Consider the following 52,178-nt stretch of genomic DNA (forward strand, 5'->3'; position numbering starts at 1 on the left):
GGGAGATGGGGTTCGATCAGAGTCCACTGCTCGTCGGTGAGATCGCCTCGCGCCATGACTGATGGCCTATCAAGACCGGGCCTCCGTGCGCAGGCGATCTACCGAACTCGTGATTTGGACTCCAGACAGGACCTAGCTGGCCGCGGAGCCCCCGTACGGGCCGGCCCGCCCCCAGTGGCCCTTCGCGGTCGCGCACGCCAGCCTGAAGACATGACCGCGCCCCCTGAACCGCCCGTCGCGCCCGCGGTCCCCATCGCGTCCGCGCAGGGCCGGTGGATCCTGCTGACCACCGTGCTCGGGTCGAGCATGGCCCTGTTGGACTCGACGGTGGTCAATGTCGCCCTGCCCCGCATCGGACTGGATCTCGGCGCCGACCTGGCCGTGCTCCAGTGGACGGTCAACGCCTATCTTTTGACGCTGGCCGGGCTGATCCTGGTCGGCGGAGCCCTCGGCGACCGCTTCGGGCGGCGCCGGATCTTCGTGCTGGGCGTGGTGTGGTTCGCGGTGGGCTCGCTGCTGTGCGGGATCGCGCCGAACGCCGGGACCCTGGTGGCCGCCCGAGCCCTCCAGGGCATCGGCGGCGCACTGCTGACCCCCGGCTCCCTCGCGCTGATCCAGGGCTCGATCCGCGCCGAGGACCGGGGGCGGGCCGTGGGGCTGTGGTCGGGTCTGGGCGGGGTCGGGGCGGCCGTGGGGCCGTTCCTCGGCGGCTGGCTGGTGGACGGGCCGGGCTGGCGCTGGGTGTTCCTGCTGAACGTGCCGCTCGCCGCGCTGTGCGTCCCGGTGGCGCTGCGCCATGTACCGGAATCCCGGGACCCGCACGCTCAGGGGCGGTTCGACATCGCCGGGTCCGTACTGGGCGCGGCGGCGCTGGCCCTGCTCACGTACGCGCTGATCGAGGCGCGGTCCGCCGCGGCGCCGGTGATCGGCGCGGCGGTGGGCGGCCTCCTGCTGGCCGGGGCGTTCGTCCAGGTCGAGCGGCGGCGGGCGGAGCCGATGATGCCGCCGGCCATCTTCTCGTCCCGGCTGTTCACCGCGGTCAATGTGGTCACCCTGTTCGTGTACGCGGCCCTCGGCGGCTTCTTCTTCCTCGTCGTCCTCCAGCTCCAGGTGGTTTCCGGCTACTCGGCGCTGGCCGCCGGGGCGGCGCTGCTGCCGACCACCGCGCTGATGCTGCTGCTGTCGGCCCGGTCGGGGGAGCTCGGGGAGCGGATCGGGCCGCGGATCCCGCTGACCGTGGGGCCGCTGCTGTGCGCGGCCGGGATGCTGCTGATGCTGCGGGTGGGGCCCGAGGCCTCATACGTACGCGACGTACTGCCGGCGCTGGTGGTGATGGGCCTGGGCCTGGTGACGCTGGTGGCTCCGCTGACGGCGACCGTGCTGGCCTCGGTGGACCCGGGCCGGGCGGGGGTGGCCAGCGGCATCAACAACGCGGCGGCCCGGGTGGCGGGGCTCCTCGCGGTGGCGGCGCTGCCGCTGCTGTCCGGCATGGGGCCGGAGGCCTACCGCTCGGCGGCCGAGTTCGACGCCGCCTTCGGGCGTGCCATGCCGTGGTGTGCGGGGGCGCTCGCGGCGGGCGCCGCGGTGGCGTGGGCGACCGTACGCTCCCCCGCGCCCGGGGCCTGTCACCCGCAGTGCCAGACGCACTGCGCGGTGACCGCTCCGCCGCTCGAACGTCCGCGGGCGGCGGGTTCGCCCGAGGGGCGGGACCTTGACTGAATCCCGGACTGAATTCCTGGACTGAATTCCTGGACTGAATTCCTGGACTGAACTTCCAGCCGATGCCACGGTGCCCGCACCTCTCGTCCCCCTCCTTCGGAGGTTCGCATGACTCCCAGCCGCAGAACGGTGCTGCGCAAGGCGCGTGCCAAGGCCGCCGGACCGGCCCTCGGGACCCTGCGGGGCGGCGGCGGGGGCGTCCGCTGCTCGACGATGCAGCAGCCGGCCGCGGGGTAGCGGGGCGGCATGTGCTGGAGCGCGACGGCCGATCTGACGGCGGGTACGGCCATCACCGCCGTCGGGCTCGTCTGCGTGGCAGGGGTGGTGCGGGCGCGGCGGCTCCGCGAACTGCCCGTGGCCGAGCTGCCGCTGCTGCTCGGCGCGCACCAGCTGGTGGAGGCCGCCGTCTGGAGTGCGGGAGGCGGCTGCTCCCGCGCCACGACGGCCTGGGCCGTGATCGCCCTGCCGGTACTGCCCGTCTGGGTGCCGCTCGGGGTGCTGCTCGCCGCCGCGCCGGAGGCCGGGCGCCGCCTGTGGGCGCCGGCGGCCGTCGGTCTCGCCACCGCCGCCGTGCTCGCGTACTGCCTCGCGACCCGGCCGGTGACCGCCGAGATCCGGGGCCACACCCTCGGCTACGGCGTGAATGTTCCGTGGATGCCGCTGCTCCTGACGGGTTATCTGTTCGCCACGCTCGGCTCCCTGCTGCTCGCCGGGGACCGGCGGCTCAGGCTCCTCGGCGCCGTACTGGCCGCCGGGGCATTGGCCTGCTCAGCGCTGTGGCGGCTGGAATTCGCCTCCGCCTGGTGCGCGTTCGCGGCGATCGCCTCCGCGCTGGTCGTGGGCTGGGTCCGACGCCCGGGACCCCGTTCCCCTGTTGCGTGATCGACCGAAAGTTACCTAGACGTATGTAGTGACTTCACACGAGAGCGGCAGTAGAACTCGTTCCCATTCCGCCGAGAGTGAGGAACGTCACATGAGTGACTCCACCCTGCCTGGAAGAGACTCCCACGGGATTTCGCGTCGCGGATTCATCGCTAGAACAAGTTCCATTCTGGGGGCGGTGACCCTCGCGGGCCACATGGCCCCGGCCGCCCGTGCGCAGACAGCCACCGCCGCTTCCGCCCCCATCTGCGACGGCGCCCGCGTACCGGCCCTGGTCATCGGCACCGGCTACGGCGGCTCCGTCGCGGCCCTGCGCCTCGCCCAGGCGGGCGTCGACGTGCAGATGATCGAGATGGGCATGTCCTGGGACACCCCGGGCTCGGACGGCAAGATCTTCCCGAAGGTGACCAGCCCGGACTACCGGTCGTTCTGGCTGCGCACCCGGACGAAGGCGCCGCTGAGCAATTTCCTCGGGTTCCCGATCGACAAGGACGTGCCCAAGTACACGGGGATCCTGGATGCCGAGGACTTCGCCGGCATCACGGTCTACCAGGGCCGCGGCGTCGGCGGCGGGTCGCTGGTCAACGGCGGCATGGCGGTCACGCCCAAGCGCGCGAACTTCAGCGCCGTCCTCCCGTCGGTGGACACCGAGGAGATGTACGCGACCTACTACCCCCGGGCCAACGCCGGGCTCGGGGTCGGCATGATCGATCCGGCCTGGTTCGACACCGCCGAGTGCTACCAGTTCTCCCGGGTCGGCCGCAAGCACGCCCAGCGCTCCGGCTTCGCGTGGACCTTCGTTCCCGATGTGTACGACTGGGACTACATGAAGCAGGAGGCCGCAGGCACCGCCACCAAGTCGGCCCTGGACGGCGAGATCCTCTACGGCAACAACCACGGCAAGAAGTCGCTGGTCAAGACCTACCTCGCCCAGGCAAAGGCCACGGGCCGGGTCGCCATCTCCCCGCTGCACAAGGTCACTTCGGTCGCCCCGGCGGCCGGCGGCGGCTACACGGTGACCATCGACCAGATCAACACCACCGGCGACACCGTGGCCACCAAGACCGTGACCGCGGACCGGGTGTTCTTCGCGGCCGGCAGCGTCGGCACCAGCAAGCTCCTGGTCAAGCTCAAGGCCACCGGCGCGCTGCCGAACCTCAACGGCGAGGTCGGCAAGGGCTGGGGCGAGAACGGCAACGTCATGTGCGGCCGCGCCAACCACATGTGGGACCCGACCGGAAAGCTCCAGTCGACCATCCCCTGCTCCGGCATCGACAATTGGGACGCGGGCGGCGCGTTCGCCGAGGTCGCACCGCTCCCCACGGGCATCGAGACCTACGCCTCCTTCTACCTGTCGATCACGAAGAACCCGAACCGCGGCGAGTTCACCTGGAACGCCGCGACGGGCGCCGCCGAGCTGAACTGGCAGACGGGATGGAAGCAGTCGTCCATCACCATGGCCAAGACCATCTTCGACAAGATCAACTCGAAGGAGGGCACGATCTACCGGACCGACCTGTTCGGTGGGAACAAGATCTGGAACGACACCCTCACCTACCACCCGCTCGGCGGTGCGGTCCTGAACAAGGCCACCGACAACTACGGGCGCCTCCACGGCTACACCGGCCTCTACGTGATCGACGGCGCGCTGATCCCCGGCAACACCAGCGTCAACCCGTTCGTCACCATCACGGCCCTCGCCGAGCGCAACATCGAGCAGATCATCGCCACCGACCTCCGATAGGGCCGCGTCCTCCCCCCAGCGGCCGGGGCCGTTCGGATCCCCCGAACGGCCCCGTATCCATGCGCGCTGCGCCGCTCAGTGCCCCGGCAGCACACAGACGCTGTCCAGGCCGAGGACGTGGTTGAGCCGGCCGAAGGCCAGCCAGGACCCGATGCTCATGGTCAGTTCCACGATCTCCAACTGGCTGTAGTGCACGGTCATCCGCTCCCAGAACTCGTCGTCGAGGCCGTGGTGGTCGAGGGTGTACCGCTCGGCGTACTCCGCCGCCAGCCGGGTGCGCTCGTCGAAGCGGTCCGTGGTGCGCCACTCCGCGACCGCGTCGGAGAACTCCTCCTCGACCTTCTCCCCGTCCCGGTCGGTACGCCAGTCCAGGCAGAAGACGCACCCGTTGATCTGCGCTACCCGCAGCCGGGCGGCCTCGAACTCACGCAGGCCCAGGGTGGTGTGGGCGTACACCGAGAGGGAGAAGTTCGCGGCGGCCATCCCGATGCCGGGGACCATGTCGCCCCACACGTACTCGATCGGATGCTGCCCTTCAGGGACGTCGATCCTCATGGCTGTTTCCTTCCGAGTCTGCCGATGGCGGGGCGCAAGGGGATGTCGAGGGCGTCGTACAGTCCTGGTTTCGCCTCGGTGAGCCAGTCGATGGCGCTCACCAGGCGGCCGACGGCGGTGGCGTTGCCGCCGGCCGAGCGGTTCTCGCCCTCGTCGGTGGCTTCGATGGTGACCTCGATGCGCGGGCGGCCCTCGATGACGACCCGGTGGGCGCCGTCACCGCCGTCGGGCGGGGTGGGCCAGTCCGGCGCGCACGACGCGTGGATGCGGGTGACGTGCTCGATGACGAGCCGGGGTTCGCCCTCGACGATGCCCTGCACCTCGAAGCGGATCGCACCCTGCGTGCCGGCCTCGAACGCGCCCATCGTCCGGGTCATCACCGTGGTGTCGAGCGCGCGCCGGTCCACCGTCTCGCGGATCTCGTCGAGTTCGACCCCGAGCGCCCGGGCCATCATGCGTATCTGGCCGCCCCACACCATGGTCGGGATCGAGGGCAGGAGCATCATCGGCTCGTACTCCATGGGCCGGCCCATGCCGACGAGGTGGCGCACGGAGTCCGGCTGGTCGTAGGTGGAGTAGTCGAAGATCTCCTGGCAGCGGATGGCGTCGATGGTGGTGCCGAGTCCGCTGAGCAGGAGCGGGAGTACGTCGTTGCCCCAGCCGGGGTCCACGCCGGAGGCGAAGAGCGAGCCGCCGCCCTCCGCGATGGCGGCCAGCACCGGATCGCGGAACTCCGGTGGTGCGCTGCGGTGGTCGTAGAGCGGGTAGAGCGCGGGGCTGACGACCACCGCGCCGGCCCGGATCGCCCGGGTGATGTCGGCGAGGGCGTCATCGGGCCGGATGTCCCCGGAGGCGGCGTACACCACGGCCTGGGGGCGGGCGGCCAGCACAGCCTCGATGTCGTCGGTGGCCCCGACCCCCAAGGGGCGGCCGAGTGCGCCGAGTTCGCCCGCGTCGCGGCCGACCTTGGCTGGATTGTGGACGAGGACTGCGGAGAGTTTCAGCGCGGGATGGGCCTCGACGGCGCGGATGGCCAAACGGCCGACGTTGCCGGTACCCCAGACAACCGTGGAAATCATGCGCGGAGGGTAGCGACAGGACCTGCAGGTTTCCAGAGTCTGCCGGGCCTCCTCGGCTACTGGTTCCGGGCGCCCAGGACGAAGAGGAGGTAGACGAAGAAGGCGAAGAGGTGACCGACGAACAAGTAGGCGATCAGCCGGATCACCAGACCGCGCGGGAACTTGGACTCGATCGTGGGCTCGGTCGTGGACTCGGTCGTGGACTCGGTCGTGGACTCGGTCTTCGGCTCGGCCTGCTGCACGGCCTGGGGCACGGTCTGGGTCTGGGTCTGGGTCTGGGTCTGGGACTGGGTCTGGGACTGGGTCTGGGACATGGGTACGGCTCCTCGCCTATCGGTGGTGCGTGGTGGTGGTGGCGCCGCCTCCCAGGCACAGCCCGGCGAGGCTGCTCTGCAGCAGGGTGTGGACGAACAGCAGGTCGGCTCCGCCGGAGGCGGCGGCCGTGATGCGGTGCGGGGTGAGCGAGTCGAAGTGCGCGCTGTCCCCCGGCTCCAGCAGGTACTCGGTCTCCCCCAGGTGCAGCCGCAGCCGCCCGCCCAGGACGTACAGCCATTCCTCGCCCGGATGTACGCGGACCAACTCGCCCTGGCTGCGGCCCTGCGGGACGTGCACGCGCAGCGCCTGCATCCCGCGCCCGGAGCCGCCCGCCTGCCAGTACGTCCACCCGTCGGCCTCGTGGGCCCCCGGTCCGCCGGCCCGTACGATGGGATCGCCGACGGCCGGGGTCTCGCCGAGCAGCTCCGAGACGGTCGTGCCGTAGGTGCGGGCGAGCGCGAGCAGCAGCGGCAGCGAGGGCCGGCGCCGGCCGGTCTCCAGGCGGGACAGGTGGGCGGGCGAGAGCCGGGCCCGTGCGGCGGCGGCCTCGAGGGTGAGTCCGGCGCGGCGGCGCAGGTCGCGCAGCTGCGGGGCTACGGCGGGCAGCTCGTCGGCCGGGTCTTCGGGGCGGGCTGCGTCTTCGGCGCCACGGGCGGCGGCCGCGTCCTCGGGGCCGGGGGCAGGACCGGGTGTCATGCCCCGATTGAGCCAGAGACGTGCCTGACTGGCAATCCGTCTTGCCTCTGAGGCAAATTCACCCGCCGCGCGGCCGCCCTTCGGTTCAGAGCCCGGCGTCGGCTCCCGCTCCGCCGCCCTCCCCGAGCACCGTCTCCACCGTGTCCGCCTGCTCGGCGCTCTTGTCCGGCCGGTGCCTGAGCACCCGCGCGAAGCGCAGCGCGACCCCGGCCGGGTAGCGCGGGGAGCGCTGCAGGCCGTCGTAGGCGATCTCCACCACCAGTTCGGGCCGTACCCGGACGGTGAAGCCGTCGTCCGACACCGCGAGCGCGCCCAGCGCCTCGGTCTGCCAGCGCAGCATCTCGTCCGTCAGCCCCTTGAAGGTCTTGCCGAGCATGGCGTAGGTGCCGTCGGCGGCCCGCGCCCCGAGGTGCAGGTTCGACAGCAGTCCGGTGCGCCGCCCGTGGCCCCATTCGGCGGCGAGGATCACCAGGTCCAGGGTGTGCACCGGCTTCACCTTGAGCCAGTTGCGGCCGCGCCGCCCGGCCGCGTAGGCCGAGTCGAGCCCCTTGACCAGGACGCCCTCGTGCCCGCGGCGCAGGGTCTCGGCCCAGAACTCCTCGGCCTCGGCGGCCTGCGCCCGCGGGTCCTCGACGACGAGCCGGCGGACCCGGGCGTGCTCGGGGACGAGGGCGGCGAGGGCCTCGTACCGCCGGCGGACCGGGAGGTCGAGGAGCACCTCGTCGGCGGCGGCCAGGACGTCGAAGAAGAAGGGGACGACCGGCAGGGTCCGCCGGGCGGCGTCGACGTCGACCCGGGAGCCGACCCGGCTCGCGATCTGCTGGAAGGGGACGGGACGGCCGTCCGCCGAGCGGCCGATGACCTCTCCGTCGAGGATGAACCGCTCACCCGGCAGCGACCGGGCCAGCTCGGCCACCTCCGGCAGGCGCGCGGTGATCTCGTCGAGGGAGCGCGTGTAGATCCGTACGTCGTCCCCTTCCCGGTGGACCTGGACCCGGATCCCGTCGAGCTTCTCCTCCACCGCGCAGGGCCCGACCGCCGCCAGGGCCTCGGCGACCGATGCGGCGGTGCCGGCCAGCATGGGCTGTACGGGCTGCCCCACGCGGAGGATGAATCCGCCCAGCGCCTGCACTCCGTGCGCCAGCGCGGCCGCGGCGACCCGGGGCAGCGAGCCGTCCAGCATCACGGCGCGGCGCAGGTCGCCGGCAGGGACCCCGGCGGCCGCGGCCACCCCCTCCAGGGCCACCGCGTCCAGCGCGCCCTGGCGCACTTCGCCGGACAGCAGACGGCGCAGGAACGCCTGTTCGTCCGCGGTGGCCGCGCCCAGCAGGCCGTCGAGGACCCGGCGCCGGCGGGCCTGTGATCCCGTACCGGCGACGGCGGCCAGTTCGGTCACCGCCTCGTCGACGGCGCGCACGGTCAGGGTGGGGCCGGCCGCCGGTTCGACTTCTTGCGCGAGCATCCGCCCGCCGATGCCGGGGCGGCCCTGCGGGAGGCGCCCGGCGAGGTAGGAGATCACCAGGGCGGCCTCCTCCGGGGAGGCCGCGGCGAAGACCTCCGCGAGCAGGGCGGTCTTCCGGGACCGGGCGGAGGTGTCGGCGATCTCCCGGGACACGCGTGCGAGTTCGGCCAGCAGCATGCGGCCATCCTCCCGCCAAGGGACGCGCGCCGCCCGTCGGAAGCCCGGCCGCCCTGCCCCGCCCCCGCGCTCCGCGCCCCGCCCGCCCGCATACCGCAGGCGCGGTACCCGGCGTCGCCCGTGTAGTCCTCCGGAAGGTCATGACATCCCCCTGCGGGCGCTCGGGCACCGGGGCGCCTGGCGTTTAGGGTTCCCGTATGAAGCTCCGACTGCCCAGGCGACGCCGCAACCGCCTGTTCGCCGGCGCCGCCGCGCTCGCCGTCGTCGCGGGAGCCGGTACGTGGACGGCCTCGGCCGCCGCCGGCGACCCTCCGGCCGTGCACCGCCAGGACACCGTGCTGGACATGCCCGACGCCCGGATCGACACCTCGTACTTCACGGCCGGCGGTGGGGACGGCGCGGGGAAGAAGCGTCCCGCCGTGCTCCTCGGGCACGGTTTCGGCGGCAGCAAGGACGATGTGCGCAAGCAGGCCGAACAACTGGCCCGCGACGGATACGCCGTCCTGACCTGGTCGGCGCGCGGCTTCGGCCGCTCCGGCGGCCGGATCGGGCTGAATGATCCCGAGCACGAGGTCAAGGACGTCTCCCGGCTCATCGACTGGCTCGCGGCCCGCCCCGAGGTACAGCTCGACGGGGACGGCGATCCGCGCGTCGGCGTGGCCGGCGCCTCCTACGGCGGGGCGGTGTCGCTGCTCGCCGCCGGATACGACCGCCGCGTGGACGCGATCGCTCCGCAGATCACCTACTGGAGTCTCGCGGACTCCCTCTTCCCCAACGGCGTCTTCAAGAAGCTGTGGTCCGGCATCTTCTTCACCACCGGCTCCTCCGGCGGGATGCAGCCGGCACCGGCACAGCAGGGCCCCGGCCCCCAGGCGCCCGATCCGCTCGCCGCGCCCGGCTGCGGGCGGTTCCAGCCGGAGCTCTGCTCCATGTACGAGCGGGTCGCGGTGGCCGGGAATCCCGACCCCGAGGCCCGTGCGCTGCTGGAGCAGCGCAGCCCCTCCGCCGTCGGCGCCAAGATCAAGGTGCCGGCCCTCATCGTGCAGGGCCAGGACGACTCCCTCTTCCCGCTGGACCAGGCCGACGCCATGGCCAAGGCCATCGCGGCGAACGGCGCGCCCGTCTCCGTGGACTGGGCGGCCGGCGGGCACGACGGCGGCATGCGCGAGGCCGCCCGGGTCGAGGCCCGGGTGGCGGCCTGGTTCGACCGCTATCTCAAGGGGGACGAGGGCGCCGGCACCGGCCCGGCGTTCCGCGTCTCGCGCTCCGGCGGGATCGACTCCACCGACGGGCAGGTCCAGCTGCGCGGCGCGAGCAGCGAGCGGTACCCCGGCCTTGCGTCCGGCCCGCAGGAGTTCTCCCTGGCCGGGCGGGAGCAGAGCTTCGCCAATCCGGCGGGCGGCGCCCCGCCGGCGCTGTCCTCGCTGCCCGGTATCGGGGGGCAGCTCGCCGCCTTGGGAACCGGGCTCTCGCTGGACTTCCCCGGGCAGAACGCCCGCTTCGAGTCGGAGCCGCTGGCCAAGGAGGTCCGTATCACCGGGACGCCGACCGTCACCCTGAAGGTGAGGTCGACAGCCGCGGACGGTTCTGCCGTGCTGTTCGGCAAGGTGTACGACGTCGGGCCGGACGGCCGCCGGCAGGTGCTGCCCAGCCAGCTGGTCGCCCCGGTGCGGGTGGAGGACGCGCAGCAGGGCGCGACCGTCGCGCTGCGGCTGCCCGCGATCGACCACGCCGTCGAGGCCGGGCACCGGCTGCGGCTGGTGGTCGCCGCGACCGACCTGGGCTACGCCACGCCGGCCGCGCCCGCCACCTACACGGTGTCGGCGCAGGGCCCGCTGGCCGTCCCGGTCGTTCCGCAGGTGCGGACCGCCACGGCGGCCCTGCCCGCCTGGACGTGGGGGCTGCCGCTCGGCGCGGCGGCGCTGGCCGCGGCGCTGCTCGGGATCCGGCGGACCGGCCGGGGGGCCGTGGGGGCACGGGCCGGCGTACCGGAGCCGGAGAGCGCGCCGGCCGGCGTACCGCTGGAAATCACCGGACTGACGAAGAAGTACGCGAAGGCGCAGGACCGGTACGCCGTACGGGACCTGTCGTTCCGGGTGGAGAAGGGGCAGGTGCTGGGGCTCCTCGGGCCCAACGGCGCTGGTAAGACCACCACCCTGCGGATGCTGATGGGGCTGATCTCGCCGGACGCCGGGGAGATCCGGGTCTTCGGGCACGCGGTGCGGGCCGGGGCTCCGGTGCTGTCGCGGGTCGGTGCCTTCGTGGAGGGCGCGGGATTCCTGCCGCACCTGACGGGTCGGGCCAACCTGGAGCTGTACTGGCAGGCCACCGGCCGCCCGGCCGAGGACTCGCACATGGACGAGGCCTTGGAGATCGCCGGGCTCGGCGACGCGCTGGAGCGGGCGGTGCGCACGTACTCGCAGGGCATGCGGCAGCGGCTCGCGATCGCGCAGGCCATGCTCGGGATGCCGGACCTGCTGATCCTCGACGAGCCGACGAACGGTCTGGACCCGCCGCAGATCCGGGAGATGCGGGATGTGATGATCCGCTACGCCGCCGGCGGGCGCACGGTCATCGTCTCGAGCCACCTGTTGTCGGAGGTGGAGCAGTCCTGTACGCACCTGGTGGTCATGGACCGGGGCCGGCTGGTGCAGGCGGGCGAGGTCTCGGAGATCACGGGCGGCGGGGACATCCTGCTGGTGACGCTGGCGGAGCCGGTGGACGAGGTGGTCGTCGAGAAGGTGGCGGCGCTGGAGGGAGTGGGCATCGTGACGGCCGCCGACGACGGGCTGCTCGTACGGCTCGACGGCGCGACGGCCGCCGGGCTGATCGCCGAACTCGTACGGCTGGGGGTGCCGGTGAGCGGAGTGGGGCCGCACCGTCGGCTGGAGGACGCGTTCCTCACCCTGATCGGAGGTTCGGCATGAGCACGGTAGAGGTCTCTCGGGAGGTGGCCCCCGGCTACCGGGCGGGCCGTACGCTGCCGCTGCGCGTGGAGGCGCTGCGGCAGTGGCGCCGGCGGCGGACGCTGGTGATGGGCGGAGTGCTGGCCGCACTGCCCTTCATCATGATCATCGCGTTCGCGGTGGGCGGCGGACCGGACGGCCCCGGCGGCGGCAACGGCCGGATCACGCTGATCGACACGGCCACCGCCTCCGGAGCCAACTTCGCCGCCACCTGTCTGTTCGTCTCGGCGGGCTTCCTGCTGGTGGTGCCGGTCGCGCTGTTCTGCGGGGACACGGTGGCCTCGGAGGCGAGCTGGGCCTCGCTGCGCTACCTGCTCGCCTCGCCGGTGCCGCGGGCCCGGCTGCTGTGGAGCAAGCTGGTGGTGGCGCTCGGCTTCAGTCTGGCGGCGATGGTGCTGCTGCCGGTGGTGGCGCTCGCGGCGGGCACGGCCGCCTACGGGTGGGGGCCGCTGAAGCTGCCGACCGGAGGCTCGCTGGCGGCCGGGGACACCGTGCCGCGGCTCGCGCTGGTGGTCGCCTTCATCTTCGTGTCGCAGCTGGTGACGGCGGGTCTGGCGTTCTGGCTGTCCACGCGGACGGACGCGCCGCTGGGCGCGGTGGGCGGTGCGGTCGGGCTGACGATCGTCGGCAATGTGCTGGACGCGGTGACGGCCCTCGGGTCGTGGCGCGACTTCCTGCCGGCGCACTGGCAGTTCGCGTGGGCGGACGCGCTCCAGCCGCAGCTGGAGTGGGGCGGGATGGTGAAGGGGGCGGCGGTGTCGGTGTCGTACGCGCTGGTGCTCTTCGCCCTCGCCTTCCGGGGCTTCTCCCGCAAGGACATCACGTCCTGAGCGGAAGGACCCCGGGAGGGTGTCAGCGCAGTACGCGTACGGGTGAGCCGTCGAGGAACGCTTGGATGTCCTCGACGGCTTCGCCGTAGTAGGTGGCGTAGTTGGACCGTGTCACGTAGCCGAGGTGCGGGGTGGTGAGCAGCCGCGGAGCGGTGCGCAGCGGGTGTCGGCGGGCAGCGGCTCGATGTCGAACACGTCGATGCCCGCGCCTGCGATCCGGCCCGCGTGGAGCGCGTCGAGGAGCGCCTCCTGGTCGACGATGGCCGCCCGGGAGGTGTTGACCAGGTAGGCGGTCGGGCGCATCAGGCCCAGCTCGGCGGCGCCGATCAGGCCCCGGGTGCGCTCGCCGAGTGCGAGGTGGACGGAGACGAAGTCGCTGTCGGCCAGCAGCCCCTCCTTGGAAGGCGCGAGGCGGACGCCCGCCTCCTCGGCGCGTTCTTCGGTGAGGTTCTGGTTCCAGGCCGTCACCTCCATGCCGAAGGCAAGGCCGACGCGGGCCACCCGGCTGCCGATCTTGCCGAGGCCGAGCAGGCCGAGCCGCTGCCCGTGCAGGTCGGCGCCCACGGTCTGCTGCCAGGGGCCGCCGTCGCGCAGGGCGGTGCTCTCCGGGACGAGGCCGCGCGCCAGGCCCAGCAGCAGCGCCCAGGTCAGGCGTCGAGGAGCGCACAGCGCAGCGGCGGGACGCCGGTGCGCTTGCGCTCGCCCGGACCCGGCCTGGCTCAGGCGCCGATCGGGGCGACGGCGTCGATCTCGGCGAGCAGCTCGGACTCCAGCGGGCGGTCGGCGACGGCCGCGTTGGCGCGTACCTGCTCGGCGGAGGTGGCCCCCGCGATCACGGAGGCGCAGCCGGGCTGGGCGGAGAGCCAGCCGATGGCGAGTTCGAGGACGCTGCGGCCGTACTTCTCGGCGAGCGCGGCAAGCGCTTCGACGACATCGAGCCGCTGCTCGGTCAGGTAGGCGGCGCGGCCTTCGAGGCGGGAGCCGGCCGGTACGGGCGCGCCCCGGCGGATCTTGCCGGTGAGCAGGCCGTTGGCGAGCGGGAAGTACGGGAGCACGCCGACGCCGTAGTGGAGGGCCGCGGGGAGGAGTTCGCGCTCGGCCGACCGCTCCAGCAGGGACCACTGGTTCTGCGCGGACACGAAGGGTACCGCGCCGGTTTCGCGGGCGGTGTGGGCGGCTTCGGCGAGCTGCCAGCCCGTGAGGTTGGAGTGGCCGACGTAGCGCACCTTGCCCTCGGCGACGAGCTCGGTGAGCGCGGCCAGGGTCTCGGCGATCGGGGTGGCCGGGTCGGGGCTGTGCAGCTGGTAGAGGTCGATGTGGTCGGTGCCGAGGCGGCGCAGGGACTCCTCGACGGCCCGGCGGATGTACGCGCGGCCGCCGCGCGCTCCGGCGGCGGGGCCGTATTTCATGTCCATGCCGGCGTAGCCGAACTTGGTGGCGAGCACGACCTGGTCCCGGCGGCCTTTGAGGGCTTGGCCGAGGTGGCTCTCGGAGCCGCCGAGGCCGCCGTAGATGTCGGCGGTGTCGAGGAGGGTGATGCCCGCGTCGAGTGCGGCGTCGACGACGGCGCGGGTGGCCTGGGCGTCGAGGCGGCCGCCGAAGTTGTTGCAGCCGAGCCCCACGGCGGAGACACGTAGACCTGAACTGCCCAGGGGGACATAGCGCATTCGCTGCACGCCTCCGCACTCGTACGATGCCTGACCGGCCGTGGGGACACTCTAGAAGAGGCTTGCGAGCCGCTTTCCGATGGCCCACGCCTCCTCCGTGCTGCAGGCCGCGAGGTCGGGGTCCCGCTCGGCCGCCGCCTCGGCGAGGTCCGCGGTGGCGTAGAAGTTGACGCGGTCGCAGAAGACCTCCCGGATGTCGGCGCCGGTGGCGGGGGCCAGGGTGACGGCGGCCGTCGCGGGGGTGAGGTCGCGGATGCCGTCCGGGGTGACGGTGAGGGAGATGGGCACGCCGGTGGTGGCGCAGCGCCCGGTGACCCGGCTCGCGGTCTCCTGGTACACGACCGGGAACATCAGCACGTCCATCACGCACCAGCCGTGGACGCGCCGGCCCCGCAGCTCCATCGCGTACGGCCGGTCGGAGTTGAGCGATACGCCCGCTCCGACGATGTCCCCGCCCGAGTCGGTCTCGAGGTCGAAGTCCATGCTGTGGAAGCGGGCGAGCACCTCGTCGCCCGGCCAGTCGAGCAGTTCGCCCGCCTTGGCGGTGGAGAGCGGGCCATGGGTCAGCAGTCCGTTGACGAGCGCCGCCCCGGCGGCCATGAGCCGTACGCCCTTGGGAGACGTCCACTTCGCAACGAGCTGGTCCGACAGGTCCTGTACCTTCTCGTTCACGACGCTCCTCATGGTTGGCGTGCTTGTGTCCCGTTTCCAACCTATCGGAGCACGGTGCGGCGCGGACGGTGCGACCTTCACCTCGTCGCCCGGTCGGGTACGCGCCGCTTCGCGTGACGGTCTTCCCTCACTGGAGGGTGACGACCGTGGGGCGGCCGAGGTCGGGCCGGTCCCGCAGCGGCAGTTCGGTACCGGGGCGCTCCATTTCCAGCACGATGATCTCGTTGTCGCCGTTCTGCCACAGGGGGCCGGGGGCGTAGAGGGTGCGCTGGGGGCCGCGCTGGGTGTCGTAGTGGCCGAGCAGGAAGCCGTTCAGCCAGATCAGGCCGGTGCCCCACCCGGACACGTCGACGAACCCGTCGGCCGGTGCGTCCGTGAGCACGTGGGTGAACCGGTGGAAGACGGGGCCGGCCGCCGCTGTCCCAGTCGCCGCCGCTGGCGTTGTCGCCGTCGCCGCCGCCGTCGCCGTCGCCGCCGCCGTCCAGTCGAGGCCGGTCAGGTCGGTGAGCGGCAGGGGGCGGATCTCCCACGCGAACAGCTGCTGGTGGCCGTGGCGCACACCGCGCCGGATGCCCTTGCGGTCGTCGATCAGGGGGCCGTAGTTCACCCGGCCCTGCGCCCGGACCAGGATGTCCAGCACCACGTCCGCTTCCCCGACCGCCAGGTCCAGGCCCTCGTCGGGGGTGTTGCGGTCCAGCACGCCGAGCGGGGCCCCGTCGGCGAAGACGTACGCCCTGTCGCCGAGGCCGTCGATCCTGACGGGCATCGCAGGGCGCGGACCGGTGACGGTCGTCCGGTAGTGGATCAGCCCGTGGCTCTGGCCCAGCGCCTCCATGGGCTCGGGCGCGGGACGCAACACCGGTTCGCCGCCCAGGACATCGAGGCCGGACAGCAGGGACGCCGTGCCCGCGGGGGTCGCGAGGGCGGGGGTGATGCGGGGCAGCGGCTCGGGCAGCGGTCCGGCCGGAAGCGGCAGGTACTTGCCGATGACCTCGCGGAACGCATGGAACTTAGGGGTGAGTTCGCCCGCCTCGCCGATCGGGGCGTCGTAGTCGTAGCTGGTGACCGTGGGCTCGTAGCCGCGCTCCCCGGGGCGGGACCCGGTGTGGTTCGCGCCCGCCCAGAAGCCGAAGTTGGTCCCGCCGTGCGCCATGTAGAAGCTCACGGACGCACCGGCGGCCAGGAGCTCGTCGAGCGAGCCGGCCACTTCCTCGACGGCCCGGACGTGGTGGTCCTCGCCCCAGTGGTCGAACCAGCCGATCCAGAACTCCATCGCCATCAGCGGGCCGGTCTTCTGGTAGCGGCGCAGCACGGCGAGGCGCTCGGCCGGACGCGCGCCGAAGGTGGCGGTGGCCAGCCGGCCGGGTACCATCCCGCCCTGCTGCATGGCGTCCTCGGCCCCGTCGGCGGTGAACAGCAGGCAGTCCACGCCGCGCCGCAGCAGGCCCTGTTCGAGGTGGCGCAGGTAGGCCGTGTCATTGCCGTACGAGCCGTACTCGTTCTCGATCTGCACGGCGACCACCGGCCCGCCCGCGGACGCGAGCAGCGGCAGCAACTCGGGCACGACCTGGTCGAACCAGCCGTCCACCTCGGTCAGGAACCGGCGATCGGAACAGCGCAGTCTCAGCGTTTCGCCGGCCAGCAGCCGCGCCGGCAGGCCGCCGAAGTCCCACTCGGCGCATATGTAGGGGCCGGGACGCACGATCGCATCGAGACCCAGGCTCTGCGCCAGACGCAGGAACCGGCCGAGATCCCGCCACCCCGTGAAATCGGCCTTGCCCGGGACGGTCTCGTGGAAGTTCCACGGCACGTACGTGTCCACCGTGTTCGCACCCATCGCGCGCAACCGGGAGAGGCGGTCCTCCCACAAGTCCGGATGGACCCGGAAGTAGTGCAGCGCCCCGGAGACGATGCGGTGGGGGCGGTCTGCGCGCCGGAAGCCGTCCTGGTCGTACGTGAGCATGCGGTGACTCCCGAGGGCGAGGCCGAGATGCCGTGAGGTGCCGGACGCCGCCGAATATATGGACGCGCCAACCGCGCCGTCAATGACCGGTTGAACGGATTCGATCGAATCGATCGGTTCGATTCCCTATGATGGCACCGCGTACATCACCAGACCGCAGGGGGACGCCTTGAGACCGCACGTGAACCAGCGTCAGGCCCACGTACTCGCACTCGTCCGGGAGCGGGGCAGTGTGCGCGTGGCGGAGCTGGCCCAGGAGCTCGGCATCTCCCCCGTCACCCTGCGGCGGGACATCGAGGCGATGGCCGCGCGGGGCGAGATCCAGCGGATGCACGGGGTGATCAGCCGGGTGCAGGCGGGGTCGGCTTCCCTCCTCGCCACCCGGGCCGGCGCGGCGGGCGGCGCGGCCACCACGGCTCCGGGCGGTTCGGCGGGCAGCGGCGCCGGCCAGGGGCTGGTGATCGGGATGGTGGTGCCCACGACGGAGTACTACTACGCAGAGGTCGTCCAGGGGGCCCGCGCGGTGGTGGAGGCGCGCGGTGCGCGGCTGACCGTGGGGCTGACGCGGTATCTGCCCGGTGAGGACCGGACCCAGGCGGACCGGCTGCTCTCCACGGGAGCGCACGGGCTGCTGCTGACCCCGAACTGGGAGGCGGGGGCGCCGGGGCCCGGGGAGGGTGCGTGGACGGCGGAACTGCCGGTTCCGACCGTGCTGGTGGAGCGGTGGGCGCCGCCCGGGCATCCGGCGGCGGCGCTGGACCGGGTGGCCTCCGACCATGCGCACGGCGCGGCCCGGGCGGTGCAGCACCTGGCGGGGCTGGGGCACCAGCGGATTGCCCTGGCCAGCCGGTCCACTCCGACCTCGACGCGGCTGCGGTCCGGATACGAGGCCGCCGTGGCCGCGCTCGGTCTGGAGCCCGCGCCGCCGTGGCCGCCGTACGGGCCGGGCCCGGTCTCCGATGCGGACCTTTTCTCCCGGATGCTGGAGTACCTGTGCGACGCGGTGACGACGGGCGGGGTCACCGCCGCCCTGATCCACAGCGACACCGACGCGATCATGCTGATCCCCCGGCTCCAGGCGCGGGGGGTGCGGGTGCCCGAGGACCTGGCCGTGATCACGTACGACGACGAGGTGGCGGGGATGGCCGACGTACCGCTGTCGGCGGTGGCCCCGGCCAAGCGCGAAGTGGGCGCGCGGGCGGCGGGTCTGCTGCTGGACCGGCTGTCCGGGCTGGATCCCGAGGAGAATCCCCGGCAGCATCTGGAACTGCTCCCGCGCCTGACCATCCGCTCCTGAGCAGCGGCCGAAGCGCTGAGGTGATCACTTCGATCGGCTCGTGCGTTCGTCCGTGCCCGTGCCGCTGCCGCCCCTACGCCTGGCGGGCGGCGCCCGGCCCCTCGACGACCTGGCCACCAGCGACTCCAGGTGTTCCCGGCCGCGCGCGAGCCGTCCGGTCAGGTCGGCCGCGCCGGGGTACCAGCGTTTCTCGTACTCCCAGCAGAGCCAGCCGTCCCGCGGTACGGCGGCCACCGCCTCGGCCAGGGGCAGCACTCCGGCGCCGAGCCCGAGCGGGGTGAGCTCGCGCGCCGAGGCCACGTCCTTGACTTGTACGTAGCCCAGGTGCGCGGCCAGGGCACGCCACGACTCGGCCGGCTTCTCGCCGCCCAGCCAGGTGTGCAGTACGTCCCACAGCGCCCCGGCGCCGGGATGCGCGACCCGGTCCAGGACCCGGGCGGCCGCGGCCCCCGTCCGGTGGGAGTCATGGGTTTCCAGCAGGATCCGCACACCGTGCCGCTCGGCGAACGGGGCGGCGGTCCGCAGTCTGCGTACGGCGTGGGCGTCGGCGGCCGCCCCGGGCAGGTCGCCGCCGCCCGGGAAGACCCGTACGTAGGGCGCTTCCAGGTCGGCGGCGAGCCGGACCAGGGCGCGCAGTTCGGCGAGGAGCGGCTCGTCCGCTCCGGCGGCGGCCACGCGCGCGTACCCCGCGACGCCCAGGACGGTGACGCCGGCGGCGGTGAGGGCGCGCAGGCCGGCGGCCCGGTCGGCGGTCGGGCTGGCGGGGTGCAGGGGCTCCTCGGGATGGACGCGCAGTTCCAGGCCGTCGAAGCCGTGCGCGGCCGCCAGGGCGGCGCTGCGGTCGAGCGGTGTGCCGGGCAGGCCGAGGGTCGAGAAGGCGTACCTCAGCGTGCGCTCCCTTCGGTTGGGGGCGGGGCCGTCGAGGCGCGCACCATCAGCTCGGTGGGCAGGGTGGTGATGCCGCCCGGGGGGAGCGGCCGGCGGCCGGTGACGAGTTGGGCGGCGAGTGCGCCCGCCTCGCGCAGCGGTACCCGGACGGTGGTCAGGGCCGGGGCGGTGTCCGCGCAGAACGGCAGGTCGTCGAAGCCGGCCACGGAGACGTCCTCGGGGATCCGTATCCCCGCCTCGCGCAGGGCCGCGGCGACCCCGGTGGCGACGGTGTCGTTGGCCGCGGCGATCGCGGTGAAGGGCGCTCCACGGCGCAGCAGTTCGCGGGTGGCGTCGTAGCCCGCGGAGCGCTCGAAGCCGGCGTGCACGGTGAGGTCGGCGCAGGCCTCGGGGAGGCCGGGGTCGTGCCGCAGCAGGGCGGCCCGGTGTCCGGCGAGGCGCTCGCGGGTGGTGCTCAGCCCGGGCGGGCCGGCGACGTAGGCGATGCGCCGGTGGCCGAGGGCCAGCAGGTGCTCGGCGAGCCGGAAGGCGCCGCCGTGGTCGTCGAACATCACGGTGGCAACGGGCAGTTCGGCGGGGACGGGCAGAGGAGGCCGCCCGCAGAGGACGACGGGCACGCCGGTGGCGGCCATCCGGGCGACGCGGGCGGCGAGCGCGGTGGTGTGCTCTTGGTTCTCGGCGGCGCCGCCGGTGAGGACGACTCCCCCGGCCCGCTGGCCCTCCAGCAGGGCGAGGTAGGCCAGTTCCGCCGCGGGCTGCCCTTCGGTGTTGCAGACGACGGCGAGGCGGCGCCCGTCGCCCTGGCCGCTGGGCGCGAGGGCGCTCTGCAGGGAGCCGGCGAGGATCCCGAAGAAGCTGTCCGCGACGTCGTGGACGAGGACGCCGACGAGGTCGGAGGTGGCGGCCGCGAGCGCGCGGGCGGGGCCGTTGGCGATGTAGCCGAGCTCCTCGACGGCCTGCTCCACTCGGGTGCGGGTACCGCCGGCCACCGGATATCCGCCGTTGAGCACGCGCGAGACCGTGGCGGGCGACACACCCGCGTGCGCCGCGACCTCGGCGAGAGTCACCGCCATGATGCACCCCTCCTTCTTCTGATCCCGGGTCATCGTCTCATCCGGTGTCGAGACCTCCATAGTGCCGGAGAAGGAAAGCGCTTTCTATCACCCGTTCGGGTCTTGCACAGCAGTTGTCCCCGACCCTAGCCTGAGCGAAATGAAAGCGCTTTCTATCGACGGTGGCTGAGAAGGCGCCACCGAAACGGAGGAGGGGGACACCATGGAGCGCAGGACGATCAAGATCGCCATGAACGGCGTGACGGGGCGCATGGGGTACCGGCAGCATCTGGTCCGGTCCGTGCTCGCCCTGCGCGAGCACGGCGGGCTGGACCTGGGCGACGGCACGGTGCTGTGGCCGGAGCCGGTGCTCGTGGGGCGCCGGGAGCCGGCCCTGCGGGCCATCGCGGAACGGCACGGGCTGGAGCACGTGAGCACCGACCTGGAGGCGGTGCTGGCGGATCCCGAGGTCGGGATCTACTTCGACGCCCAGGTCACCGGCGTCCGCGAGGCGGCGGTCCGGCAGGCCATAGCGGCGGGCAAGCACGTCTACTGCGAGAAGCCGACCGCCCTGACCTTCGAGTCCTCGCTGGATCTGGCGCGTCTGGCCGCGGCAGCGGGGATCAAGCACGGAGTGGTCCAGGACAAGCTGTTCCTTCCGGGACTGCTGAAGCTGAAGCGGCTGATCGACGGCGGCTTCTTCGGCGAGATCCTGTCCGTGCGCGGCGAGTTCGGCTACTGGGTCTTCGAGGGCGACTGGCAGCCCGCCCAGCGGCCCTCGTGGAACTACCGCGCGCAGGACGGCGGAGGCATCGTCGCCGACATGTTCCCGCACTGGGAGTACCTGCTCCACGAGCTGTTCGGCCGGGTCCGCACGGTGCAGGCCCTGACGCACACGCACATCGGCCGCCGGTGGGACGAGGAGGGCAAGCCGTACGAGGCGACGGCCGATGACGCCGCGTACGGGATATTCGAGCTGGAGGGCGGCGCTGTCGCGCAGATCAACTCCTCCTGGGCGGTGCGGGTCCACCGCGACGAGCTGGTGGAGTTCCAGGTGGACGGCACGCACGGGTCGGCTGTCGCCGGACTGCGCGGCTGCCGCGTCCAGCACCGCGGGGCGACGCCGAAGCCGGTGTGGAATCCGGATCTGCCGCAGACCGAGGCCTTCCGCTCGCAGTGGCAGGAGGTGCCCGACAACGACCCGGCCGACAATGGCTTCAAGGCCCAATGGGAGCTCTTCCTACGGCATGTCGTGCTCGACGAACCGTGGCGGTGGGACCTGCTCGCCGGGGCGCGGGGGGTGCAGCTCGCCGATCTCGGGCTGCGCTCCTCGGCCGAGGGCCGGCGCCTGCCGGTGCCGGAGGTGGCCCTGTGAGCATCCGGCTCCCCTCGGCGGATGGCGGATCTCGCCCGTACCGGCCGAACACGGCACCGCTCCCACCCCTCACGTGCGGCCCTGCCCGTAGCCGCACCTTCTACTCGGCGGCGCACGTGGTCGCCGATGCGGCGGTCTCGTCGAAGGCGGGCCCCGCGGTCGACTGGGACGCGACGCTGGCTTTCCGCCGCCGGCTGTGGGCGCAGGGCCTCGGGGTCGCCGAGGCCATGGACACGGCACAGCGCGGGATGGGCCTGGACTGGCGCGCCGCCGCGGAGCTGATCCGGCGTTCGGCGGCCGAGGCCCGGGCGGTGGGCGGCCGGATCGTCTGCGGTGCGGGCACCGACCAGCTCGCTTCCGACGGGGCTCCGCACTCGCTCGCCGCGATCACCGCCGCCTACGAGGAACAGCTCGCGCACATCGAGGCCTGCGGTTCGGGGGCCGTCCTGATGGCCTCGCGGGCCCTGGCCGCCGCGGCCGACGGGCCCGAGGACTATCTGGAGGTGTACGGCGGACTGCTCCGGCAGAGCGCGCGGCCGGTCGTACTGCACTGGCTCGGGCCGATGTTCGACCCGGCGCTGGCCGGCTACTGGGGCCACCACGACCTGGACGCGGCCACGGAGGTCTTCCTGAAGGTCGTCGCCGACTGCCCGGAGAAGGTGGACGGGATCAAGGTCTCGCTGCTGGACGCGGAGCGCGAGGTGGACATCCGCAGGCGGCTTCCCGCGGGCGTGCGCTGCTACACGGGCGACGACTACCACTACCCGGAACTGATCGCCGGGGACGGGGAGCTGTACAGCGACGCACTGCTCGGCATCTTCGACCCGATCGCCCCGCTCGCGGCCCGGGCCGCGCTCACCCTCGACCGGGACGACCTCGCGGGATTCCGCGAGCTGCTGGATCCCACGGTCCCCCTGTCGAGACATCTCTTCGCCCCTCCGACCCGCTTCTACAAGACCGGGGTGGTGCTGCTGGCCTGGCTGGCCGGATATCAGGAGCACTTCACGATGGTCGGCGGGCTGGAGTCGGCGCGGCCGCCCGCGCACCTGGCGACCGCGTACGAACTGGCCGACCGGCTGGGGTTGTTCCCCGATCCGGAGCGTGCCGAGGACCGGATGCGCGGGCTGCTCGCTCTGCACGGCGTGGCGTCATGAGCCCGGCGCCGGCGCAGGCGCCGCCGCGGTTCAGCCTGAACCAGGAGACCATCCGCCAGTGGTCGCTGCCCGAGCTGGTCGCCGGGTGTACGGCGGCCGGCGTCGGCGCCGTCGGGCTCTGGCGCGATCCGGTCCGCGCCTTCGGGGTGCGGGAAGCCGCGAAGCTCGTCGCGGGGGCCGGGCTGCGCGTCAGCTCGCTCTGCCGCGGCGGCTTCTTCACCGCCGCCGACCCGGTGGGCCGGGCGGCGGCGCTGGACGACAACCGCCGGGCCGTGGAGGAGGCGGCCGAGCTGGGCGCCGACACGCTGGTCCTGGTCTCGGGCGGGCTGCCCGGGGGCGATCGGGACCTGGTGACGGCCCGGTCGCGGATCGCCGAGATCCTGGGCGAGCTGGCTCCGTGGGCTGCCGCGCACGGGGTTCGGCTGGGCATCGAACCGCTGCATCCGATGTACGCCTCGGACCGCTGTGTGGTGTCCACCCTCGGCCAGGCCCTGGACCTCGCCGAGCAGTTCCCGGCGGAGCAGGTGGGGGTGGTGGCCGACTCGTACCACCTGTGGTGGGACGAGCGGCTGCCCGCCGACCTGCTCCGCGCCGGCGAGGGCGGGCGCATCGCGTCCGTCCAGGTCGCCGACTGGGTCACTCCGCTCCCCGAAGGCGTCCTGCTGGGGCGCGGGCAGCTGGGCGACGGCTCCATCGACCTGCGGGGCTTCCGGAAGCTGGCCGACGCGGCCGGCTACCGGGGCCTGGTGGAGGTGGAGATATTTCATCCCGGGCTGTGGGCCCGGGACGGCTCGGAGGTGCTGCGGGAGGTGATCGACCGGTACCACGAGCACGTCGAGTGAGTACGCGCCGGCGGGCGGCGCCCGGAACAGCTCGGGTCAGCCTGGGTCGGAGTGCGCCGGGCGGGTCGGTGGAAGTGGGGTTCGAACAGTGACATAACGTGCCCCGCATGGATCAGGAGCACATAGCCGGGGACGGCGAAGGCGCAGGCAGGCGGCGGTTCCTCGCGATCGCGACGGGCGCGGCCACGGCGGCCGGGCTGGGGGCGGTGGCCGGCTGCGCCAAGGGCGAGGGCGGGGCCGACGGACAGGGTGGGGAACAGCAGGCCGGCGGGTCCCCGGCACCAAGCGGGAAGCCGTCGGGTGGGGGGCCGGGCGGTTTCGACGTCAAAGCCGAGAACGCCCGGCCGGGGAACGCCGACTGGCCAGTGACCAAGCCCGGTCCGGCCCGGGCCATCGAGGGCTTCGCGGACCGGGTCAGCGTCCTGCCCGGCGAGTCCTTCGGGCTGCACGTGTCCACCACGGCGCCCCGGTTCACCGTCTCCGCCTACCGGATGGGCTGGTACGGCGGGGCCCGGGCCCGCCTGGTGTGGCGTTCCGAGGCCCTGCCCGGGGCGCGGCAGCCCGAGCACACGGTGGATCCCGGCACCCGTATGGTCCGCACCCGGTGGTCCCGTACGACCACGGTCGACACCAAGGACTGGCCCGAGGGCTGCTACCTGCTCCGACTGGACGCGCAGGGCGGCGAGGGCCGGCGGTTCGTGCCGGTCACCGTACGGTCGGCGTCCACCGCCGGACGTACCGTCGTGGTCAACGCGGTCGCGACCTGGCAGGCCTACAACCGCTGGGGCGGCTACGGGAGTTACGACGGCCCAGGCGGCGGCTACGCCTCGCGCTCGCTCGCCGTGACCTTCGACCGGCCGTACGAGTACGACGACGGCGCCGGCCTGTTCCTCGTGTACGAGGCCCCGCTGATCGCGCTCGCCGAGCGGCTCGGCATACCCCTGGCGTACACGACGACCACCGATGTGGCGCGCGAGAAGCGGCTGCTGGAGGGGGCCGCGGCGGTGCTCTCGCTCGGCCACGACGAGTACTGGTCGCCGGAGCAGCGGGCGCACTTCACGGCTGCCCGCGACGCGGGTACCAACATCGCGATCCTCGGCGCGAACTGCTGCTTCCGCCGGATCCGGCTGGAGCCCTCCGACCTCGGACCGGACCGTACGGTGGTCTGCTACAAGTCGTCCTACGACCAGGATCCCGGCTTCAAGCGGGGCCATCCGGCGACCGTGGACTTCCGCTCGGCGCCTGGCGCGGACCCGGAGAACTCGCTGCTCGGCGTCATCTACGACGGCTACCCGGTGGACGCCCCGTACGTGGTGACCCACCCCGGCCACTGGCTCTTCGAGGGCACCGGCGCGAAGGCGGGCGACCGCTTCGAGCACCTGGTGGGCGTGGAGTACGACAAGGTCGACACCGGCTTTTCGACGCCCCGGCCGATCGAGATACTGGCCCACTCCCCCGTGGTGTGCGAGGGCCGCCCCAGCCACCAGGACACGGCGTACTACACGGTGCCGAGCGGGGCGGGGGTGTTCGCGACCGGCACGATGCGGTGGGTGGAGGCCCTGGACGCGACGGGCGACGGCCGCAACGGCACGAACCACGGCCTGGACGCGCGGTCCGGTGCGCTGACCACCCGGGTGACGGAGAACCTGCTGCGGGTGTTCTCGGCGGGCCCGGCCGGACGCACGCACCCGGCGCAGGACAACGTCAAGGCGGTGTACGGGGGGTCGTGAGGGACGGATCGCGGTCGACCGGACAACGGTGGACTTCACCCGGAAGGCGTGTTTAGGATCGTGATCACGGCATCGCGTGTCGGTCACCGGCTGGGTGAGGCATGGAGGTGTCCGTGACATGCCTTTCGGAGGCATTCGCCCATGTCAGCAGAACTGAACCACACGATCATCCACTCCCGTGACAACCGGGAGTCCGCCGCATTCCTGGCGCACATCCTCGACCTCGAGGTCGGGAGCGAATGGGGCCCCTTCGTCCCCGTGGAACTGAGCAACGGCGTCACCCTGGACTTCGCGACCGCCCCGGCCGAGTCCATCGCCGTGCAGCACTACGCGTTCCTCATCTCCGAGGCGGAGTTCGACGCGGCGTTCGAGAAGATCCGGGCGGCGGGGATCACGTACTGGGCCGATCCGCACCAGCGGCACCCGGGCGAGATCAACCACAACGACGGAGGCCGCGGAGTCTACTTCCCGGACCCCTCCGGGCACGGGATGGAGATCATCACCCGCCCGTACGGGTACCAGGAGGACGGGACCGCGTAGGCCCGCCCGCTCGGGCCGGCCGGTGCCGGCCCGAGCGGGCGGTCGCGAGTACCTCGCGGACGCAGGGCGATGGGCGTCACCGGGGAGGGCTTCGGACCGGTAGGCAGACGATGTTCGGAGCGCCCGTGTCCGGGTGGATCCCCACGCGGGTGCGCACCCGGTACACCTGCGCCAGCAGTTCCTCGGTGAGGACCTCCCCGGGCGTCCCGGAGGCGGCCACGCGCCCGCCGGACATCACGTAGAGCCGGTCGCAGAAGGCGGCCGCGAGGTTGAGGTCGTGCAGGACGAGCAGGCCGGGGGCGGGCAGGGCGCGGACCAGCGCCAGGACTTCCAGCCGGTGGCGGACGTCCAGGTGGTTGGTCGGCTCGTCGAGGGCGAGCAGGCCGGGCTCCTGGACGAGGGCGCGGGCGACCAGGGCGCGCTGCCGTTCGCCGCCGGACAGCTCATCGAAGCGGCGCGTGGCGAAGGCGGCCGCGCCGACGGCGTCCAGGGCTTCGGCGACGCGCCGTACGTCCTCCGGGCCGTCCTGCTCCCAGAACCGCTTGTGCGGGCTGCGACCCATGGCGACGACCTCGCGCGCCGTCAGCCCGAAGGCGCCGCCCGCGTCCTGCGGGACCACCGCCACCCGGCGGGCGCGGTCCTTGACGCCGAGCGCGGCCGCGTCGGCGCCGTCCAGCAGCACCCGGCCGCCGGTCGGCCGCAGGGTGCCGTAGACGCAGCGCAACAGGGTGGCCTTGCCGCCGCCGTTGGGGCCGACCACGCCGACGGTCTCACCGGGGCGGGCGGTGAGGTCGACGCCGTGGAGCAGGGTGTGCCCGTCGATGTCATAACGCACGCCCTCGACCGCGAGTTCCACCGGACGCGCCGTCATCCCACCACCCCTCGGCCCGCCCTGAGCGGCGCAGCATCCACAGGAAGAACGGCCCGCCGATCAGCGCGGTGACCACGCCGACCGGGATCTCCTCGGGTGCGGCGGCCGTTCGGGCAACCAGGTCGGCCAGGAGCAGGAACACCGCCCCGCCCAGCGCGGCCACGGGCAGCAGCGCCCGGTGTCCCGCGCCGACGGCCATTCGGGCGGCGTGCGGGACCATCAGCCCGACGAAGCCGATCGCCCCGCTGTAGGCGACGAGCACACCGATGACGAGGGAGGTGAGGACGAAGACGGCGGCGCGGAACCGCCCGGTGTCCAGGCCCAGGGCGTGGGCTCCCTCCTCTCCGGCGAGGAGCAGGTCGAGCGGCCGGGCGAGAGCGGTGAGCAGCGCGGTCCCGACGAGCAGCGCGACGGCGGGCGGGGCCAGTTCATCCCAGCGGGCGCCGCCGAGCCCGCCCAGGGTCCAGAACAGCACGGAGCGGATCTGGTCGGGCCGCGCGGCGAGCACCAGCACCAGACTGGTGAGGGCGGACAGGATGTACTGGACGGCGACCCCGGCCAGAATCAGCCGGCCGGTGGTCATGGCCCCGCCGCGCCGGGCCATGGCGTAGACGGCGACGAGTGCGCCCATCGACCCGGCGAAGGCGGCGAGCGGCACGGTGAGCGCGGCCAGGCCTGCCCCCGCACCCAGGACGATCACGAGGACGGCTCCCGCCGAGGCCCCCGAGGAGGCACCGAGCAGGAAGGGATCCGCGAGCTGGTTGCGTACGGGACCGCACCGGAATCGCACCGGTTTCCTGTCCTGCACCGCCTGGGCTGGCCGGCCCAGTCTGCCAGACGGCCGCGGATACGACGCCGGACCCGGCTCCCCTGTGCGGGGAGCCGGGCCCGGAGCGCCGTGAACTGCTTGCAGGGGTGGCAGGATTCGAACCTACGACATCTGGTTTTGGAGACCAGCGCCAAACGACGTACACCCCTGGAATGACCTGCGGTTAAGCTGCCTCCACTACCTCTGAAGTGATCGTTTGGGAGATCTTTAGGAGATCCACCCGACCCCAGAGCGTCCGCAGCCCAAGATTGCGCATCGCGCCCCAGTAGATTTCCTCAAGGCCGTCCAGCCGTTCCTGACGCATCGCCGGCGTCGGGTGCTGGTACACGCCTTTGATCCCGGGCCGCCGATGTCCGGCCTGCTCGAAGGCCAGCGCAGGCCGCACACCGATCTCATCCTGATATGTGTCATGCGTATGCCGCAAGGCCCGCATATCCAGACCCGGCATGATCGGAGCCCACGCTGCCCGTTCGGACACGCCCTGACGCTTCTCCCGCTTGGGCCGGCCGTCCGCCGCAGGCCTGAGCTGTCGCGACCAGTTGCCCGTCCACCACGGGTTCCCATTCGGCTGGCAGAACACCAACTCGTGCGGCCAGTCGTCCAAGTGGTGGCGAAGGAGCCGCGCCAAGAAGGGCGGCACGTCGATGCTCCTGATCGAGGTCTCGTTCTTCGGTGGCTCCAGCACCTTCACCGTGCCCAGCTTCGTGCCGTCCTCCGTCCTCTTGGTGTACTCGGCGTACTCCTGGTGCACGTGGATAACAGGGCAGGTGAAGACGCCGCCCTTGAAGGACTGACTTCTGGTACGGAGCACATCCTCTCGGTGGAGGCCGAGCCCCTCCGCGAAACGCAGGCCCGTGAAGGCGGTAGTGAGAACGAAGAGCCCCTTTGCGGGTCCAAGCCGCTGAGCGAGCTGGATCACCGTTTCCGGCGGCGCCCACATCTCTTCCTGCTGGGTCTTGCGCTTCCCCTTCGAACCGCTAGACGACTTGCCGCGACGCCGGCCGAAGAGGGGGTTTACGGCGATGTGTTTGGAGTCGACGGCGCCGGTGAGGATGGACGACATCAAGGTCAGAGCGTGATCCACGCGAGACTCTGCAACCTCCAGGCCAGTAGCCCAGGCCTCGACGTCGAACCAGTTGAGTTGCATGAGCGGAGTGTGTTCCCACTTCGGCAGAATCACGTGCTCAAGGAGCAGCCACCAACCATCGAGGGTGTTCCCGCGGCGCGACGTCTTCGCCTTCATCCACTCCTTGGCCCAGACCCCGAAGGGCTTGCGAGCCTTGGCGGGGTCGATCCAGCGGCCAGCCCGGATGGCAGTCTCCTGCTCCTCCCCCCACGCCTCCGCTGTTGCCTTCGTCGGGAATCCTGACTCACTCCCCCACTTGCCGTCAGGCTTCTTGTACTTCACGCGCCATGTGTACTGCTTCGTCTGCTTGCCAGCACGGACCTTGTAGACCTTCTCGGCATAGGCCATCGCGTACCCCCGCGTACCTGTTGGGCGTCATCCAGCAACTGATCTAAGCGGACCGCATGGAGGCTCTCCGACTATGGACTGGAGTTGCTCGCGCAGACTGGCGAGTGCCAACGCCACATGCTGGACACCTGCGTCGCTGAGAGACCCGTCCTCGGCGAAGAGAGAGGCATCGACAGACACTTCGAAGCCGTGTGGGGTCCGCTCAGCAAGCACGAGCCCGTTGTTCGGCAGGTCGTCGACCATGGCGATTTGAACACACATCGGCACCTCACTCGACCGAATGGTGGGGCCATCGCCAGCGTGCGTTCATGCAACCACACATTTGTGTCACACGTGGAGAGCTTGGAGTAACGGAAGTGAAGTCGCGTTAGGCCCGGTTCGCCAGGGGCGGGGTGTCGTCACGGTCGTCGCCTTCAAGCGCCTGCAGGTGCCGCTTCGCCCTGCGCCAGGCTTCGACGTTTCGACGCATCTCCTCGGGTGACGCATCAGGGCTGCCCTTGACGATGATGACCATCCGAGCGTCATCACCGAGCGGGATGACGGTCGCATCGAGGAGCGGGTCATCACCCTCAAGCTCGTCAACAATCACGAGCGGCAGCCGGCTATCAACCGTCGAGGGCTCGACGACTGGAGAGGCCTGCTCGACGACCACAGCCCGCTTCCGGGGGGCGCCTCCCTCGAGCACTCGGTCTACGGAGTCCTCGGTCCATCCGACGCGCCGCGCGAAGGCTCGAACGGTTGGGGTCGGGCGCTTGTAGGAGTGCCCGACCTCGATCATTTGGATCGTGGATCTGCCGACGCCCAGGACGTCGGCGAGGTCTTCCTGGGTGATGCCTTCGTCCAGGCGGGCGGCCTGGAGTGCCTTCCCGAGGCGATCCCAATCCATACTCATGCCCACATCATGCCCCACAACCCTGCAACCAAGAAGCCTACATTCTGAGCTTTGACCTGCGGCTTGGTGGCTGATTCAAGCTCTTAGGGTTGCATTTCACGCCCCCTTCACGCCCCCCACACACGTGGCATGACGTGCCACGCTTGAGATTCAAGCTCGAAAGTTGGGCAGACTGCTTGCAGACTCCGACAGAGTGCGCTTGAATTCTAAGCGTGAGACCGAACGGACAGGCAATCAAGGCCATCCGCAAGGCTCGAAATTTGAGCCTGCGCGCCCTCCAGGAAATGACCGGGTTGAACCGGGGCTACCTCTCCCGCCTGGAAAGGGGCCTAATCCACCACGCAGGTGAGCCAGTCCTGAAGGTCGCCGGCGCCCTCGAAGTGACGCCGGAAGCCATAACCCACAAGGAGAAACAGTGAGCAGGACAACGAAGGAGGCTCCCCCGGTCGCCCCGACCGAGGCCGAGCTCCGGCACTACACGCCGGAGAAGGTTGAGGAACTGGCGCTACTGCCTTTCAAAGCCAGCGTCATCCGCAAGAAGTGCCAGACCTACGAGTGGCCGCACAACCGGGGCGCCATGAAGATCACGCTCAAGCTGGCGCACATCCGCGAGATCTCCGCCATGTACGACGTGCGTCCCGTCGCCGAGACGAAGGCACTCCCCGTAGCCGCCTAAAGCGGTATGCGGCCCCGACCGCCGGTTTCTTCCCGGTCCCCGGCCGGCCAGGGCCTACGAAGTTCCGCCCCTCACCTGCACCTACATGCAAGGAGAAGAGGACCCCATGAACCACATGATGCCCGATCCGGTCGTGGACCTGATCGAAGCCCACTACCCGGACCGTATCCGCGAGGCCGCGCAGGCAACCCGCAAGGCCCGCCTGCCGTTCCTGCTGCCGGAGTCGGTCGAGGCCCGCGAGAACGCGATCGCCACGATGGCGCGTGCCGCGAAGGTGCTGGCGACGTACCCGCAGGCGACGGAGGTCGTCCGATGAGCGCCCGCGACGACATCCGACCCCAGGACTTCAGTACCAACGACCGCAACTTGATCGCCGCCTTGGACGACCACGCGCTGTGGATGATCCTGCACCACGACGAGTGCGAGGACGACGAGTGCACCGGCTGCATCGACAGCGAGGCGAAGCTGGCGTGTGGCACCGACTGCGAGAGCGGCTGGATCCACTATCAGGCCCGCGACGGCGAGTTCGTCTCGCTGCGCTGCACCGCATGCAACCCGCGTGGCGGTGAGCCGCGATGACGACACCGTCTCGGATCACCGACCTGGACCGCCCGACGGTCGAGCTGGAGAACACGCCTCCGAGGCGCTACCAGCCTTCTGTCGCCGAGTTGGCCCGTCAGGCCGCCGCTGCCGAGCACCTGCGCCAGGTGGCCGCGAAGGCTGGCGTCTCGCCGGAGGAGTACGCGAAGGCCGGCGGTCACACCACGGACATGCACTGGCTCCTCGACCTCGACGCCGACAGCACGTGCCCGATCGACGGCGCCTGCCTGTACCCCTACCTGCACACCGGAGGCCAGTCGTGAGCGCCCCGACGCAGGCTCTCGCGGACCTGGAGACGGCCGCTGTCGTAGAGGTCGAGGCGAAGTTCGCCCGTCGGGCGGCTGGCGCCAAACCCTGGACGATCGGCGAGTACCTCGACCAGGTCGCCGAGGTCCACGCCCGGTTCGCTCGGCTCCGTTACTTCCAGCAGAAGGCGGCGGCGTGATGGCGACCGAGACCGTGGTGTCGGTGCTGTTGTCCGACCCGCCGCCCGTGCTGGTGGCGCCCGCGCTGCTGCGGGGCCTGGGCCTGGTGGAGCGGCCGGTGGACCCGGACTTCGCGGACACGTTGGCTGCTGGCTACATCGAGTCCGACATCGCGTTCGCCACTCGGATCGGCGGCCGGCCGTGACCTTCCGCCGGATCGCTGTCCTGGATGGCCTGCTGGGCCTCTTCTTCGCCGCCGCCATGTGGTGGGGGCACCGCAACCTTCGAGGTGAAGCATGAACCGCTACCCCGTGATCGTAGAGACGCGTGAGCGTCACGTGGTCTGGCAGGAAGCCGACGACCTGGAGGAGGCTGTCGAACTCCTCAAGGGCGACCCCGAGTGGTACGAGCTGCTGGGCAACGACACCCGAGTTGAGGAGGGCTACGGCTGGGATGTCTCGGCGCCCGACGAGTGGAGCTGGTACGGCGAGGTCTACGGCTACGGCCGCCATGAAGGCCCCGCCCGCGGCTGCGGCGAGTGCGGCAGGACGGCCTACAAGACACAGTCCTTCGTACCGCACGCCGATGGATGCACCCAGAAGCCGGGTGAGTCCGATGGCCGCTGACCGACTCGCCGAGGCCACGTTGCAGCGCCGAATGGCGGAGCTGACGGCCCGCCGAAACGAGGACATGGCGCTGCGCGACCAGCTGCTCCACGCCCGCCGACCCGTCCCCTTCGAGCTAGGTGAGTCACTCGTTCCCGCGATCCAGTGGCTGATGGAGAGGTCCGCCGAGGTCGACCGTCTCCAGTCCGTCATCACCGAGCGGGACGAGCAGCTCGCCGGCCTCCTCCACGGCACCGACTTCAACTTCGACGAGAAGGCGGTCCCAGCGTGAGCCTCCTCCCGATAGCCCGCCACCGCGGCCGGCATCGGGCGGCCGACGAGGTCACCCGCCTCCGGTACGAGCTGGAGAAGGCCCAGTCCCTGGCGGCGGACTTGCAGTACCGCCTCGCCATCGCCACCGCGGGATGGGACAACGCCAACGCGAAGGTCAGCCGGCTCCGGGATGAGGTCACCCGAGCGGCCGAGGCCACGCGACAGAACGTCACCGCCGTCTCGTCGCTGACCGCGCACCCGGCGGTGACGGAGACGCAGCCGATCCCGGTCCTGCCGCTGCACCTGTCGCCGCTCGCCGGCAACACCAGCCCGAGCCACATCCCGGGCCCCTGATCCGGTCCGCGCGCCTCGGATGCCCTGAGGTCGAGGGCGCGGACCCCACCACCACGGCAGGGCGCCCGCCGAGAGCAAGTCGGCGGGCGCACCCCAAGCATCCCAGGAGACAGCAGTGCCCGTGAACACCAACGCACACGACCTGCACCGAATGCTTAACCAGATCGCACCCCACGTGAGCGACGACGACACCCTCCCCGTCATCACCGCCGTCCGCATCGAAGCCGAAGGCGGCAACCTCTTCGCCCTCGCCACCGACCGATACACCATGGCCGTCGCCCGAGTCGGGACCGTCGAGACGGAGAACTGGCAGGCGTACATCCCCGTCGAGTCGCTGCCCGCGGTACTCGCCTGGCTCCACGTCGCCGGCACCAGCGTCACCCAGGTCACGGCCGACCGAGACGACAACGGGAACATCGCCCTCAGCCTGGCCACCGCCTCTAGCAACATGCGCGTCACCGTCGACAGCAGCGACTACGCCCACTACCCCAACTGGCGGAAGACGATCGGGGACCAGCTGGAAGCTGACATGGAACCGGTCCCCATGACCAGCTACACCACCGAATTCCTGGCCCGCTGGAAGGACGCGGGAACGGTGCTCCACGCCTGGCAGGCCGGACCCCGCAAGGCTCTCGTCCTGGCCGACGACGACGGCCTGTTCCTCGGCCTGCAGATGCCCGTCCGATTCGAGACCTGCAGCCGGGAGCCGCTGATCACCCAGTGGCTCACCGCCTTCAAGCCCACGGTGACCGTCGACGGCGTCATGCACCGCCTCGACGAAGCGTGGCTGGACAACGACGGCGACGAGTGGACCTTCACCGGTAGCCGCAACCCCTCCGGCGAGCCGCTGATGGCTCTCGTCGGCCTCGAGGACGACACGTACACCTTCGCGCAGGCTGCCGCCGAGTACGGCCTCAAGCCCGCCGCCTAGAACCCGCCGGGGCGGCGTATCCCCACGGATCGCCGCCCCGGCGAACCAACCACCACCGCCACGGACGGGTACCAACCGCCCGCCCGTGGCCCGCCACACCCTGAACCAGGAGACCAGTCATGACGATCCGCATCGGCCGACTGCGCATCGAGGTGTACGAGAGCGCCGTCTACCTGCAGCTCGAACCCAAGCCCCGTTGCAAGACGTGTCACGGCACCGGCCGCACCGACGCCGAAGGCCAGGGCATCGACACCCCGCCCGGCCAGGCCATCCCGCCCATCGAAATCTGCCACTGCTGGAACCCGTGGGGCAGCAAGCGCATCCCGCTTCGGCGCCGCACGGTGATCACGGAGAGGTACCCCTTCTGATGATCACCTGCATCCGCTGCGGCGACGATGGCGGCCCGTTCATCCGCACCCCCGACGGCTGGCTCTGCGAGGACCAGCCCTGCGAGCAGCCGGTCGAGGAGTCGGAGTGACCGCGACCGAGATCGAGCCCGGCCTGTACGACATCCCGGCCGAGCTCTATCACTCCGACCCGGTCCCCGGCGGAAGCCTCTCTGCCTCCGGTGCCAAGATCCTCGCCGACTGCCCGGCCCGCTTCAAGTGGCAGCTGGACCACCCGCAGCCACACAAGCCGGCGTTCGAGTTCGGGACCGCGGCACACACCGTCATCCTCGGCGACGGGCCCGAGCTGGTCGTCGTGGACGCCGAGAAGTGGAACACCGACGAGATCAAAACCAAGGTTGCGGCAATACGGGACGCGGGCGGCATCCCCCTGAAGCAGGCCGACTACCAGCGGATCTGCGACATGGCCGAGGCTCTGGCAGCGAACCCGGAGGCGGCCGAGATCCTCACTCCCGGATCCGGGGCGGCCGAACAGTCGATCTTCTGGACCGACGGACAGATCTGGTGGCGCAGCCGCTTCGACTGGCTCCGCCCCGACCTGATCGGCGACTACAAGACCACCCAGTCCGTGCATCCCGACAAGCTCAAGCGGACCGTCTACGAGTACGGCTACCACATCCAGGAGCACATCTACCGGCGCGGCGCCCACGAGCTGGGCCTGCTCCCCGAGGGCGCGGCCTTCAAGTTCATCTTCCAGGAGAAGCAGCCGCCCTACCTGGTCCAGGTGGCGGAGCTCGACCCCGTCGCCCGGTACGCCGGCCAGCGCGACACCCACTTCGCCGCGGGCCACTACCTCCACGGCCGCGAGACCGGGCACTGGCCCGCCTACTCCGAACACTCCACCGTCATCTCGCTGCCGCCGTACATCGAGCGGCAGTACTCCTAGGAGCCCTTGTGTCCCAGCTCCCCCCGCCCGTCCGCACCGCGCGCCCCGTCACCTCGGACCGCGACGATGGCCAGTTCGCGTTCCAGCCCGCCAGCAAAGCCGGACGCAAGGCCCGGCTCTCCATCCAGGGCATGTCCGGCTCGGGCAAGACCTGGACCGGACTGAGCATCGCCCACGGCCTTTCCGAAGGCCGACGCTTCGCCGTCATCGACACCGAGAAGGGCGCCGCCAGCCTGTACGCCGGGATCGGCGGCATTCAGTTCGACACGCTCGCCATGGACCGCTACGACCCCCGCGACCTCGGCCGCGCCTTGGAGGCTGCGGGACAGGCCGGCTATCCGACGGTGTTCGTCGACAGCCTCAGCCACTTCTGGACCGGCACCGACGGAACCCTCGACCAGGTCGAGAAGGCCAAAGGCAAGTACGGCAACAACCAGTTCGCGGGCTGGAAGGACGCCACGCCCATCCAGAACGACATGGTCGCCGCGATCCTCGCCTACCCCGGCCACGTCGTCGCCTCGATGCGGTCCTACACCGAGTGGGTCCTCGAGGAGAACGAGCGCGGCAAGAAGGAACCGAAGCGCGTCGGCACTCGACCCGAGCAGCGCAAGGGCATCGAGTACGAGTTCGACGTCGCGGTGTCCATGGACATCGACAACCGGCTCGAAGTCCTCAAGTCCCGCTGCCCCGAGCTCAACCGCAAGTCCTTCGAGCGCCCCAACGGAGCCCGCGACATCGCCGCCCCGCTTCTGGCCTGGCTGAACGCCACGCCGGAGCCCGCCGAGCAGCAGTAGGAGCACTCGGGCCAGCCCGCGGGAATCGGGCTGGCCCACCACCCAGGACAGCACAGCTGGAAGGACACCGCCATGGCCCGCCACCGCCTCTCCGTCGCCGAACGTCTTGCCTCCGCCGAGAAGGACGTCCTCCTCGCCACCATCCGCCAACAGTCCTCTTGGGACGAGTTCCTGGTCATGCAGGCGGTCCTTCACTACGGCGCGATCACCCCGCGCTTCTCCTGCAACGACCTACGAGGGGTTCTGCCCGAGCTGGGACACGGCTTCCTCGGCGCCGCGATCAACGGCCTCCGTACCGGCGGCGTCATCGAGAAGACCGGCCGGCTGGTGCCGTCCACGCAGAAGTCCACCCACGGCCACCGCATCCACGTGTGGCGGCTCACCGGCCTCGGCGAAGAGATAGCCGCCCAGCGGGAGACCGACCGGCTCGCACGACGGAGCGCAGCCGCATGAGCGCCTGGGACTGGGCCGTCCTCCTCGCCGTCGGCGCGCTCGTCGTCACCGCCGTCAGCTACTGGCAGTGCGGCTCCGACTCCCGCACCTGCAGGGACGCCTGGCAGCAGTCAGCCGCCGAGGCCGCCAGCGCCGAGCAGGTCACCGACGACGCAGCCGGCCTCCGCAGGGCCCGCCGCGAAGCCGAACAGGCCGACTTCGACAGCAGGTTCGACCAGATCATCACCGCCGGATTCCCGGCCGATGCCCCGCACCAGCGGACGGAGGAAGACCGATGACCAGCCCCAGCCGTCAGTGGATGGACGCAGCCCTCTGCGCCCAAACCGACCCCGACCTCTTCTTCCCTGAGAAGGGCGGCAGCTACCAGACCGCCAACAAGGTCTGCGCCAGCTGCCCCGTCCGCCGACAGTGCGCCGACTACGCGCAGATCGCCGAGCGCGGGCTCTCGTACCCCTACCGCCACGGAGCTTGGGGCGGCACCTCCCCCCGCAAGCGGGCCGGAACAGCCGACGAGACCGCACGCCAGGCCCGCGACGCTGACATCCGGCGCTACGCCGCCGCCGGCTGGGACGCCGAAGCCATCGCCACCGCCGTCAACTGCACCAGCCGCACCGTATGGCGGGTCCTCGCCGCGAAGCCCCGGCAGTTCGGGGAGGCGGCGTGACCTGGCAGACGGAAGCCCTGTGCCAGAGCGCCAACCCGGCGATCTTCTTCCCGCTCGGTGACGCCGCCACCAACACCGCAGACGCTGGCCCCGCCAAGGCCGTCTGCTCCTGGTGCCCCGTCCTGGAGGACTGCCTCGAAGCAGCGCTCGCCCTCGAGGGGACGGCCGGTCCCGACAAGCGCGCCGGGATCTGGGGCGGCTGCACACCCCTCGAACGCGTAGCCATCCACAAGATCCGCAACATGCGAAAGGCCGCCTGATGTCCCGCAACGACAACGACTCGCTCACGGTTATGGACTGGTTTTGTGGAGCTGGCGGCTCCAGCCAGGGTGCTCACGCCATCCCCAACGTTCGGGTAGCCAGGGCAGCTAACCACTGGGAGCGGGCGATCGAGTCGCACGCCGCGAATTTCCCCGAGGTCGACCACTACCGCGGCGACATCCGCGAAGCCCCCGTCGACCGCTGGCCCGTCACGGACATCTTCTGGGCCAGCCCCGAATGCCCGCAGTGGTCCAACGCCCGCGGCAAGAAGCGCGACTTCGCCGACAGCCTCCAGGGCGACCTCTTCGGCGACACGTTCGCCCCCTCCGAGGAAGTCGAACGGTCACGCGCCCTCATGGAAGAGGTGCCGATGTACCTGCGCGGCGTGCAGGAGCGCGGCGGCCTGGTGAAGGCGGGCGTCGTCGAGAACGTCGTCGATGTCCGCGCCTGGGACCAGTGGGACCGCTGGATCGGCGAGATCAAGAAGCTCGGCTATCAGACCCGCACCATCGCCCTCAACTCGATGCACGCCGACCCGCGCGCCCTCCACGCGGCACCGCAGTCCCGCGACCGCCTGTACGTCGCCTACTGGCACGAGTCCCTGGCACGAACCCCCGACTGGAACAAGTGGCTCCGGCCGCGGGCCTGGTGCACCGGCTGCGAGACGTGGATCCGCGCCGTACAGGTCTTCAAGGACCCGTCCAAGGACATGGGCCGCTACCGGCAGCAGTACGTGTACCGGTGCCCGCAGGTGAAGTGCCGCAACCAGATCGTCGAGCCGTCCACCCTGCCGGCCGCCGTCGCCATCGACTGGACGCTCCCCGGCCAGCGCATCGGCGACCGCGCCAAGCCCCTCGCGGACAAGACGCTCGCCCGCATCCAGGCCGGCCTCGACAAGTTTGCCCGCCCCATGGTCGTCCCTGCTGGCGGCACCTGGCGCGAGACCGGCACCCCACTCGACGAGCCCATGCCTACCCGCACCACCCGCGAGAACGACGGCGTCGCGATCCCTCCGCTGCTCATCCCCGTCGAGGGCCGCGACGGCAAGGAGCCCGCCTCGGCGAACAGTCCGCTCCGCACCCAGACCGCCCGTAACGAGACGGGACTCGCCTGGCTCCCGTTCATGGTCACCATGCGTGGCGGCGGCGACCAGCTCCGAGGCCGCGCCATCCACGAAGCCCTCGGCACCGTCTCCGCCAACGGCAACCACCACGGCCTCGTAACGCCGAACGTTCCGGCCTTCGTCATGCGGAACAACGGCAGCCGAAGCGGACCAGGTGGTGAGCACTGCACTTCCGCCGCCGAATACCTCCGGACGATGACCACCGCCGGCCACCAGTCGCTCGTCACCTGGCAACACCTCCTCGTCCCCTACTACGGGAACGGCACTGCCCGCCCTGTCGCCGAGCCCGTCGGGACGCTCTCCACCCGCGACCGGTATGCGCTGGTCACTGGCGACGTCGACATCCAGGACGTCTTGTTCCGGATGCTCGAGCCGCACGAGATCGGCCGGGCCATGAGCTTCGCCGACGACTACATCGTCCTCGGCAACAAGCGGGAGAAAGTGAGGCAATTCGGAAATGCCGTTACCCCGAACGCTGCCGAGGTGATCCTCTGCGCCCTCACCGAGGCCATCACCGGCGAGGAACTCGACCGTCACGTCGAGCCAGCCATGGGGGTGGCGGCGTGATTCCCGAGTACGAGATGCCCGACGACATCGGCGAGTCCATCCGACGCCTCATCGCGAATGAACCGGCGTACTACGCCCACAAGGACCAGCTGTTCGCGGACTACCAGCAGGCGATCGCCGAAGACCGGGAGCCGACGCCGGAGCAGCGGGAGGAAGCCCGGCATCGTCGGCATACCGCAGCCGCTCAAGTCTTCGCCAGCGCCCGCCGCATCGTCCAGCGCGAGCAGCGCCGCCTGCGAGAGCAGGGCCTCGCGTAGCCGACGCCACCGCCGCCTGACCGCGGCACCACCACCCGCACCAGCCAAGGAGCCGTCCATGCGACACCTCCGCATCGTTCCCGACGAACCCGACCCGCCGCCCCGAGAGATCGCAGCCACACCGGACTGGCCGCCCATCGCGATCCCTGGCCGGCCCGGCTGGTGGAGGCACTCCATCAACGGTCAGCAAGTCGATCTGCCCAGCAAGACCCCGCCTCAGTAAGCAGCCAGAGAGAAGACGCCGTGAGCATCGAAGCCGTGAAGTGGGCCATGGACGACGCGCCCATGCTCCGCACGCCGGCCGGGAAGCCCGACACCACGGCACGTCACGTCCTGCAGGCCATGGCCGAGCACGCCGACAGCAGGGGAAGGAACTGCCACCCGTCGGTGACCCGCGTTCAGTACCGCACCGGGTACGACCGCCGCACCGTTCAGCGTGCCCAGCGTCGCCTCGAGCTGGAGAAGCTCATCGAACGGGATGGAGCGGTGGAGGACCGCGTCCGCTGGAAGCTATCCCTCGCAACGACCCGGCCGGCGGCGGACTGGGAGGACATCAAGCGGGCCGAGGAGGAGGAGCGGGCGGCTACAGCAAGCCGGGTCCGCAAGCACCGCAGGACGAAGGGCGTAACGGATTCTGCGTCCGTTACGGAAACGGACACGAAGAGCGTTACGGGGTCCGCTGTAACGGATTCTGCGTCCGTTAGTAACGCATTCGAAGTGCGTTACGTAACGGATTCTGCGTCCGTATGTAACGCACCCAGTGCCGCCCTAACCACCAATGAACCTCCAGTAGAACCACCAACAACCGCTATGGCTGGGGTGGGTGCTTCTACCTACGGTCCCGGGGGGCTCGCGCCAAGCGCCCCGATCGACGACGCCGGATTCGTGGTCACCGACTCCATGCGCCGCTGGGCCGCTGGCGTCTACCCCGGCCTCGACATCGAGCACTCCACCGCCCAGTTCGTCAGCCACTACCGGTCCACCGGCGCCAACCGGCACTCCTGGCCGGACGCCTGGCAGAAGTGGATCCGCGACGACGCCAAGCGGGCCAGCGAGCGACAGCAGCAGCGGCCCGCCGGCAACGTCTTCCAGCTCCCAAGCGGCCAGACCCTCTCCGGCACCGACGCCACCGTTGCCGGCTGGGCCGCCATCGCTGCCTCTTTCGACTCCGAGGACTCCGCATGAACGAGAAGGAAGCCGCCACGCTGCTCGGCTACTGCGCTGCCTTCGACAACCGCAAGCCCAGCCAGGCCGCCGCAGTTGCGTGGGCGTCCGCTCTACACGACGTGCCCCTTGATGGCGACGCCAAGGCCGCCATCGACGCCTACTACACGACCGCGCCCAAGGATCCCGAAGCCAAGCTGTGGATCCTGCCGCACCACGTCCGCACCCTCCGCTCCAAGATCCGATCCGCCCGGGTGGAGAACTTCCAGTACGAGCCGCTCGAGGGCGAGTCCACTGCCGAGTACCTCGCCCGCTATCGGGGCCAGGTCCAGGCCATCGCCTCCGGCCGCGTCTCCGTGCCCACCGGCCGGCTCGCGATCGAGGGTGAGCCCAGCCGGGAGCTCATGGCCGGGCTCGAAGCCCGCGGCTGGCAGGGCAACCGGACAGTCGACGACGAGCGGCCCGTCGAAGCGGAGCTGATCGACACTGTCCGCCGGTCCGGCCCGCTCGGCATCGTCTGCCCGACCTGCCAGGCCGCCATAGGCCGCCCCTGCAAAACCCCAGGCGGCTCCGAGAAGCAGCCGCTGGGCAAACCCCGCATCAAGCCGCACACCGCCCGCCTGCGAATCGCCTCCGGCCGCGGCCAGCAGGACGCCGGGCAGCGGGCCGCCGAGGAACAGCGCATCCGGGAGTTGTCCGCCCGACACCTCGCCCGAGTCCAGGCCGACAGCGACATCCCCGACGCCGAGATCGTCGAACCCGAAGGAGAGACCGGATGACCGACGCCGACCGCGACGACATCAAGGCCATGCGGAAGGACGGCAGCCTCCGCGACTTCCTCCGCTGCCAGATCGCCGACGGCAGACGACGCCGACAGCCCGCCGCCCCGGTACCCGCGCCGCGACCGCCCGGCCACACCCCCGGCGCCTGGCCGACCGGGAGCCGGCCGCCCAGCCGCATAGCCGATGTGCCGCCCGGCGCCTGGGACGCAGCCCTCGAGCGAGCCCGCAACGACAGCCAGCAAGGCACCACCTGCGAATGCGGCGGATGCCTCACACCCAGCCAGGAGGACTGATGAGCAACATCGAATGGACCGAGCAGACCTGGAATCCCACCACCGGCTGCGACAAGATCAGCCCCGGCTGCGACAACTGCTACGCCCTGACCATGGCCAAGCGCCTCAAGGCCATGGGGCAGGCCAAGTACCAGACCGACGGCAACCCGGCCACCAGCGGCCCCGGCTTCGGCGTCGCCATGCACGACGACGTCCTCACCGAACCGCTCCGCTGGACCAAGCCCCGCCGCGTCTTCGTAAATTCGATGAGCGATCTGTTCCACGCCGACGTCACCGACGAGTTCATCGCCCGCGTCTTCGCCGTCATGGCAGCCACGCCGCAACACACCTACCAGATCCTGACCAAGCGGCACGGCCGCATGCGGTCCCTCGTGGGCGCCGCCATCGACGGCGGCCAGCGACTCCTGGAGGCAACTCCGGACGAGGACACCGCCCAGGCCCTCTATGACGCGACCTGGCCGCTGCCTAACGTGTGGCTCGGTGTCAGCGTCGAAGACCAGAAGCGGGCCGACCTCCGCATCCCGGCACTCATCGACACCTCCGCGGCAGTCCGGTTCCTGTCCTGCGAGCCGCTTCTCGGCCCCGTCGACCTCACCCCCTGGCTCACCCCGATCTCCCCGCTCTTGCCCGAGCAGGCCTCTGCCAGTTGGGCCGACTGGACGTGGCCCGAGTGGGTGCCAGCCATCGTGCGCGAACACATTGAAAGATTCTGGGGAGCCGACCAAGGCCGCAGCCCCCGCGACTGGATGCGCGACATGCACCAGCAGCAGGCGCCCGCCTTCGGGGCCCGCGTCACCATGGACGACGGCTTCGGAGCCGACCCGAAGCAGACCACCGGCCGGTACGTCCACGCCTGGAACAACATCGGCCGGCTCGTTCGCGACGACGGCACCTTCGCCTACACGTCGTTCGGATACGCCCGGGACCGCACCGAACTCCCCATCGACTGGGTGATCGTCGGCGGCGAGTCAGGACCCGGCGCCCGCCCCGTAAACCCCGACTGGGTCGCCGGACTGTCCGCCACCGCACAGGCCGCGGGAGCCGCCACATTCGTCAAGCAGCTCGGCTCCGTCTGGGCCACCGCCAACAGCGCCAGCGACCGCAAGGGCGGCACCCCCGAGGACTGGCCCGCCGAGCTGCAGGTGCGCCAGTACCCGGCGTCGGTCAAGGCGGGCCAGCGATGAGCAAGCCCCGTTCAGCCCCGATGCCCGCCGCGCTCCGTGCCGGCCGCCCCGCTCCGCATCCCGCCCGCACCGTCCGCTGCCCCCACTGCACCGCCGCCATCGGAGTCGCCTGCACCACCATCTCCGGCCGCCACCGCAAGCTCCACCCCTGTCCGGCCCGCGAAACCCTCTGGGTCCTTACCACCGCCTGTTGCACCACCTGCCAGGTCGAGCCCGGCATCGCCTGCCACGACAACGGCCGCCGCCGCGAAGACGTCCACCCCGCCCGCTACACCGAAGCCCAGGAGATGGCCGCATGAGCCCGAAGCGCATCCACCGCCCCGCAGTCCGCGGCTGGCGCCCGCCCGAGGACGCGATCTACGTGGGACCCGGTAGCGAGTACGCCACCCCGTTTCGCTGGCGCACCCGCGAAGCCCTCGCCCGCGTCCCCGCCCTCGACGGAAGCCCCTGGGAGCTGGAGACCCGGATCAGTGCCGACGGCCATCACCACCCGTACAAGCACGCCGACGGCCGGATCACCAGCCACACCAGCCGCTACATGACCCGGCGCGAGTGCATCGACCTGTTCAGGCATGCACTCACCGCGCCAACGCCCCGGCTCTACGTCTGGCGGCAGGGCCTGCCCCGGCTGACGGTCGACCTTGTCCGGCAGGAGCTGACAGGCCGCGACCTCGCCTGCCGGTGCGCGCTCAACCAGCTTTGCCACGCCGACGTACTCCTCGAGGTGGCCAACAGCGAGGCCGACCGGTGACCGCCCTCGACCGCCTCCTCGCCGAGGCCCAGCCCGACGGCACCTTCGGCGGGCTGCGGCCCGCAGCCACCCCCGTCACGCCCCGCGGCTGGTGCGCCTGGTGCGGACGACAAGCAGCCCTCAACGCAGACGGCGCCCTCCGCGCCCACCGCAACACGGACCAGACGCGCTGCTCCGGCAGCGGCTACCAGCCCACCACCATCCTCCGGACCTACCCCACCACCGCCGAAAGCGCCGCCCGACACCGCGCCGAACTCCTCGCCGACCTCCGCACCCGAAAGGCCGCCTGATGACCGAGCTCGAACGCCTCCGCCTCTTCGCCGAAGCCACCGCATCACGGCACACCGCCATCCGTGACCGGCTCGCCCAGGTCTACCTCGGTGACGACACCGACGCCTGGGACCTCGGCGCGTACATCCTCGCCGTCCTAGACAGCCCGCCCGCTCCCGGCCCGTGGGTGCCCTGCACGCCCGAGCTGCTGGCCGAGCACCCGGACGTATGCCGGCGCGGACTTCGTCGGCCCGGCCGGGACGGGATCAGTCACTACCACCGGCTCGACTCCACCGGTCAGCCCGCCTGAACGCAGGACGGACGCCCTCGAGGAAAGCGAGGGCGTCCGCACCGAAAGCCTCTCACGAACGGAGAACCCAATGGGAATCGACTTCAGCCACGGCGAAGCCCAGTGGTCATACAGCGGCTTCGCTCAGTTCCGTACAGCCATTGCCACCCGCGAGGGCATCGACCTCAATCAGATGTACGGCTACGGAGGTGAGCGCTCCTGGGACACCATCACCTCGCCGCTCCGGCCACTGCTCGACCACTCCGACTGCGACGGCAACCTCAGCCCTGCCGACTGCACGGCCATCGCTTCCCACCTCCACACCGTCGTGGAAGAACTCTGGCCCGCCACGCTCCAGCAGGACGACGACCCCATCGGTACGTACCACCGCCAGGCCGGCCTCGCCCTCGCCGACGGCATGGAGCAGGCCGCGGAGGCCGACGAGCCGCTGGAGTTCATGTGACCGCCCCACACCCGATGCGGCTGGCCACCACCGTCCGGACCGCCGACATCCTCCGCCGCTGCTACCCCGGCCAGCCCCCAGCCGACGTCCTCGAGCGGGCCCTGCTCCTCCTCGCCACCGCCGACGGCCACCTCGACGCCACCGGCACCCCCATCCCCGACCGCTACCGGAGGCAGACATGAGCGGCCCGCCCCGGATGCCCCTGACCCGACCGCAGGCCGCCGCCCTTGAAGCCGCAGCCGACGGGGCAACCCTCACCGTCGTCGCCCTCCGCATCGGACGCCCCCGCCCATGGGTAGCCGCCCGCCTCTCAGAGGCCTACAAGCGGCTCGATGTCGCCTGGATGGACCGTCACGAACGACGAGCCGCAGCAGTCCGCGTAGCCCGCAAGCGGGGGCTGATACCGCCAGCAGCCGCCACAACAAGCCCCAGAAAGCCGCAGGGGCCCACCTCCCGACCGAACTAGCAGCGTGCGTGGTCCAGTTCATTCGGATCGCAGAACGCCCCTCAGAGCCCCGCACAGGCAGTCCGCCAAACCAGCAGCCCGAAAGGCCCGACATGACCCTCACGCCCTACTACGACGACGGGACTGTGCAGCTCTACCACGGCGACATGCGGGAGGTACTTCCGGCGCTGAGCGTCAAAGCCGACCTGATCTGCACGGATCCTCCATACCAGGAAACCGCTCTCGCCTGGGACCGGTGGCCCGACGGCTGGCCCGCCCTCGCCGCGGACGTCACCTCGTCCATGTGGTGCTTCGGCTCGATGCGGATGTTCCTCGACCGACGCCACGACTTCGACGGCTGGAAGCTCAGCCAGGACATCGTCTGGGAGAAGCAGTCGGGTAGCGGCTTTGCCGCTGACCGGTTCAAACGGGTCCACGAGATGGCGACGCACTGGTACCGCGGCGACTGGAAGTCCGTGCATCACGACACCCCGCGCGTGAAGGTCTTCGATCCGAGCGACAGATACGAACGGCAAAGCGTCACTGCGGGCCTAGATCACACGGGGAAGATCGGACCGCACAACCACGTGCGCGACGGCAGCAGATTGACCCGATCCGTGATCAAGATTCGCAACATGCATGGCCGAGCCCTGCACCCCACCGAAAAGCCGCTCGGGATTTTGGATCCGCTGATCCGCTACGCCTGCCCGCCCGGCGGCCTGGTCGTCGACGTTTTCGCTGGCTCCGGCAGCACGTTGGACGCCGCCCGGCAGGCAGGCCGCCGCGCCATCGGCATCGAAGCGTCCGAGGCGTATTGCGAGACCACCGCCCGCCGGCTGTCCGCGCTCACCCTGCCCGCCGCCTGATCCCGCGGCCGGTTCGTCCGGCCTCGCGCACACCGAAGGAGACCCGCCGTGACCCAGCCCCCGCCCCACACACCCCTCATCCTCAACACCGGCCCCATCAACTGCGTCGAGCGCGAGTGCCCCGAGTACCACACTGCCGACGGCTACTACGACCCGACCATCGAGCGCTGCTCGCACGTCGCCACCACAGTCGTCTGCGGCCTGTGCTCCGTCGAGTCGGATCACGGCTTCTACGACGAGACGACGCCGTGGCCCTGCCCCGATGTAGCCCCGTCCGCCTGACCCGCCCCGGTGGCCGGCCCGCACCAATCGGGCCGGCCCCCACCCAGCATCCACCGACCCCAGGAGGCACCGATGACCGCACAGCCCGAACCCGAACTCCTCGCCTGCGCCGACCAGCGGAGCGGCTGGATGTGCACTCTCCTCGCCGGACCCCACCCTGAGTCGAAGCACTGGGACCAGGAGGCCGGCCGGTGGTGGGCGCAGAGCCACGAACCGCCGTACAGCAACCGCACGGCCGACCTCGCCAGCGACGGGAGCAGCCGATGACCGAGCAGCCAGCCACCCGCCGGATCCTCGTCACCGGATCACGCAACTGGACCGACATCGGCACCATCCGCCGCGCCCTCGACGAGGCCTACGCTTTCACCCCCGCTGACCACGAATTCGTCCTCGCACACGGCGGCTGTCCCACCGGCGCCGACGCCATTGCCCACGCCTGGGCCGACCGCACCGGCGTCACCATCGACATCTTCATCGCCGATTGGGCCAACCACGGCAAGGCGGCCGGCCCGCGCCGAAACGCCCGCATGGTCGCCGAGGGAGCCGACCTGTGCCTCAGCTTCATCCGCAACGGCAGCCGCGGCGCCTCGCACACCGTCGCCCTCGCCCGCCGAGCCGGGATCCCCGTCCGCACGTGGACCTCGCCGTGACTGGCCAGCTGGAGCTGTGGTCGGAGCCCTGCGACACCGCCCCGCCCGAGTGGACCGACGACCAGCTCGCCGAATGGCTCCAGTCCCGCCACCGGCCCATCAGCGGCGACCACGGACGGCCGCCGGGCAGGCCCGACGCCTGGCGGCTGTTCAAGCCCGTCACCGACGTACAGACGCAAGGAGACCTGCTGTGAACACCACCCCGGACGGCTGCACCGCCGCCTGCGCGGAGCAGCACACCTACAGACTCGACACCTGCGCACTCGCTGGAACCGAGATTGACGAAGGCGCCGTCGACCCGTCCTGGTCGGTGCACTGCCCGAAGTGCCAGGCCCTGCCAGGCCAGCCTTGCCGCCGCGCCAATGGCACGGTGGCCGTGGTCCAGCATGACCGGCGCTGGCAGCTCTTCGACGCAGCCGACGACCAAGGCGCCCGCTGGACCGAGAAGCCCGCCGCCGGCTATTGCCCGCACTGCGGACGCGGCGACGCCGGACCCACCGCCGACGAGTACGACCAGCAGCGGCAGCAGACCGAGGCCGCCAAGCGAAGCGCCATCCGCCTCCAGACCCGCATCGACGCCGTCCGCGAGTGGGCTCGCTGCAACCTCGAGGGCGACCAGCTGACCGCCCTCCTCAGTCGACTCCGCGGTGATCAGCCCACCCTCGACCTCCCGGAGCGACGACCGTGACCGCCGACAAGCTCCACGCCGCGATAGCCGCCGACTGCCCCCACCGCCCCACCACCTGACCGACCGCACCGCCGCACAAGGAGCACGCTGTGATGGAGACCCCGCAGTCCTGGCCCTGCCCCCTCTGCCTCAGGCCCAGCCGAGACACCGTCCACGCCAGCTGCCGCGAACACGTCTACGAAGACCTCGCCGAACTCCCCGCCCTGTACCGGCAGCTCGCCGAAGCCCTCCAGCCCAGCCGGCGGGGCGACCAGGGCCGCGGTGGCACCCGCACCGCGCCCATCCCGTGCAGCCTCGACGCACTAGACCTCAGGGCGCGCGGCGGAATCCAGGGCGTCCTCACAAGCTGGGAAGACGACATCAGGAACCTCCTCGACTGGGAGCTCCGGCCCTTCCGCGGCAGCATCGAACAGGACGTCGACGGATCGGCCGCCTTCCTGCAGAACCAGCTCGCCTGGATCTGCGACAGCCACCCCGCCGCCAAGGAATTCGGCGACGAGCTCAGGCAGATAGCCGGCCAGGCCAGGCGACTCGTCACCGGTGAACGGCCGCCCCGCCGGATCCCCGTTGCCTGCCCCTGCGGAACCGTCCTCCGCATCACTCTCGACACCCCAGGCGCGCGGTGCCCTGGATGCGAGACGCAGTACGGGCACGCCGAGGTGCTGCAACTGCCGCACGCGGAGAGGACCGCGGCATGACGAAGCCCCCGCCGCCTCACGGCGGCGGGGGCTCACGTGCGTCCGGGGTCAGCTCTGCTCGGCCGGCGGGATCGGGATCGTGTACGAGAGCGCGTATCGATGCGCGGCAACCACGATGTCACACGTCTCGACCGGGAGGTCATCGACGTAGTACGTGCGCGTCACGACGATGACCGGCACGCCCGGCGGGAGACTGAGGCCCTCGGCCTCCTGTGGGCGGGGTGCGCGGGCGGTGACTTCCTCGATCACCTTGGTGATGTGCAGCCCGATGAGGTCGAAGCGAGGCACGACGCCGGTGACAGGACTGGCTTCGGGATGTTCGATCGGCGTACCGCCGGTGAGTGCGAGCGGCTCATACGAGATCGCCATCTTGATCACGTCGGTGTCAGCAAAGTACTTGTACGTGGTCCGCATGACTTCGGCGCCGGGCTCGATCGCTAGACGTTCGGCGATGGCCTTGGTTGCTGCGGTTCGTCGCGTCGTTGCGTCCCATTCGGATCGCCGCCCGCTGGCCTCCGTCGCCGCCTGCACAGGGGAGCCGGTGGGCCGCTTGCCGTAGAGGTCGCCCGAGATCCGCTTCTCTAGCCGCCGCTGCTCGCGGACGAACGTTCCTCTTCCCTGCTGTTTGACGATCAGCCCCTCATTCTGAAGGGCCTCTATCGCGCCGCGGACCACGATGCGCGAGACGCCGTACTCGGCCATCAGAACGGCCTCGGTGGGCAGCTGATCCTCAGCCTGCAGGGCGCCGTCGTGGATCTGCTGCCTGATGTCGTCGGCGATCTGCTGGTAAGCCGGCTTGCCCTGATGCGCCACTTTGTCCCTTCCTGGTTATTGGTCACAACAAGTGAACCATGGGACTGACCTGCGCGACCACAGCGGATTTGGTGACGACACGCTCACGCTCTTGCGTCTGGACCGACATTCGTCATAACCTTTAGCCATCGGCAGCTTCGACAGAAGCCGCAAGTTCTGCAATGCCCTGGAACGCGCAAAGGCCCCAGCAGGGTGATCCCGGTGCTACCAACACCGGGCCCGCCAGGGCCAGCGCATCAGAGATTGGGTCTCAGAGATGCAGCACGAGCGTACCGTGCCTGCCCCCAAAAAGGGACAGGACAACCCCCTCCACGTCAAGGTCATCGCCGACGCGCTGCGCCTCGACCGAGCCACCATCTACCGCGAGATCACCGCCGGCCGTCTCCCCTCCTACCGAGTCGGCTCCGGCCGCGGAACGATCCGCGTCAGCCGAGCCGCCTTCATGCAGTACCTCGACGACCGGGGCATCCCGGCGAGCGAGCTGGCGGTGGCGCTGTGAACACCACCCCGCCCCGCCTCGCCCCGGCTGTGGTCCGTGGCCAGCAGATCCTGATCCAGTGCCCGTCCTGGTGCACCATCGATCACGTCGCCCACGCCGAAGGGTTCCTTGAGGACGTGTGGCACTGCGGGGACTACGCCGACCTGATGGCGCCCCGCATGGGCAAGGACCCCGAGCTGGCTCTGTTCGCCCGGCTGGGGATCGACCCCTACGCCTCGGAGCCGGCCCGGCGCAAGCCGTTCGTCACCGTCGATGACGGCGGCGAGGGCTACTACATGACGCCCGACATGGCCGACGAGTTCGCCGAGAACCTCACCGCCTTTGCGGAGAAGATCCGCGCCATGGCCCGGTCCGCCCGCGACGCCGCCTGATGGCCGCCTCCGCCCAGTCGGGCCACAGCATCGTCGACCAGCCAGCCACGCCGGCCGCCTGCGCTGCCGATTACAGGCCGCCGGCTCAGGCCGCGCAGGCGCAGGCCGACGCCCGCAACAACGTCGGCGCCCTCGGCACCGGCCAGCAGCACACCCACCGCAGCTAACCCCCCTCCCGGCACGACCAACCGAGGAGCACAGCCATGTCCCGATACCTCGAAGAGGCCGCCGAACTGCTGCGGAAATCGGTCAAGGAGACCGAAGCCACCGCAGCCCGCTCCGGCTTCCCTTCCAGCTACAACGGCGACCGGATGGCGGTTGCCCGAGAGTTCGCCACCCTCGCCGCCATCGACAAGGGCCTACTGCCCGCCGAGTTCACCGCCGACATCCTGCGCGCCATCGCCGACCGCCACCCCGCCTGACCCTCGAGGAGCACCGTCATGCCCGAGCAGCCCACCGCCGACGAGCAGCAGCCGCAGCTTCCCCCGGCGATCGAGCGCACCGAGGAGGACGGCGACTTCACCGTCACCTTCCTCGCCATCGAAAGCCGCCAGTCATGAGCCGCCGCTTGATCTCCTTCGCGGTCATCGTCAGCTTCGTCGCCCTGCTGCTCTGCACGCTCGCGATCTTCACAGGGCTTGCGGCACTCCTCTTCTCCGCCGCCTCAGCCATTCGCTAGCCCACCCCGCCTGACCACCGGAAGGAACCACCGCCATGCCCAGCAACGTCACCAGCCTGACCGCCCGCCGCAGCTCGACCATCGTCGAGGACGCCCTCGCCTCCATCCACGCCGGCGCCATCGCCGATTACCTGGCCGCCTCCATGAACCGCGACTGGGACACGATGCGGATCATCCGGAAGCGGGCCGCAGCCCTCGACCTCGCCCACCCGGGCGGTCCGTCTCTCGTCGACCAGCTCGCCGGGCTCCGTACCCAGGCCGCCGCGTGATGGACGTCGTCGGCTACCGACTGCACCGTCGACACCGGGGGGCTATCGACCGCATCGAGGCCGTCGCGGACCAGGCCGTCCAGCTCGTGACACGCAAGATGCGCGAGGGTATTGATCCGCTTCGGATCGTCGTCACCGACTCGTTTGGAATCGACGACCATGTCCTTCGCAATGACGCCGCCCTCCTCGGGACGTCGAAGCGCCAGCGACTCACCAGCAAGAGCCCCGCCGGCCGGACCAGCATCAGCGAGGACGGCGTCCTTGTTGTCATCAACGCCGAGCGCTGCCCCGCCGACGAGAACCTGGACGTCGTCCTGGTCCACGAACTTGTGCACGCGGCGCAGCTGTCCCGGCCGGGTGCCCGCGAAGAGAAGTTGCGGCATCTCCGCAACAACCACGGCGTCGAGAAGCTGACCCGGCTCGAAGCGTGGGGCGCGAACTGGCGGATTAGTGCGGACGAACGTGAAGCCGGCCGCCTGGAGTACCTCGCCTCGAAGCTCCGCTGACCGGTTGCCCGATCCGCCCGACAGGTGCGGGCGGTGAGGGGAGCCCGGGACAGTCCCGGCCCAGGGAGGGAATGAGACATGCCGTTCGTAGTGAAGAAATTCGGTCAAGGGCGCGTGCAGGTGGTGTCCCGCAGCCAGGGGTTCGGCGTCGAATGCCGCACCTGTGGCGCCAGTCGTGACTACCGCTCCAACCCCATCGCCGAGCAGATCGCCCTCATGCACGCCATGCGCCGCGATGCCAGCGATCGCTGCCTGCCGCTCGCAGCCGGCTGACCGGTAGCCCTCGCCGCCCGTCTCGCACGGGCGGCCTGGAGATCCGGCCAGCACCACCCCACCACCTCACCCGCCTGAAAGGCAGCTTCGCCATGGGCATCAACATCTCGCACGGCTCCAACCCCTGGGGTCAGGAACGCCTCTCGTACACGTCGCACGCCAACCTCGGCAAGCAGATCGCCCACGTCCTGACCAGCAGTGACTGGCGGAAGATCCAGCACCTGTTTACCGGCCGCCTCCCCGACGACCTGCTCATCAGCCCCGCCCAGGCCGGCCAGATCGCAGACGTGTTCGCCAAGGCAGCCCAGCACCCGAAGATGCCCCGCGACTGGGCAGACACCGTCCGCCGTTGGTCCGCCGCTGGCTACCGCGCCAGCCAGAACGGCGAGCCCTGGAGCTGGTCATGAGCGCCGGCCTGCTCGCCAGCATCGCGAAGGCCCGCGTCTTCTGCCTCTTCGCCGGCTTCGCCTGGCTGTTCGGGGTCACACCGTCGGCCCCCACCCGAGTCCTGATCTTCGCGCTCGTCGCGGCGGCCTTCGCAGTCGACGTCCTCCTCGACGGCCACCGCATCACACCCACCCGCCACCGAACACCTGCCTGAACCAAGAAAGGACCCCGCCGTGAGCAGCGACTGGTACGAGCAGCGCCGCAAAGATGAGGACGCCAAGGCTGCCCGGGAACTGGCCGCCAAGGCTGCCGCAGCCCAATTGGCCCGCGAGGAAGAACGCAAGAGCCGTGAGGAGCAGCGGGCGGTCAAGCTCCAGACTCGGAAAGACAAGGCGCAGCGTCGCCGTGACCGAGCATCTAAGCGTCAGCGTGATCTCGCTCCTGGGAGCGTCTACCGGCGAGGGACCTTGGCCCTGGTGGGTTTCAGCATCACCGCCAGCCTTCCCGCTCAGATCATCCACTTCGTGTCGATCCACTGGATGCTCTTCCCGATCGGCCCCGCCCTGGAAGGGTCCGCCTGGATCTTGGCCGCTGGTGTCGCCTACGCCG

Annotated in this window: 72 protein-coding genes, 1 tRNA gene and 4 pseudogenes (1 of these 77 running past the window's edge); 60 read left to right on the forward strand and 17 right to left on the reverse strand. The window is 71.0% G+C overall.

Annotation, left to right across the window (positions count from 1 at the left end):
- Positions 1–210 precede the first annotated feature (210 nt).
- The 4 genes from J7E94_RS04555 to J7E94_RS04565 all read left to right on the forward strand — a co-directional run bounded on the left by J7E94_RS04555 (position 211) and on the right by J7E94_RS04565 (position 4,345).
- Positions 211–1,719 carry an MFS transporter gene (locus J7E94_RS04555; protein WP_215012524.1) on the forward strand — a complete coding sequence of 503 codons (1,509 nt, stop codon included), beginning with the start codon at positions 211–213 and terminating at the stop codon, positions 1,717–1,719.
- A 108-nt stretch (positions 1,720–1,827) separates the two neighbouring features.
- Positions 1,828–1,956 (forward strand): hypothetical protein, encoded by a 129-nt coding sequence (locus J7E94_RS35300; protein WP_285440708.1) that lies wholly within the window; start codon positions 1,828–1,830, stop codon positions 1,954–1,956.
- 9 nt (positions 1,957–1,965) lie between these two features.
- The gene (locus J7E94_RS04560; RefSeq protein ID WP_215012526.1) at positions 1,966–2,601 is read left to right on the forward strand and encodes a DUF6629 family protein; all 636 of its coding nucleotides are present in this window, start codon (positions 1,966–1,968) and stop codon (positions 2,599–2,601) included.
- Positions 2,602–2,692: 91 nt separating this feature from the next.
- A complete protein-coding gene (locus J7E94_RS04565) occupies positions 2,693–4,345 on the forward strand; it encodes a GMC oxidoreductase (RefSeq protein ID WP_215012528.1) in 1,653 nt (550 codons plus the stop codon).
- 75 nt (positions 4,346–4,420) lie between these two features.
- On the opposite strand, the gene J7E94_RS04570 is transcribed toward J7E94_RS04565, so the two are convergent.
- The 5 genes from J7E94_RS04570 to J7E94_RS04590 form a co-directional block, all read right to left on the reverse strand.
- Complete coding sequence (locus J7E94_RS04570) at positions 4,421–4,900, reverse strand: carboxymuconolactone decarboxylase family protein (protein WP_215012530.1); 480 nt, start codon at positions 4,898–4,900, stop codon at positions 4,421–4,423.
- Complete coding sequence (locus tag J7E94_RS04575) at positions 4,897–5,979, reverse strand: dihydrodipicolinate reductase (protein WP_215012533.1); 1,083 nt, start codon at positions 5,977–5,979, stop codon at positions 4,897–4,899. The genes J7E94_RS04570 and J7E94_RS04575 overlap by 4 nt, the downstream gene beginning before the upstream one ends.
- Positions 5,980–6,035: 56 nt before the next feature.
- Entirely contained in the window at positions 6,036–6,293 is a 258-nt protein-coding gene (locus J7E94_RS35865) for a DUF6126 family protein (RefSeq protein WP_251056143.1), read from the reverse strand.
- Between the two features lie 16 nt (positions 6,294–6,309).
- Complete coding sequence (locus J7E94_RS04585) at positions 6,310–6,990, reverse strand: helix-turn-helix domain-containing protein (protein WP_251056144.1); 681 nt, start codon at positions 6,988–6,990, stop codon at positions 6,310–6,312.
- Positions 6,991–7,075: 85 nt separating this feature from the next.
- Positions 7,076–8,629: an ATP-dependent DNA ligase gene (locus tag J7E94_RS04590; RefSeq protein ID WP_215012534.1), complete on the reverse strand. Its 1,554-nt coding sequence runs from the start codon at positions 8,627–8,629 to the stop codon at positions 7,076–7,078.
- A gap of 197 nt (positions 8,630–8,826) precedes the next feature.
- On the opposite strand from J7E94_RS04590, the gene J7E94_RS04595 reads away from it, so the two are divergent.
- A complete protein-coding gene (locus tag J7E94_RS04595; RefSeq protein WP_215012535.1) occupies positions 8,827–11,556 on the forward strand; it encodes an alpha/beta fold hydrolase in 2,730 nt (909 codons plus the stop codon).
- The gene (locus J7E94_RS04600; protein WP_215012536.1) at positions 11,553–12,425 is read left to right on the forward strand and encodes an ABC transporter permease; all 873 of its coding nucleotides are present in this window, start codon (positions 11,553–11,555) and stop codon (positions 12,423–12,425) included. The genes J7E94_RS04595 and J7E94_RS04600 overlap by 4 nt, the downstream gene beginning before the upstream one ends.
- A 22-nt stretch (positions 12,426–12,447) precedes the next feature.
- Here the strand turns inward: J7E94_RS04600 and J7E94_RS04605 are convergent.
- The 4 genes and pseudogenes from J7E94_RS04605 to J7E94_RS04620 form a co-directional block, all read right to left on the reverse strand.
- A pseudogene (locus J7E94_RS04605) lies at positions 12,448–13,085 on the reverse strand (NAD(P)-dependent oxidoreductase); the annotation flags it as partial.
- Between the two features lie 59 nt (positions 13,086–13,144).
- Complete coding sequence (locus J7E94_RS04610; RefSeq protein ID WP_215012537.1) at positions 13,145–14,092, reverse strand: aldo/keto reductase; 948 nt, start codon at positions 14,090–14,092, stop codon at positions 13,145–13,147.
- 51 nt (positions 14,093–14,143) lie between these two features.
- Complete coding sequence (gene merB / locus J7E94_RS35585) at positions 14,144–14,764, reverse strand: organomercurial lyase (RefSeq protein WP_215012538.1); 621 nt, start codon at positions 14,762–14,764, stop codon at positions 14,144–14,146.
- 127 nt (positions 14,765–14,891) lie between these two features.
- Positions 14,892–16,727 carry a beta-galactosidase family protein gene (locus J7E94_RS04620; protein ID WP_215012539.1) on the reverse strand — a complete coding sequence of 612 codons (1,836 nt, stop codon included), beginning with the start codon at positions 16,725–16,727 and terminating at the stop codon, positions 14,892–14,894.
- 169 nt (positions 16,728–16,896) lie between these two features.
- Here J7E94_RS04620 and J7E94_RS04625 point away from each other — a divergent pair, with 169 nt between their 5' ends.
- The gene (locus J7E94_RS04625) at positions 16,897–18,024 is read left to right on the forward strand and encodes a substrate-binding domain-containing protein (RefSeq protein ID WP_215012541.1); all 1,128 of its coding nucleotides are present in this window, start codon (positions 16,897–16,899) and stop codon (positions 18,022–18,024) included.
- A gap of 114 nt (positions 18,025–18,138) precedes the next feature.
- On the opposite strand, the pseudogene J7E94_RS04630 reads toward J7E94_RS04625, so the two are convergent.
- A pseudogene (locus J7E94_RS04630) lies at positions 18,139–18,912 on the reverse strand (sugar phosphate isomerase/epimerase family protein); the annotation flags it as partial.
- The gene (locus J7E94_RS04635) at positions 18,909–19,985 is read right to left on the reverse strand and encodes a LacI family DNA-binding transcriptional regulator (protein WP_215012543.1); all 1,077 of its coding nucleotides are present in this window, start codon (positions 19,983–19,985) and stop codon (positions 18,909–18,911) included. The pseudogene J7E94_RS04630 and the gene J7E94_RS04635, both read right to left, overlap by 4 nt.
- 202 nt (positions 19,986–20,187) lie before the next feature.
- Between J7E94_RS04635 and J7E94_RS04640 the strand changes: the two genes are divergently transcribed.
- The 5 genes from J7E94_RS04640 to J7E94_RS04660 all read left to right on the forward strand — a co-directional run bounded on the left by J7E94_RS04640 (position 20,188) and on the right by J7E94_RS04660 (position 25,605).
- Positions 20,188–21,339: a Gfo/Idh/MocA family protein gene (locus tag J7E94_RS04640; protein WP_215012545.1), complete on the forward strand. Its 1,152-nt coding sequence runs from the start codon at positions 20,188–20,190 to the stop codon at positions 21,337–21,339.
- Positions 21,336–22,493 (forward strand): dihydrodipicolinate synthase family protein, encoded by a 1,158-nt coding sequence (locus J7E94_RS04645; RefSeq protein WP_215012546.1) that lies wholly within the window; start codon positions 21,336–21,338, stop codon positions 22,491–22,493. The genes J7E94_RS04640 and J7E94_RS04645 overlap by 4 nt, the downstream gene beginning before the upstream one ends.
- The gene (locus J7E94_RS04650; protein WP_215012548.1) at positions 22,490–23,335 is read left to right on the forward strand and encodes a sugar phosphate isomerase/epimerase; all 846 of its coding nucleotides are present in this window, start codon (positions 22,490–22,492) and stop codon (positions 23,333–23,335) included. The genes J7E94_RS04645 and J7E94_RS04650 overlap by 4 nt, the downstream gene beginning before the upstream one ends.
- Before the next feature lie 107 nt (positions 23,336–23,442).
- Positions 23,443–25,065, forward strand: coding sequence for a N,N-dimethylformamidase beta subunit family domain-containing protein (locus tag J7E94_RS04655; protein WP_251056145.1), 1,623 nt, complete (start codon positions 23,443–23,445; stop codon positions 25,063–25,065).
- A 141-nt stretch (positions 25,066–25,206) separates the two neighbouring features.
- On the forward strand, positions 25,207–25,605 hold the full coding sequence (locus J7E94_RS04660; protein ID WP_215012550.1) for a VOC family protein: 399 nt from the start codon (positions 25,207–25,209) through the stop codon (positions 25,603–25,605).
- A 76-nt stretch (positions 25,606–25,681) separates the two neighbouring features.
- On the opposite strand, the gene J7E94_RS04665 is transcribed toward J7E94_RS04660, so the two are convergent.
- The 5 genes from J7E94_RS04665 to J7E94_RS04685 all read right to left on the reverse strand — a co-directional run bounded on the left by J7E94_RS04665 (position 25,682) and on the right by J7E94_RS04685 (position 29,671).
- Positions 25,682–26,476 carry an ABC transporter ATP-binding protein gene (locus J7E94_RS04665; protein WP_215012551.1) on the reverse strand — a complete coding sequence of 265 codons (795 nt, stop codon included), beginning with the start codon at positions 26,474–26,476 and terminating at the stop codon, positions 25,682–25,684.
- On the reverse strand, positions 26,430–27,266 hold the full coding sequence (locus J7E94_RS04670; protein ID WP_308344553.1) for an iron ABC transporter permease: 837 nt from the start codon (positions 27,264–27,266) through the stop codon (positions 26,430–26,432). The genes J7E94_RS04665 and J7E94_RS04670 overlap by 47 nt, the downstream gene beginning before the upstream one ends.
- 120 nt (positions 27,267–27,386) lie before the next feature.
- Positions 27,387–27,454: transfer RNA gene (locus tag J7E94_RS04675), tRNA-OTHER, on the reverse strand.
- Between the two features lie 14 nt (positions 27,455–27,468).
- Positions 27,469–28,779: a hypothetical protein gene (locus J7E94_RS04680; protein ID WP_215012552.1), complete on the reverse strand. Its 1,311-nt coding sequence runs from the start codon at positions 28,777–28,779 to the stop codon at positions 27,469–27,471.
- A 367-nt stretch (positions 28,780–29,146) separates the two neighbouring features.
- A complete protein-coding gene (locus tag J7E94_RS04685; RefSeq protein WP_215012553.1) occupies positions 29,147–29,671 on the reverse strand; it encodes a helix-turn-helix transcriptional regulator in 525 nt (174 codons plus the stop codon).
- A gap of 212 nt (positions 29,672–29,883) precedes the next feature.
- Between J7E94_RS04685 and J7E94_RS04690 the strand changes: the two genes are divergently transcribed.
- From J7E94_RS04690 to J7E94_RS04870, 38 genes and pseudogenes are all read left to right on the forward strand, one after another.
- A complete protein-coding gene (locus J7E94_RS04690; RefSeq protein WP_215012554.1) occupies positions 29,884–30,090 on the forward strand; it encodes a helix-turn-helix domain-containing protein in 207 nt (68 codons plus the stop codon).
- On the forward strand, positions 30,087–30,347 hold the full coding sequence (locus J7E94_RS04695; RefSeq protein ID WP_215012555.1) for a hypothetical protein: 261 nt from the start codon (positions 30,087–30,089) through the stop codon (positions 30,345–30,347). Before J7E94_RS04690 ends, J7E94_RS04695 begins: the two co-directional genes overlap by 4 nt.
- A gap of 106 nt (positions 30,348–30,453) precedes the next feature.
- A complete protein-coding gene (locus tag J7E94_RS04700) occupies positions 30,454–30,663 on the forward strand; it encodes a hypothetical protein (RefSeq protein ID WP_215012556.1) in 210 nt (69 codons plus the stop codon).
- Positions 30,660–30,926: a hypothetical protein gene (locus tag J7E94_RS04705; RefSeq protein ID WP_215012557.1), complete on the forward strand. Its 267-nt coding sequence runs from the start codon at positions 30,660–30,662 to the stop codon at positions 30,924–30,926. Before J7E94_RS04700 ends, J7E94_RS04705 begins: the two co-directional genes overlap by 4 nt.
- Positions 30,923–31,210 carry a hypothetical protein gene (locus J7E94_RS04710; RefSeq protein WP_215012559.1) on the forward strand — a complete coding sequence of 96 codons (288 nt, stop codon included), beginning with the start codon at positions 30,923–30,925 and terminating at the stop codon, positions 31,208–31,210. Before J7E94_RS04705 ends, J7E94_RS04710 begins: the two co-directional genes overlap by 4 nt.
- Positions 31,207–31,392 (forward strand): hypothetical protein, encoded by a 186-nt coding sequence (locus tag J7E94_RS04715; protein WP_215012561.1) that lies wholly within the window; start codon positions 31,207–31,209, stop codon positions 31,390–31,392. Before J7E94_RS04710 ends, J7E94_RS04715 begins: the two co-directional genes overlap by 4 nt.
- The gene (locus J7E94_RS04720; RefSeq protein WP_215012563.1) at positions 31,392–31,577 is read left to right on the forward strand and encodes a hypothetical protein; all 186 of its coding nucleotides are present in this window, start codon (positions 31,392–31,394) and stop codon (positions 31,575–31,577) included. Before J7E94_RS04715 ends, J7E94_RS04720 begins: the two co-directional genes overlap by 1 nt.
- A 91-nt stretch (positions 31,578–31,668) precedes the next feature.
- Positions 31,669–31,998, forward strand: a complete 330-nt coding sequence (locus J7E94_RS04725) for a hypothetical protein (protein ID WP_215012565.1) — start codon at positions 31,669–31,671, stop codon at positions 31,996–31,998.
- Positions 31,988–32,269, forward strand: coding sequence for a hypothetical protein (locus J7E94_RS04730; RefSeq protein ID WP_215012567.1), 282 nt, complete (start codon positions 31,988–31,990; stop codon positions 32,267–32,269). Before J7E94_RS04725 ends, J7E94_RS04730 begins: the two co-directional genes overlap by 11 nt.
- Entirely contained in the window at positions 32,266–32,604 is a 339-nt protein-coding gene (locus J7E94_RS04735) for a hypothetical protein (RefSeq protein WP_215012569.1), read from the forward strand. The genes J7E94_RS04730 and J7E94_RS04735 overlap by 4 nt, the downstream gene beginning before the upstream one ends.
- 121 nt (positions 32,605–32,725) lie before the next feature.
- Positions 32,726–33,535, forward strand: a complete 810-nt coding sequence (locus J7E94_RS04740) for a phiSA1p31-related protein (RefSeq protein ID WP_215012571.1) — start codon at positions 32,726–32,728, stop codon at positions 33,533–33,535.
- A 119-nt stretch (positions 33,536–33,654) separates the two neighbouring features.
- Entirely contained in the window at positions 33,655–33,903 is a 249-nt protein-coding gene (locus J7E94_RS04745; RefSeq protein ID WP_215012573.1) for a hypothetical protein, read from the forward strand.
- A gap of 106 nt (positions 33,904–34,009) precedes the next feature.
- Positions 34,010–34,828: a PD-(D/E)XK nuclease-like domain-containing protein gene (locus J7E94_RS04750; protein WP_215012575.1), complete on the forward strand. Its 819-nt coding sequence runs from the start codon at positions 34,010–34,012 to the stop codon at positions 34,826–34,828.
- Positions 34,829–34,836: 8 nt separating this feature from the next.
- Entirely contained in the window at positions 34,837–35,622 is a 786-nt protein-coding gene (locus J7E94_RS04755) for an ATP-binding protein (RefSeq protein WP_308344557.1), read from the forward strand.
- Between the two features lie 72 nt (positions 35,623–35,694).
- On the forward strand, positions 35,695–36,075 hold the full coding sequence (locus J7E94_RS04760) for a hypothetical protein (protein ID WP_215012577.1): 381 nt from the start codon (positions 35,695–35,697) through the stop codon (positions 36,073–36,075).
- On the forward strand, positions 36,072–36,353 hold the full coding sequence (locus J7E94_RS04765; RefSeq protein ID WP_215012579.1) for a hypothetical protein: 282 nt from the start codon (positions 36,072–36,074) through the stop codon (positions 36,351–36,353). The genes J7E94_RS04760 and J7E94_RS04765 overlap by 4 nt, the downstream gene beginning before the upstream one ends.
- Positions 36,350–36,571: pseudogene (locus tag J7E94_RS35870) on the forward strand (WhiB family transcriptional regulator); the annotation flags it as partial. The gene J7E94_RS04765 and the pseudogene J7E94_RS35870, both read left to right, overlap by 4 nt.
- Positions 36,572–36,735: 164 nt before the next feature.
- Positions 36,736–36,999: a WhiB family transcriptional regulator gene (locus J7E94_RS04775; RefSeq protein WP_308344560.1), complete on the forward strand. Its 264-nt coding sequence runs from the start codon at positions 36,736–36,738 to the stop codon at positions 36,997–36,999.
- On the forward strand, positions 36,999–38,690 hold the full coding sequence (locus tag J7E94_RS04780; protein ID WP_215012584.1) for a DNA cytosine methyltransferase: 1,692 nt from the start codon (positions 36,999–37,001) through the stop codon (positions 38,688–38,690). The genes J7E94_RS04775 and J7E94_RS04780 overlap by 1 nt, the downstream gene beginning before the upstream one ends.
- Positions 38,687–38,947: a hypothetical protein gene (locus tag J7E94_RS04785; protein ID WP_215012586.1), complete on the forward strand. Its 261-nt coding sequence runs from the start codon at positions 38,687–38,689 to the stop codon at positions 38,945–38,947. The genes J7E94_RS04780 and J7E94_RS04785 overlap by 4 nt, the downstream gene beginning before the upstream one ends.
- 285 nt (positions 38,948–39,232) lie before the next feature.
- A pseudogene (locus J7E94_RS35875) lies at positions 39,233–39,394 on the forward strand (helix-turn-helix domain-containing protein); the annotation flags it as partial.
- Between the two features lie 372 nt (positions 39,395–39,766).
- Positions 39,767–40,132 (forward strand): hypothetical protein, encoded by a 366-nt coding sequence (locus J7E94_RS34190; protein WP_251056146.1) that lies wholly within the window; start codon positions 39,767–39,769, stop codon positions 40,130–40,132.
- Entirely contained in the window at positions 40,129–40,890 is a 762-nt protein-coding gene (locus tag J7E94_RS04795) for a hypothetical protein (protein ID WP_215012590.1), read from the forward strand. Before J7E94_RS34190 ends, J7E94_RS04795 begins: the two co-directional genes overlap by 4 nt.
- The gene (locus tag J7E94_RS04800) at positions 40,887–41,186 is read left to right on the forward strand and encodes a hypothetical protein (protein WP_215012591.1); all 300 of its coding nucleotides are present in this window, start codon (positions 40,887–40,889) and stop codon (positions 41,184–41,186) included. Before J7E94_RS04795 ends, J7E94_RS04800 begins: the two co-directional genes overlap by 4 nt.
- Entirely contained in the window at positions 41,159–42,370 is a 1,212-nt protein-coding gene (locus J7E94_RS04805) for a DUF5131 family protein (protein ID WP_374224394.1), read from the forward strand. The genes J7E94_RS04800 and J7E94_RS04805 overlap by 28 nt, the downstream gene beginning before the upstream one ends.
- Entirely contained in the window at positions 42,367–42,669 is a 303-nt protein-coding gene (locus J7E94_RS04810) for a hypothetical protein (protein ID WP_215012595.1), read from the forward strand. Before J7E94_RS04805 ends, J7E94_RS04810 begins: the two co-directional genes overlap by 4 nt.
- Positions 42,666–43,121 (forward strand): DUF4326 domain-containing protein, encoded by a 456-nt coding sequence (locus J7E94_RS04815; RefSeq protein WP_215012597.1) that lies wholly within the window; start codon positions 42,666–42,668, stop codon positions 43,119–43,121. The genes J7E94_RS04810 and J7E94_RS04815 overlap by 4 nt, the downstream gene beginning before the upstream one ends.
- Positions 43,118–43,411 carry a hypothetical protein gene (locus J7E94_RS04820; RefSeq protein WP_215012599.1) on the forward strand — a complete coding sequence of 98 codons (294 nt, stop codon included), beginning with the start codon at positions 43,118–43,120 and terminating at the stop codon, positions 43,409–43,411. The genes J7E94_RS04815 and J7E94_RS04820 overlap by 4 nt, the downstream gene beginning before the upstream one ends.
- Entirely contained in the window at positions 43,411–43,701 is a 291-nt protein-coding gene (locus tag J7E94_RS04825; protein WP_215012601.1) for a hypothetical protein, read from the forward strand. The genes J7E94_RS04820 and J7E94_RS04825 overlap by 1 nt, the downstream gene beginning before the upstream one ends.
- Before the next feature lie 70 nt (positions 43,702–43,771).
- Entirely contained in the window at positions 43,772–44,143 is a 372-nt protein-coding gene (locus tag J7E94_RS04830; protein ID WP_215012603.1) for a hypothetical protein, read from the forward strand.
- Positions 44,140–44,325 carry a hypothetical protein gene (locus J7E94_RS04835; protein WP_215012605.1) on the forward strand — a complete coding sequence of 62 codons (186 nt, stop codon included), beginning with the start codon at positions 44,140–44,142 and terminating at the stop codon, positions 44,323–44,325. The genes J7E94_RS04830 and J7E94_RS04835 overlap by 4 nt, the downstream gene beginning before the upstream one ends.
- A 376-nt stretch (positions 44,326–44,701) precedes the next feature.
- Positions 44,702–45,454 (forward strand): site-specific DNA-methyltransferase, encoded by a 753-nt coding sequence (locus J7E94_RS04840; protein ID WP_215012607.1) that lies wholly within the window; start codon positions 44,702–44,704, stop codon positions 45,452–45,454.
- A 48-nt stretch (positions 45,455–45,502) separates the two neighbouring features.
- Positions 45,503–45,736, forward strand: coding sequence for a hypothetical protein (locus tag J7E94_RS04845; protein ID WP_215012609.1), 234 nt, complete (start codon positions 45,503–45,505; stop codon positions 45,734–45,736).
- 72 nt (positions 45,737–45,808) lie between these two features.
- A complete protein-coding gene (locus tag J7E94_RS04850; RefSeq protein WP_215012611.1) occupies positions 45,809–46,003 on the forward strand; it encodes a hypothetical protein in 195 nt (64 codons plus the stop codon).
- A complete protein-coding gene (locus J7E94_RS04855) occupies positions 46,000–46,386 on the forward strand; it encodes a DUF2493 domain-containing protein (protein WP_215012613.1) in 387 nt (128 codons plus the stop codon). The genes J7E94_RS04850 and J7E94_RS04855 overlap by 4 nt, the downstream gene beginning before the upstream one ends.
- Positions 46,383–46,580 (forward strand): hypothetical protein, encoded by a 198-nt coding sequence (locus J7E94_RS04860; protein WP_215012616.1) that lies wholly within the window; start codon positions 46,383–46,385, stop codon positions 46,578–46,580. Before J7E94_RS04855 ends, J7E94_RS04860 begins: the two co-directional genes overlap by 4 nt.
- Positions 46,577–47,074 (forward strand): hypothetical protein, encoded by a 498-nt coding sequence (locus tag J7E94_RS04865; protein ID WP_215012618.1) that lies wholly within the window; start codon positions 46,577–46,579, stop codon positions 47,072–47,074. Before J7E94_RS04860 ends, J7E94_RS04865 begins: the two co-directional genes overlap by 4 nt.
- Before the next feature lie 92 nt (positions 47,075–47,166).
- A complete protein-coding gene (locus J7E94_RS04870) occupies positions 47,167–47,772 on the forward strand; it encodes a hypothetical protein (protein ID WP_215012620.1) in 606 nt (201 codons plus the stop codon).
- A gap of 48 nt (positions 47,773–47,820) precedes the next feature.
- Here J7E94_RS04870 and J7E94_RS04875 read toward each other — a convergent pair whose 3' ends face one another.
- Positions 47,821–48,585 carry a GntR family transcriptional regulator gene (locus tag J7E94_RS04875; RefSeq protein ID WP_215012622.1) on the reverse strand — a complete coding sequence of 255 codons (765 nt, stop codon included), beginning with the start codon at positions 48,583–48,585 and terminating at the stop codon, positions 47,821–47,823.
- A 274-nt stretch (positions 48,586–48,859) separates the two neighbouring features.
- On the opposite strand from J7E94_RS04875, the gene J7E94_RS04880 reads away from it, so the two are divergent.
- The 10 genes from J7E94_RS04880 to J7E94_RS04920 form a co-directional block, all read left to right on the forward strand.
- The gene (locus J7E94_RS04880) at positions 48,860–49,084 is read left to right on the forward strand and encodes a helix-turn-helix domain-containing protein (RefSeq protein WP_215012625.1); all 225 of its coding nucleotides are present in this window, start codon (positions 48,860–48,862) and stop codon (positions 49,082–49,084) included.
- The gene (locus J7E94_RS04885) at positions 49,081–49,455 is read left to right on the forward strand and encodes a hypothetical protein (RefSeq protein ID WP_215012627.1); all 375 of its coding nucleotides are present in this window, start codon (positions 49,081–49,083) and stop codon (positions 49,453–49,455) included. Before J7E94_RS04880 ends, J7E94_RS04885 begins: the two co-directional genes overlap by 4 nt.
- A gap of 203 nt (positions 49,456–49,658) precedes the next feature.
- Positions 49,659–49,877, forward strand: a complete 219-nt coding sequence (locus J7E94_RS04890) for a hypothetical protein (RefSeq protein ID WP_215012628.1) — start codon at positions 49,659–49,661, stop codon at positions 49,875–49,877.
- A 134-nt stretch (positions 49,878–50,011) separates the two neighbouring features.
- Positions 50,012–50,134, forward strand: a complete 123-nt coding sequence (locus tag J7E94_RS35320) for a hypothetical protein (RefSeq protein WP_285440709.1) — start codon at positions 50,012–50,014, stop codon at positions 50,132–50,134.
- Between the two features lie 35 nt (positions 50,135–50,169).
- A complete protein-coding gene (locus J7E94_RS04895; RefSeq protein WP_215012629.1) occupies positions 50,170–50,403 on the forward strand; it encodes a hypothetical protein in 234 nt (77 codons plus the stop codon).
- Entirely contained in the window at positions 50,400–50,909 is a 510-nt protein-coding gene (locus J7E94_RS04900; protein ID WP_215012630.1) for a hypothetical protein, read from the forward strand. The genes J7E94_RS04895 and J7E94_RS04900 overlap by 4 nt, the downstream gene beginning before the upstream one ends.
- Before the next feature lie 78 nt (positions 50,910–50,987).
- Positions 50,988–51,182 (forward strand): hypothetical protein, encoded by a 195-nt coding sequence (locus tag J7E94_RS04905; protein ID WP_215012631.1) that lies wholly within the window; start codon positions 50,988–50,990, stop codon positions 51,180–51,182.
- Positions 51,183–51,274: 92 nt separating this feature from the next.
- Positions 51,275–51,589 carry a hypothetical protein gene (locus J7E94_RS04910; RefSeq protein ID WP_215012632.1) on the forward strand — a complete coding sequence of 105 codons (315 nt, stop codon included), beginning with the start codon at positions 51,275–51,277 and terminating at the stop codon, positions 51,587–51,589.
- Positions 51,586–51,783: a hypothetical protein gene (locus J7E94_RS04915; protein ID WP_215012633.1), complete on the forward strand. Its 198-nt coding sequence runs from the start codon at positions 51,586–51,588 to the stop codon at positions 51,781–51,783. Before J7E94_RS04910 ends, J7E94_RS04915 begins: the two co-directional genes overlap by 4 nt.
- A gap of 19 nt (positions 51,784–51,802) precedes the next feature.
- Positions 51,803–52,178, forward strand: the beginning of a protein-coding gene (locus J7E94_RS04920) for a hypothetical protein (RefSeq protein WP_215012635.1). Its footprint extends 803 nt past the window's final position; 376 of the gene's 1,179 nt are visible here — the first part of the coding sequence; it begins with the start codon at positions 51,803–51,805; its stop codon lies off the right edge, out of view.

Source organism: Streptomyces sp. ISL-94, from assembly GCF_018614075.1.
GTDB lineage: Bacteria > Actinomycetota > Actinomycetes > Streptomycetales > Streptomycetaceae > Streptomyces.

Bases quoted from the DNA above. Each gene is read 5' to 3' on its own strand.
- J7E94_RS04705 (WP_215012557.1), top strand. From the start codon at position 30,660: ATGAGCGCCCGCGACGACATCCGACCCCAGGACTTCAGTACCAACGAC.
- J7E94_RS04655 (WP_251056145.1), top strand. From the start codon at position 23,443: ATGGATCAGGAGCACATAGCCGGGGACGGCGAAGGCGCAGGCAGGCGG.
- J7E94_RS04700 (WP_215012556.1), top strand. From the start codon at position 30,454: ATGAACCACATGATGCCCGATCCGGTCGTGGACCTGATCGAAGCCCAC.
- J7E94_RS04825 (WP_215012601.1), top strand. From the start codon at position 43,411: ATGACCGAGCTCGAACGCCTCCGCCTCTTCGCCGAAGCCACCGCATCA.
- J7E94_RS04720 (WP_215012563.1), top strand. From the start codon at position 31,392: ATGGCGACCGAGACCGTGGTGTCGGTGCTGTTGTCCGACCCGCCGCCC.
- J7E94_RS35300 (WP_285440708.1), top strand. From the start codon at position 1,828: ATGACTCCCAGCCGCAGAACGGTGCTGCGCAAGGCGCGTGCCAAGGCC.
- J7E94_RS04710 (WP_215012559.1), top strand. From the start codon at position 30,923: ATGACGACACCGTCTCGGATCACCGACCTGGACCGCCCGACGGTCGAG.
- J7E94_RS04635 (WP_215012543.1), bottom strand. From the start codon at position 19,985: ATGGCGGTGACTCTCGCCGAGGTCGCGGCGCACGCGGGTGTGTCGCCC.
- J7E94_RS04810 (WP_215012595.1), top strand. From the start codon at position 42,367: ATGAGCAAGCCCCGTTCAGCCCCGATGCCCGCCGCGCTCCGTGCCGGC.
- J7E94_RS35865 (WP_251056143.1), bottom strand. From the start codon at position 6,293: ATGTCCCAGACCCAGTCCCAGACCCAGTCCCAGACCCAGACCCAGACC.
- J7E94_RS04840 (WP_215012607.1), top strand. From the start codon at position 44,702: ATGACCCTCACGCCCTACTACGACGACGGGACTGTGCAGCTCTACCAC.
- J7E94_RS04620 (WP_215012539.1), bottom strand. From the start codon at position 16,727: ATGCTCACGTACGACCAGGACGGCTTCCGGCGCGCAGACCGCCCCCAC.
- J7E94_RS04660 (WP_215012550.1), top strand. From the start codon at position 25,207: ATGTCAGCAGAACTGAACCACACGATCATCCACTCCCGTGACAACCGG.
- J7E94_RS04650 (WP_215012548.1), top strand. From the start codon at position 22,490: ATGAGCCCGGCGCCGGCGCAGGCGCCGCCGCGGTTCAGCCTGAACCAG.
- J7E94_RS04910 (WP_215012632.1), top strand. From the start codon at position 51,275: ATGGGCATCAACATCTCGCACGGCTCCAACCCCTGGGGTCAGGAACGC.
- J7E94_RS04895 (WP_215012629.1), top strand. From the start codon at position 50,170: ATGCCCAGCAACGTCACCAGCCTGACCGCCCGCCGCAGCTCGACCATC.
- J7E94_RS04555 (WP_215012524.1), top strand. From the start codon at position 211: ATGACCGCGCCCCCTGAACCGCCCGTCGCGCCCGCGGTCCCCATCGCG.
- J7E94_RS04590 (WP_215012534.1), bottom strand. From the start codon at position 8,629: ATGCTGCTGGCCGAACTCGCACGCGTGTCCCGGGAGATCGCCGACACC.
- J7E94_RS04680 (WP_215012552.1), bottom strand. From the start codon at position 28,779: ATGGCCTATGCCGAGAAGGTCTACAAGGTCCGTGCTGGCAAGCAGACG.
- J7E94_RS04850 (WP_215012611.1), top strand. From the start codon at position 45,809: ATGACCGCACAGCCCGAACCCGAACTCCTCGCCTGCGCCGACCAGCGG.
- J7E94_RS04610 (WP_215012537.1), bottom strand. From the start codon at position 14,092: ATGCGCTATGTCCCCCTGGGCAGTTCAGGTCTACGTGTCTCCGCCGTG.
- J7E94_RS04815 (WP_215012597.1), top strand. From the start codon at position 42,666: ATGAGCCCGAAGCGCATCCACCGCCCCGCAGTCCGCGGCTGGCGCCCG.
- J7E94_RS04915 (WP_215012633.1), top strand. From the start codon at position 51,586: ATGAGCGCCGGCCTGCTCGCCAGCATCGCGAAGGCCCGCGTCTTCTGC.
- J7E94_RS04760 (WP_215012577.1), top strand. From the start codon at position 35,695: ATGGCCCGCCACCGCCTCTCCGTCGCCGAACGTCTTGCCTCCGCCGAG.
- J7E94_RS04725 (WP_215012565.1), top strand. From the start codon at position 31,669: ATGAACCGCTACCCCGTGATCGTAGAGACGCGTGAGCGTCACGTGGTC.
- J7E94_RS04730 (WP_215012567.1), top strand. From the start codon at position 31,988: ATGGCCGCTGACCGACTCGCCGAGGCCACGTTGCAGCGCCGAATGGCG.
- J7E94_RS04640 (WP_215012545.1), top strand. From the start codon at position 20,188: ATGGAGCGCAGGACGATCAAGATCGCCATGAACGGCGTGACGGGGCGC.
- J7E94_RS04685 (WP_215012553.1), bottom strand. From the start codon at position 29,671: ATGAGTATGGATTGGGATCGCCTCGGGAAGGCACTCCAGGCCGCCCGC.
- J7E94_RS04585 (WP_251056144.1), bottom strand. From the start codon at position 6,990: ATGACACCCGGTCCTGCCCCCGGCCCCGAGGACGCGGCCGCCGCCCGT.
- J7E94_RS04565 (WP_215012528.1), top strand. From the start codon at position 2,693: ATGAGTGACTCCACCCTGCCTGGAAGAGACTCCCACGGGATTTCGCGT.
- J7E94_RS04830 (WP_215012603.1), top strand. From the start codon at position 43,772: ATGGGAATCGACTTCAGCCACGGCGAAGCCCAGTGGTCATACAGCGGC.
- J7E94_RS04745 (WP_215012573.1), top strand. From the start codon at position 33,655: ATGACGATCCGCATCGGCCGACTGCGCATCGAGGTGTACGAGAGCGCC.
- J7E94_RS04805 (WP_374224394.1), top strand. From the start codon at position 41,159: ATGCCTCACACCCAGCCAGGAGGACTGATGAGCAACATCGAATGGACC.
- J7E94_RS04800 (WP_215012591.1), top strand. From the start codon at position 40,887: ATGACCGACGCCGACCGCGACGACATCAAGGCCATGCGGAAGGACGGC.
- J7E94_RS04570 (WP_215012530.1), bottom strand. From the start codon at position 4,900: ATGAGGATCGACGTCCCTGAAGGGCAGCATCCGATCGAGTACGTGTGG.
- J7E94_RS04780 (WP_215012584.1), top strand. From the start codon at position 36,999: ATGTCCCGCAACGACAACGACTCGCTCACGGTTATGGACTGGTTTTGT.
- J7E94_RS04600 (WP_215012536.1), top strand. From the start codon at position 11,553: ATGAGCACGGTAGAGGTCTCTCGGGAGGTGGCCCCCGGCTACCGGGCG.
- J7E94_RS04890 (WP_215012628.1), top strand. From the start codon at position 49,659: ATGTCCCGATACCTCGAAGAGGCCGCCGAACTGCTGCGGAAATCGGTC.
- J7E94_RS04855 (WP_215012613.1), top strand. From the start codon at position 46,000: ATGACCGAGCAGCCAGCCACCCGCCGGATCCTCGTCACCGGATCACGC.
- J7E94_RS04560 (WP_215012526.1), top strand. From the start codon at position 1,966: ATGTGCTGGAGCGCGACGGCCGATCTGACGGCGGGTACGGCCATCACC.
- J7E94_RS04575 (WP_215012533.1), bottom strand. From the start codon at position 5,979: ATGATTTCCACGGTTGTCTGGGGTACCGGCAACGTCGGCCGTTTGGCC.
- J7E94_RS04870 (WP_215012620.1), top strand. From the start codon at position 47,167: ATGGAGACCCCGCAGTCCTGGCCCTGCCCCCTCTGCCTCAGGCCCAGC.
- J7E94_RS04795 (WP_215012590.1), top strand. From the start codon at position 40,129: ATGAACGAGAAGGAAGCCGCCACGCTGCTCGGCTACTGCGCTGCCTTC.
- J7E94_RS04595 (WP_215012535.1), top strand. From the start codon at position 8,827: ATGAAGCTCCGACTGCCCAGGCGACGCCGCAACCGCCTGTTCGCCGGC.
- J7E94_RS04665 (WP_215012551.1), bottom strand. From the start codon at position 26,476: ATGACGGCGCGTCCGGTGGAACTCGCGGTCGAGGGCGTGCGTTATGAC.
- J7E94_RS04905 (WP_215012631.1), top strand. From the start codon at position 50,988: ATGCCGTTCGTAGTGAAGAAATTCGGTCAAGGGCGCGTGCAGGTGGTG.
- J7E94_RS35320 (WP_285440709.1), top strand. From the start codon at position 50,012: ATGAGCCGCCGCTTGATCTCCTTCGCGGTCATCGTCAGCTTCGTCGCC.
- J7E94_RS04765 (WP_215012579.1), top strand. From the start codon at position 36,072: ATGAGCGCCTGGGACTGGGCCGTCCTCCTCGCCGTCGGCGCGCTCGTC.